Origin of the sequence: Humibacter sp. (assembly GCF_051954055.1) — a bacterium.
Taxonomy (GTDB): Bacteria; Actinomycetota; Actinomycetes; order Actinomycetales; family Microbacteriaceae; genus Humibacter.
On the sequence record NZ_JBQCIE010000084.1, the window covers coordinates 1 to 52,670 of the forward strand.

The window sequence follows — 52,670 nt, forward strand, 5'->3', positions numbered from 1 at the left end:
GATTCCGACGCCCAGGCGCCCCGATCGTGCCGGCATCAGGACTCCCCTCGCTCGTCGGGATGATCGGGCGTCTCCGCGTCGGCCCAGGCGATCGCCCCTGCACTGACCAGCGCGAAGAGCTCCTCGGCCGCACGGGTGTCCATCACCGGAACCTTCGCGTGCACCGGCCCGTCGATCAGGTGAACGTCGGCGGAGGAGAGATCGAGGATGCGCCGCGCCGGTCCCTGCTCCACCTCCACGCTCTGCATGCGCGCCAGCGGCACGAACACGATGCGCCGCCACACGGCTCCGTGCCGCACCACGATGACGCCGTCCGCGATCGTGTATCCGGTCTTGCGCCACGAGAACGGGCGCAGCCAGGCGCCCCTGCGCGGCGCGGACGAGAACACGGACTGATCGGCGTGCGCATCCATGCCGGCGCGCGCGACGGCATCCCGCAGCGTGTCGTTCATGCCGGGCAGCAGCAGCGGAAGCACACTCTGCACGTCGCGGATGCTTCCCACCGGCAACGTCGTGGTGCGCGCCTCCCCCGCCGAGTTCTTGCCACGGGTGTGGCCCGCCGTGTTCATGCGCACCTGCCACCAGCCGAACGGGCGCCAGGCCAGAGGCTGCACCAACTCGACCGCGTGGATGCGCCGCGGCGGAATGGTCTCGCTGCTCGTGGTGAGCAGACCGAAGCCGATGCGCACGCCCTGGTCGCTTCCGGTGATGTTGTAGCGCAGCGCCTTGGTGAACCGGCGCACGAACAGCCCGCCGAGGCTCAGCACCATGGGGAAGATGATGATGATCAGCCACAGTCGTCCCGTCGAGGCGCCGGCGATCATCGCGATCAGCACGGCGAACATGACGAGCGTCGGAGCGCTCAGCAGCAGCGAACCGGCGAGCCTCCCCGGATGCATGCGTACGAGGGATGCCGGTGGCGCGGCATCCGGATCGAGATCCGCCGGCGAGATGAACTCGTCCACGCGATCGGCGAGGATGCCCCGCATCGACGCCGGCTGCCCGGCGGGCGCACCGGTCGGGTCGGCGCCCACGGCTTGCTCGGATGCCCGCAGCCCTGACGCCAGCCGCAGGATCTCGCGCCGAAGTGTCTCCGTCACCTTCGACGGCAGATAGCTCAGGTAGAGGTTCGCGTCGTGGCCGGCGACCACGATCTCGAGTTTCGCCGCACCGAAGATGCGCGCGAACACCGGCCGTTGCACGTTGATGCCCTGGATGCGGTCCAGCCGTGCCTTGCGCTCCTGCCGGCGAAGGATGCCGCTGCGCAGCTCGACCGCCTGGTGCGTCACCCGGAACGTCTGCACCCGCCACGACAGCGCGAAGACGCCGACGCACGCCGCGATGACGACGACCGCGATGCCGATCGCCGGCCACACGAAATTGTGCCGCACGATCGCGTCGATGGGGTCGCCTGACGGGTAATCCGGAGCGCCGATGAAGAGGTTGATGATGCGCTCGCGCAGGTTGGCGATGATGATGCCCGCCACGAAGACGATCGCGATCCCGCCGCGCAGGAGTGGCGTCGCCTTGTGCATCCGGTGCCATTCGCCGTCGGCGAGCCCGGTCGCCTCGGGGTAGATCTGGCTCACGGCCCGAGTCACAGACCCGACCTGCGCGACTCGGCGAGCTCGACGAGCCGATCGCGCAGCCAGGCGGCATCCGAGTCGACGAGACCGGGGATCGACACCCGACTGGATGCCGCGGCCGTCACGAACCTGAGCTCGGCGAGCCCCAGCGCGCGGTCGACGGGTCCGCGCTCGATGTCGAGCAACTGCATGCGCCCGTAGGGCACGGCGACGAACCGCTGGAACATGATGCCGCGCCTGATCAGCAGGTCGTCGTCGCGCAGCACGTAGCCGATCGCGCGTGCCCGACGCGGGGCGATGATGAGCTGCACGATGGTGATGACGGCGATGATCACGAGTGCGATCCACGCCCACCACCAGTGCAGCACGAGCCACGCGAACACGGCGATGGCCGCGGCGATGACGCCGCCGATCAGCGATCCGACGATCACTACGACGACGTACTTCGGCGACACCCGCCGCCACTGCGCCGAATCGAGCGCAGCGGCGTCCAGTCGTTGCGACACTGTGGCTCCTCGTTCCGGCGGTGGGGTTGTCGACCCTACGCGGCTCCGATCGCCATGACGGCGTTCGTGCAGTCCATCGTAGTGGCGACCGAGGTGAGAGCCGTGGGAGCTTGCTCGCACGGCCGAGCCGACCGAGCCACTGAGCGGCGTGAGCCGCGATATCGACGCCACCCGCGAGTAGTGCGCTTGTGAACATTCCCCAAAGAAACGCCAGAACGGATGTTCAAACCCGCGCCTCGTGAGACGGGCGCGGCCCGCATATGGTGGGGAGCGTTCCCCCCTGATCGTCGGCGGGGAGCATCCCCGCTCGCTCGATGCAAGGAGACCCACGTGTCCTCAGCAACTTCGGCCCCGCGCCTCGTCCCCACGCTCGCCGATCGCGTGGTGCCGCGCAGCGCCATCGCGAACGCACTTCTGATCGTCGCCGGCACCGCAGTCGTGGCGATCTCGGCGCAGATCTCGGTGCCGCTGTGGCCGGTCCCGGTCACCGGACAGACTCTGGCCGTTCTGCTCGTGGGCGCGAGCCTCGGCGCGTGGCGGGGTGCGGCATCCCTCGCGCTGTACATGCTGCTCGGCCTCGCCGGACTGCCGATCTTCGCCGAGTTCAGTGGCGGACCGGCGTCCGTTCTCTCGCCGAGCTTCGGCTTCATCATCGGGTTCATCCCCGCGGCCGCGCTGATCGGATGGCTGTCCGAACGCGCATGGGACCGCCGCCCGGTGCTCGCCGCGGCCGGGTTCTTCGCCGCAAGCCTCGTGCCGTTCCTCTTCGGCCTGCCCTACCTCGCCGTGGTGCTTGCGAACCTCGGGCTCCCGCACTCCTTCGCCGCGGTCATGGCCGCCGGGTTCACGCCGTTCATCATCGGCGGAATCGTGAAGTGGGCGATCGCCGCCGCGCTGCTGCCGCTCGCCTGGATGATCGTGCGCCGCGTCGACCGCCGCAACCGCGACTGACGCAGCCGAGCCAGCGCATCCGCCTCCCCGCCACCAAGACAACCGCAGCCACTTCTCGCAATCGCGGCCACTACTCGTGGCTGCAGTTGTGAGAAGTGGCTGCGGTCGTGTGGTGAAGGCCGGCCGAGGATTCAGGCCTGGGCGATACGGATCAGGTTGCCGCTGGGGTCGCGCACCGCGGCATCCCGAACGCCCCAGAACTGGTCCGTCGGCTCCTGCAGAACCTCGACACCCGGCGACGAAGCCAGCTTGTCGAAGGTGGTGGCGAGGTCGTCGGTGCGAAGCTGCAGCATCTGCAGCTCGCCCTTGGCCAGGAGTGCGGCAACCGCGTCGCCGTTCTCCTGCGAGCGGCCGGCGTGCGGCTGCTCGAGCACGATCTCGATCTCGGGCTGGCTTTGCGTGGCCAGGGTGATCCACGTGAAGCCGCCGTTCTCGACGGTGTTCTTCACGGTCAGTCCGAGGGTGTCACGGTAGAAGGGAAGGGCTGCCTGCGGGTCATCGACCAGCACGTGCACGCCGCTGATGGCTACTGTCATGGCCTCAACGCTAAGCGGATGCCTGCACCGAGGCTTCTCCGAAACTGCTCTCCTCGAGGTGCGCGCGTCCTTCGGCCCTCCGTGGCCGGGTCAGCACCATGGTCTGGCACGACGCGAAGGCATCCAGCTCCTCATGGCTGCGCGCACGGTACGCGGACGGCGTCTCCCCGACCAGCTCGGTGAACCGCGACGAGAACGAGCCGAGGCTGGTACATCCGACAGCGAAGCAGACATCCGTCACGCTCAGGTCACCGCGCCGCAGCAGCGCCTTCGCACGCTCGATGCGGCGCGTCATGAGGTACGAGTAGGGCGTCTCCGAGTACTCATCGCGGAACCGCCGGCTGAAGTGCGCGGGCGACATCAGGGCCGTCGCGGCGAGCGCCGGCACGTCGAGCGGCTGCGCGAACTCGCGGTCCATGCGGTCCCGCGCCTTACGCAGCCGTCGCAACTCGTCCAGATCCACGCCTCCAGTGTGCCGCACAGCCCACCTCTTGTGCCGATCCGCCATGGTCTCGCCGAACCACCATGAACTGTGCGTCGATTCGATGCTGGCTCGGCGGCACGCCGGTGTGTCGACGCATGGGCACTAGTGCACAGGCGCGTGCTCGGCGTGCTCCGTCTTCTCGTCCTTCGGCGGCGGCAGTGTACAGAAGTACTCGGCGATGAGCCCGCCGATCAGCAGGATGACGGCGCTCACTGCCGCGACGATGCTGAGCCAGAGCGATTCCGACGTGGCGGGGACGGGGCGGGTCAGTACGTAGACGACGACGCCGATGCCGGTGCCGGTGAGCAGGCCGCCGACGAGGCTGCACGCCTTGGCCAGCACGGCGATGCGCATCGCCCTGAACGGATCGACATGCACCTTCACCTTGCTGCGCACCGCACGACGGATCGGGATCGCCAGCAGCACCACGATCACACCGATCGCCACGAGCGTGATGGACAGCGAGATCGGCGGGATGAGCATGGCCGCGCCCGCCGCGACCAGCCCGACCTCGAGCAGGTAGCCGATACCGACGCCGATCAGGCCGAGTGCGATCAGCGCGGCAGGTCCTGTGCGCCTCACGATGCGCCTCCGTTCGCCGCGACGTCCTCGGAACCGGCGGATGCCCGCAGCTGCGCGAGCAGAGCATCCACCCGTCCCAGCCCCGGCAGCTCGGCGTCCGGGTCGACGTCGAGCCAGGGGGCGAGCACGAACTCCCGCTCGGATGCCCGCGGGTGCGGCAGCGTCAGCCGCTCGTCGTGCACCTGCCTGCCTCCCATCGCGACGATGTCCAGGTCAAGCGTGCGGTCGCCCCAGCGCTCCACGCGTACCCGGCCGTGGGCGTCCTCGATGCGGTGCAGCTCGTCGAGCAGCGCGTGCGGGTCGAGTGCCGTCGAGACGAGCGCGACGCCGTTGAGGTAGCGCGGCGCGTCCTCGTCGACGCCGTCCAGCCGCACGGCGACGGACTCGAGGAAGGGCGAGACGGCATCCAGGCGCACGCCGGGCGTCTGGGCGAGGTCGTCGAGCGCGGCCTTGACGGTCGCCTCCCGGTCGCCGAGATTGCTGCCGAACGCGATCACCGCGGGCTCCAGCGGGCGCATCCGCTGCGGCTTCGCGATCACGGCTGCACCTCCTCGACAGTGTTGGCCGAGCCGACGCCGCCTGCTGAGCCGGCTGCCCCGACCGCGTCGGCCGAGCACGCCGCGCCGGTAGCACCGGCCTCCGCCCACGCGCGGTCGCGCAGGACGGTGACGGCGACATCCGTGAACGGCACCGCGATCGGCGCGTTCGGCTTGTGCACGGTCACCTCGGTGCGCTGCACAGGGAACGAAAGCACCACGCGGGCGATGCGCTCCGCGACCGTCTCGATGAGATCGACCGGATCGGACGCCACCGCCGCCGCCACTGCCTCGGCGAGCTCGCCGTAGTGCACCGTCGCCGCCAGCTCGTCGCCGCGCGCCGCCGGCCCGAGATCGAGCCAGGCCGTCACGTCGATCACGAAGTCCTGACCCTCGGCGCGCTCGAAGTCGAAGACGCCATGGTGGGCGCGCACCCGGATTCCGGTCAGGGTGATGCGGTCGCTCATCACACCATCCTCGTCTCGCCCACCCACGAGCGCACCACGTCGAGCGCGATGCGCGTGGAGACGACGTCGTGCACCCGAACGCCCCAGACGCCATCACGCGCCGCGAGCGCGGCGACGACCGCGCTGGGCAGGTCGCGGTCCTGCGGCGTCGCGCCCTCCCACATCAGGTCGGCCAGGAAGCGCTTGCGGGATGCCCCGAGCAGCACGGGCAGGCCGGCGGACTCGAACTCGCGCAGGTGCCGCAGCACGTCCCAGTTGTGCTCGGAGTTCTTGGCGAACCCGAGGCCCGGGTCGACGATGATCCGCTCCGCTGCGACGCCTTGCGCCTCCAGCGCGTCCACGCGGCGGAACAGCTCCTCGCGGATCTCGCGCGCGGCATCCGTGTAGCTGGCGAGGTCGTTCATGCTGCGGCTGTGTCCGCGCCAGTGCATCACCACGTAGTCGAGGCCGCGCTCGGCCACGAACGGCCCCATCGCGGGGTCCGCAAGTCCGCCGGAGACGTCGTTCACGATCTGCGCGCCGGCATCCACCGCCGCCATCGCGGTCTCACTGTTCATGGTGTCGATGCTGACCCGGATGCCCCGCGTGGCCAGCTCGCGCACCACCGGTAGCACTCGCCCCAGCTCGGCCGGGACGGGCACGCGTTCGGCCCCTGGACGCGTGGACTCGCCGCCCACATCGACGATGTCCGCACCCTGCTCCGCGAGCTCGACGCCATGCGCGATGGCGGCATCCGTCGACGCCCAGCGGCCGCCATCGCTGAAGGAATCCGGCGTGACATTGAGCACGCCCATGATGCGGGTCACGCGACTCCCCGGCCGATCAGGGCGATGAGCTCGGCCCGCACGACGGGGTCGCTGAGCTCGCCACGACTCGCGATGGTCACGGTGGAGGCGTCCACCTGCCTGGCGCCCCTCGTCGTGACGCACGCGTGCGACGCATCCAGCACGACGAGCACGCCGCGCGGATCGAGCCCCGCCACGAACGTGTCGGCGATCTCCTCGGTCAGGCGCTCCTGCAGCTGCGGGCGCGCCGCGAGGATCTCGACCACCTTCGGCAGCCGACCGAGGCCGACGACGCGGTCCCGGGGCAGGTAGGCGAGGTGCGCGACGCCCATGAACGGCAGCAAGTGGTGCTCGCACATGGAACGGAAGTGGATGTCCCGCAGCAGCACCGTCTCCGCGTCGCTGTCGCCGAGCGGCACGGTTTCGCGCAGCGGCTCGACCGGGTCGAGCGCGAGGCCGCCGAAGAACTCCTCGTAGGAGTCGGCGACGCGCGACGGCGTCTGCTTCAGACCGGAGCGCGTGACATCCTCACCGATGGCGGCGAGCAGTTCGGCGACGGCCGCTTCGATCCGTTCGCGGTCGATGCCCATCGCGCCTCTCTGAAGAACAGTTCGTGGTGCTGAGAACGTTTCGTGGTCGAGCGTACGCAGGCCCCCACTGAAGTGAGGGCCCTGCACGCCTTACGCCGTCGCCGGACGCGGCTTGATCTGGCGCGACCGCTTCGGCTTGCCCGGGGACGAGTCGACGTCGCCGTCCACCACGCCAGGGTCGATCGGCGCCGTCTCCGGCTCCGGGAACGCGATCGGCGGGATGCCCGGCGAGACGCGGTTGTCGGCCGACACCCACTCCGGACGCTCCGGCAGCTTCTTCACGTCCTTGAAGATCTCTGCGATCTGGTGGTGGTCGAGCGTCTCCTTCTCGAGGAGCTCACGCGCGAGGTGGTCGAGGATGTCGCGATTGTCGTTGATGACCTGCCACGCCTCGTCGTGCGCCTTCTCGATCAGCGCACGCACCTCGGCGTCCACCCGCTCGGCGATGCGCTCCGAGTAGTCGCGCTGGTGCCCCATGTCGCGGCCGAGGAACATCTCGCCGGAGGACTGACCCAGCTTGACGGAACCGATGTCGGAGCTCATGCCGTACTCGGTGACCATCTTGCGCGCGATCCCGGTCGCCTTCTCGATGTCGTTCGAGGCACCGGTCGTCGGGTCCTTGAAGACGGCCTCCTCGGCGACACGGCCGCCCATGGCGTAGGCGAGCTGATCGAGCAGCTCGTTGCGCGTCACGGAGTACTTGTCCTCGAGCGGCAGCACCATCGTGTAGCCGAGGGCGCGACCGCGGGGCAGGATCGTGATCTTCGTCACCGGGTCGGTGTGCCGCATGGCCGCCGCGGCGAGCGCGTGTCCGCCCTCGTGGTACGCGGTGATCAGCTTCTCCTGGTCCTTCATGACGCGCGTGCGGCGCTGCGGGCCGGCGATCACGCGGTCGATGGCCTCGTCGAGCGCGCGGTTGTCGATGAGCTGCGCGTTCGAGCGGGCGGTGAGCAGCGCGGCCTCGTTGAGCACGTTGGCCAGGTCGGCGCCGGTGAAGCCCGGCGTCTTGCGGGCGACGACCTCGAGGTCGACACCGGATGCCAGCGGCTTGCCCCGCCCGTGCACCTCGAGGATCTTCTTGCGGCCGGCGAGATCCGGCGCATCCACGCCGATCTGGCGGTCGAAGCGGCCGGGACGCAGCAGGGCCGGGTCGAGGATGTCGGGGCGGTTCGTCGCCGCGATCAGGATGACGTTGGTCTTGACGTCGAAGCCGTCCATCTCCACGAGCAGCTGGTTCAGCGTCTGCTCGCGCTCGTCGTGCCCGCCGCCGAGGCCGGCACCGCGGTGGCGGCCGACGGCGTCGATCTCGTCGACGAAGATGATGGCCGGCGCGTTCTGCTTGGCCTGGTCGAACAGGTCGCGGACGCGGCTGGCGCCGACGCCGACGAACATCTCGACGAAGTCGGAACCCGAGATGGAGTAGAACGGAACGCCCGCCTCGCCGGCGACGGCGCGAGCGAGCAGCGTCTTACCTGTGCCGGGAGGGCCGTACAGCAGCACGCCCTTCGGGATGCGCGCTCCAACCGCCTGGAACTTGGCCGGCTCCTTGAGGAAGTCCTTGATCTCCTGCAGCTCTTCGATGGCCTCGTCGCTGCCTGCGACGTCGTCGAACGTGACCTTCGGGCTCTCCTTCGAGACCAATTTCGCGCGCGACTTGCCGAACTGCATGACCTTGTTGCCGCCGCCCTGCATGCCGGAGAGCATGAGCCAGAAGAAGGCTCCGATCAGCACGACCGGCAGCAGGATGCTCAGAGCCGACAGCCACCAGCTGGGCTGCGGAACCTGGTCGTTGTAGCCCTTGGGCAGATCGGCGTTCGTGACGGCATCCACCACGGCCGCGCCGCGCGGGGCGACGTAGTAGAACTGCACCGCCGTGCCGTTGTTGCCGTCCGCCTTCTTCAACGTCATGTCCACCCGCTGATCGGTGTCCACGATCGTCGCCTCGCTGACCTTGCCGTCCTTGAGCAGCTCGAGGCCGTGCTCGGTGGTGACTGACTTGTAACCGTTCATCGTGATCAGGCTCGAGCCGATCCAGACGATGACGACCGCGAGCACGATCCACAGAATGGGGCCCCGGAAGATCTTCTTGAGGTTCATGGTGCTGTCAGGGTACCGCCACGCCGCTGAGGGCCGTCTGCGTGTTCGCCGACGGCGTGCTAGGCGTTTCCTCGTGCGCCGCCCTACTCGTACACGTGCGGGGCCAGGATGCCCACCGAGCGCAGGTTGCGGTAGCGCTCGGCGAAGTCGAGACCGTACCCCACGACGAAGTCGTTCGGGATCTCGAAACCGACGTACTTGACGTCGACCGCGACCTTGGCGGCATCCGGCTTGCGCAGCAGCGCGCAGATCTCGACGGATGCCGGCCCGCGCGACACGAGGTTCTCGCGCAGCCAGGAGAGGGTGACGCCGGAGTCGATGATGTCCTCGACGATGAGCACGTGCCGGTCGGCGAGCTCGGAGTCGAGGTCTTTCAGGATGCGCACGACACCGCTCGACTTCGTGCTCGCGCCGTACGAGCTCACGGCCATCCAGTCCATGTTGATGGGGATGCTGAGCGCGCGCGCCAGGTCTGCCATCACCATCACGGCACCCCTCAGCACGCCGACCAGCAGCACGTCTTTGCCTGCGTAGTCCACGTCGATCTCCGCCGCCAACTCGTCGAGACGCGCGTGGATCTGCTCCTCGGTGACGAGCACCTTCGTGAGGTCGCCTTCGATGTCTTCTGGCAGCATGCAGACCATCCTCGCATGCGGGCTGGAGCCGTCAGTGGTCGTGCGGAAGCACCTCGGTGGACCCGGTCGTGGAGAACACGATGTGGCCCCCCGCGCGAGCTGCGCGGATGCCGCCCGGCAGATCCAGAGGCTTCTGCCCGTGCCAATCGGTCACGAGTCGCGCGACGGCGAGCACGTGCACGCGCTCCAAGGCGACGCCGAACTCGCTGTGGACGACGAAGCGGATGATGCGGTTGCGCAGCGCCGTCGGGTTCGCCTCGAGTGCCCGGACCGAGACGGCGATACCGGCCTCGGCGGGCGCGCAGATGTCTTCGATGACCTCCTCGATCATCTCGTCGAACGCCTGGGCATCCTCGCGAAGCTGCTCGGCCGTGCGCGCCAAGGCCTCGGCGACGCCCGGGCCCAGTTCGCGCTCGAGCACCGGCAGAACGTCCTGCCTCACGCGCACGCGCGTATAAGAGTGGTCGAGATTGTGCGGGTCGTCCCACGGTGTGAGGCCGGCGTCGAGGCAGGCCTGCCTGGTCGTCTCGCGCCGGATGCCGAGCAACGGCCGCAGCACCCACCCGGATGCAGGCGCCATCCCCTGCAGGCTCGCCGCTCCCGAGCCCCTGGCCAGCCCGAGCAGCACGGTCTCCGCCTGGTCGTCGAGCGTGTGCGCGAGCAGCACGTGCGACGCGTTCGTCTCGCTCAGCGCCTCGGCGAATGCGGCGTGCCGCGCCTCGCGCGCTGCGGCCTCCGGTCCGCCGTCCGTTCCGACCTCGACGCGCTTGACGAGCACCGGGTCGAGTCCCAGCGCGACCGCTTGCTCGCGGGCCCGCTCCGCCGTCTCGGCCGAGGCATCCTGCAGCCCGTGATCCACGATGACGGCGCCCACCCGGATGCCCGCCCGCGGCCCCTCGAACGCCGCACCGGCCGCCAGGGCGAGCGAGTCGGCCCCACCGGAGAGGCCCACGAGCACGAGTCCGCCCGGCGGCACCGCCGATCCCAGCGCCTCTCGCACCGCGCGGCGAACGTCGGCGATGGGTGGGGTGAGACGCGGGCGGCGCTCCGTTTCGGTCACCCCTCAACGCTATGCGGGCACGGCGCCGTCCGTAACTCCTGCTCGCCGCACGCGACCGGCCGCCCGGCCCGCGACTCCTCGCGACGTTGCGCGGCGACCGGCTCTTTTCTGCAGGAGTTACGAACGGGGGACCGGGCTGCTCGTACGCCCCCGGTAGATTGGTACGCGCGTGTCCGCGGGCGTGATCGCTGGCGCGGGCATCCTGGCATCCCACGAATGGAGCACCATGGCCGACTACGACGCCGTCATCGAGATCCCGCGCGGCAGCCGCAACAAGTACGAGGTCGACCACGAGACCGGTCGCGTGTACCTGGACCGCGTTCTCTTCACGAACTTCAGCTACCCCACCGACTACGGGTTCTTCGAGAACACACTCGGTGAGGACGGCGACCCGCTCGACGTGCTCGTACTCCTGGACTACCCGCTGTTCCCGGGCGTCGGAGTCAAGGTGCGCCCGGTCGGCGTTCTGCACATGAGCGACGAGGCAGGCGGCGACGACAAGATCATCGCGGTGCAGTACAAGGACCCGCGCTGGACCCACATTCAGGACGTCGACGACATCCCCGAATACACGAAGAAGGAGATCCAGCACTTCTTCGAGCACTACAAGGACCTCGAGCCGGGCAAGTGGGTCAAGGTCGAGTCGTGGGGCTCGGCCTCCGACGCGGACTGGCTCGTGCAGGAGGCCATCACGCGGCTCGCCGAGCAGGGCCACTGACCCTGCGGCGTATCGCCCTCACAGGTGCTCGGCGCGCGAGCGTCGTCTCGGCGCTCGCAGTTGCCCTGCTGCTGACCGGATGCTCCGCGCAGCCCGTGCCGGCATCCACCACCGCCTCGCACTCGTCGAAGCCGACCCCCGCGCCGGCGAAGATCGACACCGGCGCCCTGAACAGCAGCCTTGCGGCACTCGAGCAGCAGTGCGGCGCGCGGGTCGGCATCCGGATGATCGACACCGGTACCCGCGCGACCTACGGCTATCGAGACTCCGAGCGCTTCGCTCTCGACTCGACGAGCAAGCTGTTCACCTCTACCGCGGTGCTGCAGCACGCTACGGATGCCCAGCTCGCCACCGTCATCCACTACGGCACATCAGATCTGCAGTCGTATTCGCCCATCACGTCGCAGCACGTGGATGACGGCATGTCGCTCTCGGATCTGATCACGGCCGCACTGCAGTACAGCGACAACACCGCCGCGAACCTGCTGTACGAGCAGCTGGGCGGGCCGGCATCCGTGCAGGAGCGCGTTCGCTCGTGGGGTGACGCCGTGACGAACCTCGACCGCACGGAGCCTGACCTGAACTCGGCGGTGCCCGGTGATCCGCTGGACACCTCGACGCCGGCGCAGGTCGCGACCGACCTGAAGAGCATCCTGCTCGGGAGCACGCTGCCGGCGAAGCGCCGCGACTTCCTGGTGCAGACGATGCTGGGCAACACGACGGGCGCCACGTACATCCGTGCCGGCGTTCCGGCGTCGTGGCGCGTCGCCGACAAGACCGGCAACGGTGGTTACGGGTCGCGCAACGACATCGCCGTGCTCTATCCGCCGCACGGCGCGCCGATCGTGCTCGCCGTCTACACCGCGCGCAGCACCGCGGATGCCACCTCGAACGACGACCTCATCGCGAAGGCGACGAAGGACGTCGTATCGACCCTGAGCTGAGGATGCCTACGCCGACGGGCGCGCGACATACCCCACGGGCGAGCCCCACAGGCCCTGGATGGCGAGCGGTTCGCCGTAGTCGCGTGCCGCGATGATCTGGTTGTTCCCCAGATAGATCGCGACATGGTACAGGTAGCCTCCGTCCGCCCAGAAGATGAGGTCGCCTCGCTGGCGCTGGCTGAACGGAACGAGCTGCCCGTGGTTCGCCGCGTAGCTGTATTGCAGTCCCACGCTGTGTCCGCCGATGTAGATGCCGGCGGCGTTGTACGCCATCATGGTCAGGCCGGAGCAGTCGTAGTAGACGGGGCCGGCACCGCCGAGATCGTACGGTGCACCCTGACGCGCGTACGCGTAGCCGATGGCGGTCTCGACCGCACTCGAGTTCGGAGCGCCGACTCCGCCGCCACCGCCTCCGGAAGGCGCCGAGGATCCCCCGCCACCGGATGGCGCACTGCCCCCGCCGCCGGACGGCGCTGTGTTCCCACCGCCGGAAGGTGCGCTCCCGCCGCCTCCGCCGGACGGCGCGCCGCCACCAGGAGTGGCTCCCCCACCGCCTCCTCCTGCGGACGCGCCCGTGCTTGGCGAAGGTGTCGGTGTGATCGTCCGGGCGATCCCCTGCGCGTACTGCTGCGCGACCTCGAGCGACGTGTTCTGCAACGTCGCGAGCTGCGACACCAGCTCCGTTTGCTTCGTCTGCTGCTCTCTTACCGCGGCCTGCGCTGCCGACGCGGCATCCTTCGCCTTCTGCAGATCGGATGCCGCGGCATCCGCCAGGTCTTTCCGCGTCTTCTCGGCCGCGGCGGCCTGGTCGGACAGCGAGGCTGCGGTGTTCTTGTCGGTCACCGCTTGCTGGTAGATCGCGCTGGACTGCTCGGTGAGCTGACTCATGGTGCCGAGCTGGTAGAGCAGCTTGTCGGAGGCATCCGTGTCGCCGCCCGAGAGCAGCAGGTTCACGGAGGAGTCGCCGCCGGTCTTGGCCAGATGGGATGCCAGCAGCCCCGCCCGCATCGCTGAGGTCTTGGCCGTCTTGGCCGCAGCCTTCGCCTTGTTCTGCAGATCGGATGCCTTCGACGTCGCGTCGTCGAGCTTGGCCTTCGTGAGGAGGTAGGCCTCTGCGGCCTTGTCCGCGGCGACGCTCGCGGCATCCGCCTGCTTCTGCAGGTCGCCGATGAGGCCAGTGATCTTGTCGACGAGCGACTGCTGGTCGGCCACGTTCTGCTTGGCCTGCTGCACGTCGTTCCAGCTCGGGTAGTCGTCGGCGTGCGCCGGGGGCACCGCGATCCCGATGGCGCCGGTCATGACGCCGACGACCGCTGCGCTCATCGAGAGCGGAACCAGCGACGACGTGCGGTTCGGGGCGCGCCTGCGCTTGGTGCCGTGGTCGGCATCCGTCACCGGGTGCCCGGCCGGGCCCCACGCCGACGCCCGCTCCCGTTGCCGGCGCTCGGCCTGAAGGATCTCGTTCTCACGACGGAGCCGATCGGCGCGCGCGGTCTGGTTCGGCGATTCGGTTGCCATATCGCCCCCCGCGATACTCAGGTGAGGGGTGCGCCGTGGCTTGCCATGAACGGGATCGGGTTGATCGCGCTTCCGCCTTGCCGCACCTCGAAGTGCAAGTGGCAGCCGGTCGAATGTCCGGTCGAGCCGACCCGGGCGATCGGTTCACCGGCGCCGACCCTCTCGCCATAGCTGACGAGAATGCCTCCGCTCACGATATGTCCATACCCCGTGGAAATGCCACCCCCGTTATCGAGGAGCACGAAGTTGCCGTAGCCACCGTTCCAGCCGGCGTACGTCACGACGCCGTCGTGAGCGGCGTGGATGGTGGCACCGCAGCCGCCGCCGATGTCCACTCCCTCGTGGAAGCTCGTGCAGCCTGCGCAGGGCGAGACGCGCCATCCGAAGTAGTCGGTGATGGGTCCTCCGACGGGCACCGCCCAGCCCTGGGGGCCGACGTTCCCGCCGGCTAGCGCCGCCGCCGCCGCCTCCGCGGCCTTGCGTCGCGCCTCGACGCCCGCCTCGTAGCCGGCCACGGTCTTCGCCGTCGTGTCCTGCAGCGCGGCCAGCTGCGCCTGCAGCACCACGGACTGCGCCTGCTGCGTGGCGAGGGCTTCCTGAGCGGCCTGAGCCGCGGCGACCGCTTTCTTGTAGGCGGCATCCGCTTCGGTGCGCAGCTGTTCGCGCTCCGTGCGCGCCGCATTGGCCTGGTCGCTCATCGACTTCGCCGTGTTGCGCGCCTGCTCGGCCTGCTGGTAGATGCCGCTCGTGTTCTCCACGAGCTTCGAGGCGGATCCGAGGTGGTCGAGCAGCTTGTCGGCATCCTTCGCGCTCTTCGACCCGCTGAGGAAGAGGTTGGCCGTGAGGTTGCCGCCGCCTGAGCGGTAGAGCTCGGCGGCGAGTCGTCCGGCCTGGGTGGTGGCGTCGTCCGCCTTCTTTTGCAGTCCGGATGCCTGCGACTGCAACGCCTGCGCCCGCTGGTCGGAGACGTCGAACTTCTGTTGCGCCTCCGCGAACTCGTTGCCTGCTTTGACCGATTCCGCCTGTGTCTGCGACACCTGGGTCTCGAGGTTGGCGATAAGTCCCTGGATCTTGGTCACCTCGGCCTGAGCGGCAGCCTGATTCGCCTTCGCGTTCTGCACGTCTTGCCAGCTCGGATAGTCGTCGGCGTGCGCGGGACCCGCGACGCCTCCGACGAGCACGAGGCCCGCAATCGCGATCAGCGCGCGGGTAGCGAGGCGGGCATCCAGCAGCCTCGACGCTCGCCGGATGCGCACGCGTCGTCGCGTACGTTCGTCTCGCGTCATGGCTCTTCCTCGTATGCGGTCGCGGGGCTGCCGCCGGCGGGGTACTCGTGCGAGGCTAACCCGGGTGAGGCGCGTGTCGTGGGTCATTCGGCGAGGGTTGCCGGATTCGATGAAGTGCCGTCGAAACGGGGATGCCGTCGGTTTGGCGATCGGACTGGGCTCATCTATGCTTGACCCTCGGTAGTCACACGCCGTGAGCGCAGACGGCCCCATCGTTTAGCGGCCTAGGACGCCGCCCTTTCACGGCGGTAGCACGGGTTCGAATCCCGTTGGGGTCACGACTACACTGAATAACTGAAAACACACAAGGCCCTGTGGCGCAGTTGGTTAGCGTGCCGCCCTGTCACGGCGGAGGTCGCGGGTTCAAGTCCCGTCAGGGTCGCGCTGGAGAAGCCCTTCTTTATGAAGGGCTTCTTTCCCAGTGGGCATCCTTCCTTGTGCCGGATGCCTCGGCTCTGTAGCTCAGTTGGTAGAGCGTTCGACTGAAAATCGAAAGGTCACCGGATCGATGCCGGTCGGAGCCACCATAAACGCGTTACGCGGGCAATTTCCCGGGCTAGTGCACCCATAATGCACCCAGCGATTCGATCGGTACTCGACGCCGCGGTTGTGGATCAGCGCATGAGCGAAGAGAAGAAGCTCGCACTTCGATCCTCGTCTGAGACGGTCACGTACGAGCTAGTCATCAATTGAACGCCCGTTGCGAGGTCGCCTTCACGGGCTCCACGCGAATAGGCCCGCATCGGCTACTGCGGGAGCGGAGCGTCTCGGTTGGTCATGGCATCCTGAGCTTCCGGATACCGGGCACCGATGATCTGGATCCGGTCGGCCGCAGCGCGCAACTCGTTCAGCTGGGCTTCGGTCAATTCGACGGCGGATGCGCCGCTGTTCTCTTCCAGCCGGGCGAGGCGCTTCGTGCCGGGAATGGGCACGATCCAGGGCTGCTGATGCAGCAGCCACTGCAGAGCCAGCTGCGCCGGCGTCGCACCGGTTTCGGCCGCGATCCTGTTCAGCACGTCGACCAGTGCCAGGTTCGCCTGCAGCGCCTCCCCCTGGAAGCGTGGCGTCTGTCCACGGAAGTCGGTGTCGGCGAACGTCGTGGATGCGTCGATCGTGCCAGTGAGGAACCCCTTGCCGAGCGGGCTGTACGGCACGAGACCGATGCCGAGCTCGGCGAGCACGGGGATCGTGTCCTGCTCGCGGTCGCGCCACCACATCGAGTACTCGCTCTGCACCGCTGTCACCGGCTGCACCGCGTGGGCACGCCGGATGGTCCCTGCTGCCGCCTCGGACAACCCGAAGTGCGCGACCTTACCCGCTTCGATGAGTTCCTTCACCGTTCCCGCGACATCCTCGATCGGGATGTTCGGATCGACTCGGTGCTGGTAATACAGATCGATCCGATCGGTGCGCAGGCGTCGCAGCGAGCCGTCCACCGCCCGTCGGATGCTGTCGGGCGTGCTGTTGAGACCGCCATCCTCGACTCCGTTCTCCCGGAACGCGAAGCCGAACTTCGTCGCAATCTTCACCTGCTCACGGAACGGCTCGAGCGCTTCCCCGACGATGTCCTCGTTGTCGAACCGGCCGTACACCTCCGCGGTGTCGAAGAACGTGACACCCAACTCCACGGCGCGACGGATGAGCGCGATCGAATCCGACCGTGACGGACCGCCCACGTTGCCGTACGCGCCGGTCAAGCTCATACAGCCCAGCCCGATCTCCGAAACCGTCAGACCTGTACCAAGAGTGCGCTGTTTCATGAGAGTCCGTTCCTTTCACTCGCCGACCACGTACCTCGACGCGATTCGATGCCACCTCGATTCAAACTGCCAATGGCGGGGAATGGGAGTCATCGGTCATCCAGGTACTGGCAGGACCTCCCAACTGGTCCAGGGCGCGGCTGCAGCGACTGGCATCATGCAGATGTGATCAACCGGAGCGGGATTGATATTTGCCGAGCGTTCTTCCATGAGTTGGTTCGCCCCATCGTCGCCTCGCGCGTGCCCGAGAACTCGTTCGCCGCTGGACGCGTTGGGGGAGGATCGGACGCTCTGGGCTTGGACGACGAGACATCACGAGACCACGACTGGGGACTTCGTCTCAGCCTGTTCGTCGCGGCAGACGAACAGATAGAGGATGTCGTTGCCGCCCTCGACGACGAATTGCCGCAAGCATTCCGCGGTCTTCCGACCCGGTTCGCGTTCACGGGCGAGACGGCCGCTCGCCACCACGTCGACGTTGCCACGGTTGCGGGCTTCACCGTGTCAACGCTGGGATTCGATCCACGCGGCGAGATCACCCCCGCTGATTGGCTCTCGATCACCGGGCAGGCAGTCCTGGAAGTCACCGCCGGCCCGGTCTTCTTCGACGGCAACGGGGAACTACTTCGCGCTCGAGATGCGTTGTCGTGGTACCCCGACGACATCTGGCGGTACGTCCTTGCATGCGACTGGGCACGGCTCTCCCAGGAGATGCCGCTGATGGGGCGAGCGGCCGATGTCGGTGATGAACTCGGTTCCAGGGTCATCAGCGCCAGAGTGGCGCAGATCATCATGCATCTGACGTTCCTGCTCGAGCGGCGCTGGCCTCCATATTCGAAGTGGTTCGGGACCCTCTGGGCACGGTTACCGAGCGCCCACGGGCTTCAGCCATCACTGAAGGCGATCGTCGCCGAGTTCGATCATGCAACGAGACAAGAAGGCGCGGCCGACGCCCTCGAATTGCTCCTCGAACGACAGAACCAGCTCGGGCTCAGTCAAGCTTCGGTTGCGACAGTTCCGTTCTGGGACCGGCCCTACCTGCACCCAGCGCCGGAGATCTCGGATCAGCTCATGGCCGGCATCGAAGACCAGGCCATTCGCTCGCTGCCGGTTGGCCTTGGCTCGATCGAGCAACGCACCGACAACGTCGACGTATTGGTCAACCCTGCTGCTCGGCACCGATTCACGATCGGGTGAAAGTGGCGCACGCGATGCGGGACACGGCCGTCATCTCAGATACGCATCCACGAACAGGTCCCCTCGGATCTCGCGCAGCCGCTCGAGTGTTCGCTCCCGCATGCTGCGGCCCAACGTGGATGCCTGCACGTCGTACGGCCCGAGTGGTGCGAGCTTGCCGGTGCGCACGCGGATGACCTCCCACCCGGTCGCGCGGATCAGCCGGTCCTTCCGCTGGTCGGCAGCCTCACGCCGGCCGACGTGCTCGAGGCCATGCCTTCCTGTGCTGTCGTACTCGATCGCGACCTGCAACTCCGGAAGAAGGATGTCCGGCCACGCCTCCAGATGATCGAAGAACGGCTGCCGCAGCCGGATCGCGTTCATGCCCTGCGTCACCGCCAGCTGCTCGTACAGCCACGCACGCAGCTCCGCCTCCACGGCTGAAGCCGGCTTCGGAGCGCACTCGCTGACGAAGGCCGTTCCGGCACGCACATCCGGCGTCTTCTCGCACAGCCGCCGCGGAGGCCGGGACGGCCGCGATGGTCGGCCCGCCACAGGCCGCACCGGGCGCTGCACCGCCAGCCGGCGACACTCAGGGCACCACGACGACCGACGTCGCTCCCCCGCCGGCCGGTTGCGCTGCTCCGTCGGCGTCGCCACGAAGATGTGGCCCGCGTCGCACTGCCACTGCAGAAGCACCTCCGCAGCCGGCGGAACCTGCGTCAGAGTGATCCCCGCGTTCAAGACGGGGTGGTACTGCCGCACCAGCACGGGATACGCGGCCCAAGCATCCCGATACGTTCCCACCGGGTACGGCACCTCGACACCGTGCGTGAACTGCCGACGTGCCCACCACTGCTGCACCGGCTCCGCCATGCACGGAAGCGTACGTCGCACCGGCGACAACTCGTCAGGTGGTAAGCCAAAGGACTCCGGTGACGGCGGCTACAGCTGCCGAGAGACCGTGCATGCCGAGCGCGACGCGGGTTCTACCGCCGTAGCGCAGCACGACGAGCATGTCACCGATCGGAACGAGAGCTCCGACGAGCATGTACACACCGAGCACGATCGGAGCCGCAATCGCAAACGTCACAAGCGTCAGCATCGCGAGCGCCAGCATGCCACTTACGACATCACGCACACCCTTGATGCGGAAGTACGGATTGTCGTAGGCGGGCAACTCGCGAAAGCCGAAACCGGCTGCGATACGAGTTGGGCGAACGATGTAGCTGACACCGATCCACATGATGAGGGCCGAACCGAGCAGGGTCAGCGTTGCAGCGGCGATGTACATGAGCATCCTCCTCCGGCGTCGTCATTCGAGAGCTCCGAACACCGGATGCCCGTGACGCACCAGCAGATTTTGCTAGCGATGCTAGGAGTCTCGACCTCTGATGCTAGCCGGTCTCGATCACGAAGCGCTAGCGCTGCTAGCGTTTGGCTCATGACGCGGTCACTTGAACAGCGACGGGAGCGAGAGCAGGCGATCGTGGCCAAGGCGCGAGAGATCGCCGAGGCCGAGGGCTGGGAAGCCGTCACGACAAGGCGGCTCTCGAGCGAGCTGGGCTACAGCCAGCCCGTGCTCTACTCGCACTTCGCCTCGATGGAGGCGATCACGACAGCCGTCGCATTGCAGGGTGCGGCGGATGCGGCGAGGTCGCTGAAACGGGCGGCCGCGAGCCCCGACCCGGTCACGCGCCTGTCGCGCGCGTATCTGCGTTTCGCTCGCGAGCATCCGGCCGTCTACGAGGCCATGTCCAGCAGGGCGGTCGGTCTGGCCTTCGGCACCACGAATGCCCCTGCCGAGCTGCAAGCGGCATTCGACGCCCTGCTCGGCACCACAGGCGGAGACGAGGTTCGGGCGGAGCTGCTGTGGGCAGCGCTGCACGGTCTGGCGATGCTCGAGCGCGGAGGACGTCTACGTCGATCGGCGGCATCGGCTCGCCTGCGCGAGTTGGCGACCATGTTCCATCAAGCGTGACGAGTCACGTTCCTCTGAGCGGAACGGGCTGTCGTCCGGTCATCGGACCGGGACATGGCGGCGCGCTCGCGGCGTAGCTTGTCGGATGTGAGTGCATCCGTCGACGTCAAGCGACAGGGCGGTTGGCTGCCGTCCAAGCAGGTCGATCTCGAAGAATGGCTGAACGGGCACCGCGACAAGGTGCGCGAGCAGGACGACGCGCCGTTGCATCCGGTGATCCTCGAGTTCCGCGAACTGATCGACACCGACCCGGTGGTGCGGATGTACCTGACCGAGATGATCGAGCAGGTTCCGCGGTCGAAGCCGTACCAGCGACGGTACGTGCACGACGTCGACGAGCTTCTCCGGCTCATCAACCAGCTGCTGACCATGGCTCCGGAGTTCCGCGACGACGATCGCATGGTGATGACCCCGTTGACGGCGATCCTCGACTGGACGATGGGCACCCCGGCGGGCCTGGTCGCCTACCGCGATCCACGGATCAACACGATGATCAAGAAGATCCTCGACGCGTGGTGCGAGTTCCTCAGCGGCCCGGACTCGCGGTATGTGCTCAACGAGTCGGCGACCGGATGGATGTCACCGAAGGCGCGGCAGGTTCTGGGCATCGACCAGTACCAGTACGAACCGGATCAGCCGCACTGGGGATTCCGCTCGTGGAACGACTTCTTCACCCGCCGGTTCACCCCAGAGGCACGTCCGGTCGACGCCCCCGACGACGACAACGTCATCGTCAACGCGTGCGAGTCGACGCCCTTCACCATCGCGACGGATGTTCAGCGGCAGAGCCGGTTCTGGATCAAGGACCAGCCGTATTCGCTGCAGGACACGTTCGCGGGCGACGACTCCGTCGACCAGTTCGTGGGCGGGACCGTGCACCAGGCCTTCCTCAGCGCCACCTTCTACCACCGATGGCACAGCCCGGTCTCCGGAACCATCGTGCGCGCCTACCTCCAGCAGGGGACCTATTTCGCGGAGGCGGCATCCGAGGACGGAACCGAGCCGACTCTGTCCCAGGGCTTCCTCGCGCACGTGGCGACGCGGGCGATCATCCTCATTCGCGCCGACAACCCCGTCATCGGGCTGATGGCGGTCGTTCCGATCGGGATGGTCGAGGTGTCGTCCTGCGTCATCAATCCCGACGTCATCCCCGGGCACCACCTGGACAAGGGCGACGAGCTCGGATACTTCCAGTTCGGCGGATCGACGGTCTGTCTCGTCTTCCGGCCGTGCGTGATCCAGGACTTCGCCCTCCAAGCGCTGCCGCAGACCAGCGAGAGGATGACCCGCCCCGTCAAAGTGCGGTCGCGTCTCGCCACCGCCCGGCTGCGCACTGAACTGGATGGTGAGGACCCTCTTAGAAGACCGACGGCATCCTGATCCGGACATCCGACCCGCCGGCAAGGCGGGCATCCAAGTGGCGTAAGGAACAACCCATGTCCGTAGGAGAGACGTCCGGCCTGCCCCGAGCCGTGATGCGGTACTTCGTCATCGACTGGCCGCTCGGAAGGCGCCAGCCGTCGTGGTGGCGATTCCTGATCGCACTCGTCGTGGCCGTCGTCGGCTCCGTGGCGGCGTGCGCCATCCTCGCCGGACTCGGCCCGATCATCTTCCCTTCGACGGCCGGGTACCCGCACTTCCAGTTCGCGGACTACACGAAGCTCACCGTGGTCGGCGTCGTCATCGCGTGCATCGCGTGGCCCATCCTCACCCTGGTCAGCTCCCGCGCCGCGCGCCCCCTGTTCCTGACGGCGACGATCATCGTGACGATCGTCTCGTTCGCTCCGGATGCCTGGATCATGCTGAAAGGACAGAGCGCGCCGGCCGTGCTCGTGCTCGCGTTGATGCACATCGCGGTTGCGCTCGTGACCTACCCGGCGCTCGTCACGATCGCTCGGCAGCGATCCCGGACTCCGTGAAAGAGAGACGCTGCTCTACGACTCGGCCGACGTTCCTCCAGGATTGACGGCCGTATAGTCCTCGCCACCCGAGATTCCGTGGCCGAGCGTATGCGCTTCGCCCGATTCCGCCGCGACCTGCTCGGCGGGCTCATTCCCGGGCTCATCGCCGGTTGCTGTCCCGCGAATGTCGCCGCGAGCCGCGATGCGGTCTCCGCTTCTCTTGCCCGCCTCGTCGTTCGTGTCGTTCATCGCCCGACCTTAGGCATCCCTACTGAAGGACGCGAAGGGGTTGCGTCACTGAATATTCAGCGCGAGCGGAGCTGCCGCCGGGTCGCGCACCGGCTGACGTCGACCTCCGAGGAGGGAGACGACCGCCGCGGCCGCCGCGAATGCTGCAGCCATCCAGATCGACGAAACGAACCCCGCGGTGAACGACGCCCGCGTAGTGTAGCTGCCACCACTCGTGAACACCGTTGCGCTGATCGCGACGCCGAGCACGACGCCGATCTGGCTCAGGCTGCTGTTCACCCCTGCCGCGATGCTCATCCTGCTTCGTGGAACCACGCCCACGATCTCCGTCGAGAGGGCCGGCAGGAAACACGCCAGCCCGAGGCCGGCGACGAGGAGAGGGCCGAACATCGCCCAGTACGCTGTCGTGGGCGCGGCGACGAGCGCGAGCCAGGCCATGCCAAGCGCCTGCATTGCCATTCCTCCCGTGAGGAAGGGTCGAGTGCCGATGCGGCTCGTGAGGGCACCGACCAGCGGGGAGAGGATCAGCACCGGGAGCGGCCATGCCATGAACTCGATGGACGCGGTGACAGGGTCGGCTCCCTGGGCGAGTTGGAAGAACTGCGAGAGGAAGAAGACAGCGCCGGCCACACCTGCGTAGTGCAGGAGCGTCGCCGCGTTCGCGGAGCTGAACCGTCGGATCGCGAACAGCGAGATGGGCATCATCGGATATGGAGCGCGGTGCTCTGCAAGCAGAAACACGCCAAGCCCGACGAGGCCGAGTGCGATCGGGAGCCAGACCACGACGTCGCCCCAACTGTGCGAGGAAGCTCGGACGAGACCCCATGCGATCCCGAAGGAGCCCGCCGAGGCGAGAAGCACACCACGGATGTCGAGGCGATGTTGAGACCCATGGGACTCGGTCACGACCAGCCGGGCGAGGACCGCGGCGGCGAGACCGATCGGGACGTTGATCCAGAAGATGCCCCGCCATCCCACGACTTCCAGGAGGCCGCCACCAATGACGGGGCCGAGAGTTCCTCCGACGCCCAGGACTGCACCCCAGATCCCGATCGCGCGCCCGCGCCGCTCCGGTGTGTACGCCTCGCCGATCACGGCGAGCGACGTGGGCATGATCGCCGCGGCGCCCGCTCCCTGCACGGCGCGCGCGACGATCAGGGAGCCTGGGTCTGGACTGAGGGCCGCCGCGGCCGAGGCGACCGCAAACGCGACCAGCCCGATGATGAGAATGCGTCGCCGTCCGAATCGGTCGCCGAGTCCCGCGGCAGTAAGGAGGAGGCATGCGATCGCAAGACTGTAGGCGTTCATCGTCCACTCAAGCTGTTCAACCGATCCGCCGAGTTCCCGGCGGAGGGTCGGCAGCGCAGTCGCCATCACCTGCGTGTCGAGGCTGTTCATGAAACCGGCGGCCGAGGCCACGACGAGAGTCCACGTCGGACGGTGAGTTTGAGTCACGGCAATCCCCTTTATGCAACTACTGGTTGCAGAATGCAGCACGGTCGCGTAAATTGCAACTATCGGTTGCATACATCAGGGAGGATGCCGTGGAGTACGGGAACATCGAGCGAGAGATCCGGATCGATGCCTCACCGGAGGTGGTCTACGACGTGATCAGCACGCCCGAGCACATCAAGGTGTGGTTCGACGCCGACGCGGAGATCGAGCCGGTCGTCGGCAGTGTCGGCAGGCTCCAGTGGGGCACGAGCGGTAGATCTGCACGCATGGTGGTCGTGGAAGCGACTCCCGGTCAGGTCTTCGCCTTCCGCTGGATCGCACCGCCTGGCATCCCTGTCGACGACGACACGGAGCTGACAGCCGAGAACTCGGTGCTCGTCACCTTCGAGCTGACTGCGCACGAAGACGGCACACTGCTCAAGGTGACCGAGGGTGCCATGCGTGAGCTGGGCTGGGAAGCGGCCCTGCTCGAGGAGTACTTCCTCGGTCACAGCGACGGTTGGTCAGACCTGCTGCCTGCGATCGCGGCTCGTGCAACACAACTGGCCGCGGCATGAGCGCGCTGGTTCCGGTGGATGACCGACTCTGGTCCGCGGTCGGCGACCCGACCCGACGACAAGTGCTCGACCTGCTGTTGGTCGGCGGCCCGTGCAGCGCCAGCGGTCTGGGACGACAGCTGCCCGTGAGCCGTCAGGCAGTCGCCAAGCATCTGACAGTCCTCGAGGCCGCGGGCCTGGTCTCCGCGCAGAACGTCGGGCGAGAGGTGAGGTATGGCGTGGATGAGGAACAGCTTGCCAAGGCAATCGCTCAGCTGACGGCCGTCGGCCGCGCCTGGGACCAGCGGCTGGACAAGATCCGTGCAATCGCCGAACGCATCGAGAGAGCCCGCAGGTCTTGAGGGGAACCGCACATCCGAGTCGAGCGCCGGGCCCGGGGTCAGTTCGCATGTACTGGATGAACCCGGCGAAACTCGGCTAGTCCTCTATACCTTTCGGAATGGCAGACGGGGCGGAGCCAGCGAACCGAACCCTGACCGATCACGCTCGCTGCATCAACGAATTGCCGCGATTCCTGCGGCGGCGTCGTCGAGGATGCCGCCTGCCGCATCCCCTACGACACCCGGCAGCACCACTCGCCACATGTCGAGCACCCAGTCGATCAGCTCGGCGCGGTGTCCCAGAGCGGTCGCAACCTGCTGCGTGCCGAAGAACCCGGCGACGAGCACTCGGGCAGTGGCGGCGACATCCAGCCCCGCCACGAGTTGCCCATTGCTCTCTGCGTCGCGAAGGGCTCCTTCGGTGAGCGCCGTCCAGTTCACGTACGGAGTTGGGAGGTCGGCATCCACGACGTCGGCATCGCGCTGAAGGCGCACGGCGGCTCGGACCATGACGTCGTCTCGGAACTGCCCTGCGACCTCGAGCGACATCGCGACGAGGGAACGCACATCCATGCTCCCGCCCGCCCGATAGGTCTCGACCAGGCCGGGGAGCGCCGAGTAGAAGCGCTCGACGATCGACAGGGCCATCGACCCCTTGCTCGGGAAGTGGTACCCGAGGGCGCCCTTCGTCTTGCCGAGGCGGTCGGCGATGCCCTGGAGAGTGGCTGCCGCGTAGCCGTGCTCGTCGAATTCCTGAGCTGCAGCAAGCAGCAACGTCTCTCTGGTCTCCACCGACCTGCCTTGCACCCTGACACTTCCCCTCTGCAGGCGGCCGCCCTGGCACCCGCGGCACGATCATCTCAGGTTTCGAGCGCGTGTACGAGGACGTCGACCGCTTGGTCAGAGCGAACCGGTCAGAGTCCGCAAGACCGGGCTCGTTCGAATCGGCGGGTCAGGTGCCTTCCTAGTGCTCGCCGGTCTCACGGAGGTAGTGCTTGACCGCCTGGAAGCCGTGCGCTATCGCACCTCCCGCCCGCAGCGCTGCCGCGATGAACACCGTCTCGGAGATCTCGGTCTCCGTCGCGCCCTCCGCGGCGGCGGCCTTCGTGTGCGCCTCGATGCAGTAGACGCACTGCGTGGTCAGCGCGACGGCCAGCGCCATCAGCTCGGTGTACTTGCGCGGGATGGCCATCCCGTCACGGCGGAGCGCCGCGTCATCGAACGCCGTCAGCGCGGTGAACGCATCCGGCGCTCCCCTGCGGAGCTGTCGGGCGAATTGCTTGTCGCGCGGGTCGTGGTAGTGCTCGGCGTACGCCTCACTCATCGGATGCCCCTCTCTTCTTGTCGCCCGTGTCGGGCCGCTGCTGTCTGCAGAGTCCGCCATGACGTGCGCGTCATTCGACATCCCTGGTCAGGGTCGGGATCTCGCCCTCTTCGCCGAAGCCGACCTTGGGGAGAGCCATCGCATCCATGCTGATCGCCTCGCGTTCCGCCCCGACCACGCCGTCGATCGTTCGGGTGCTGCCGGTGAGCGTCTCGCCACGAGCGAGCCGGTCCAGTTGCACCGCCTTCGCGTGGCGGTAGCGCAGCGCGAACACGACGATGCCGAGCGCCACCCAGACCCCGAGCGCGGCCCACACCATGACGGTCACACCCTCGGTGAGCAGGTAGAACTGGTAGCAGCACACCGCGATGCCGACGATGGTGAACGCCCAGTGCAGCCAGAGCGGAAGCTTGAACGGCGACTTCGCGTAGCGCTCCGGGAACAGGTAGCGCATCCGGATCGACGCGAGGATGACGATCACGAACGTGACCTGCCCGATCAGGCTGCCGACGCTGCCGATCACGCTGATGTCGATGTGCGCAACGGCCGGCACGATGCCGATCACGAACATGGTGCACAGCAGCCAGTGCGGGGTGCCGAAGCGCTTGTTCACTGCGCCGATCCGCTTCGGGAACCAGCCGTCATCCACCGCCGCGAGCGCGCTCTTCGAGCCCCACAACAGCTGCGCGTTCATGGTGCCGATGACGGCGACGACCGCGCCGCCGAGGATGAAGAAGTACCAGAGCCACGGCGGCATGAACGTCTTGGCGACCACTGAGAGGGGCTCGCCTGCGACCTTCGCGATCGGCAGGATGCCCGCGGCGGGCAGGGCGATCAGCACGTACATGATCGCGGCGAAGACGGTGCCGCCGATCACGGCGACCGGAATGGTGCGGCCCGGCTTCTTCATCTCACGGCCGAGCTCGGCGACGACAGTGCCACCACCGGTGGCGAAGGTGAGCAGTGCTGCGGCCTGCAGGAGCTTGAGCGTGCCGTTCGGAATCGCCGGCGGGTAGGTGCCCCAATGCACGTGCAGCAGCCCGAGCACGATGAAGCATCCGAACGCGACGAGCATGATGCCGGCGAGCACGATGCCGATGCGCGCTGAGAAGGATGCGCCCATCAGGTTCGCGACGAAGAAGATCGAGATCAGCGTCACGCACACGACGGTCGGATCGAACCAGCGGTTGAGGCTGTTCAGGTAGCTTCCGGCCGCGAGTCCGTAGAGGCTGAGGCTCGCCATCTGGATGATGAAGAACCAGAGGTTGACGAAGCCCATGATCGGATGCACGAGCTTCGTCGCGTAGGTGTAGGTGCCGCCGACGACGGGCATCGAGGCACCGAGCGTCGCGATCGGCACCGAGACGATGAGGATCGCGATCGCGGCCACGATGAACGCGATCGGAACTCCACCGCCGGTCATAGCGATCGCCACGCCGGTCAGCGAGACGACGCCGCCACCGACGATCTGATGGAACGAGATCCCGAGCGCCTGTGGCGTGGTGATGGTTCTCTTCAGGTTCTCCTGGTTCAGCGTGGCGGCTGAGTTCGCGGTGGCAGCTGAGTTCGCCGTGCCGGCTGATGGGGCATCCATGTCACTCTCCATTCGAATCGGGCCCGCGACTCTGCGGGCTTCGGATATTGACCGGGAGTCAACATCCGATCGAGTCCTTCAACATCTTGTGCAATCTCCACACATGGTGAGCGGTTTGTCAATAGTTTGTTGATGCGATCCACGGTTCGTTGACTTCCTCGTGGTTTTGACCCATGCTCGTGATGGCACCACTCGCCGCGGCTCGACGCCCGGCGATCACTGGACAGAAAGAGATCGACTATGGCGCAGATGCGTTCACGGCCGGCCACCGCCGGCGGCATCCCCGATGAGGGGATTCGTCCGACGGTCGACGGTGAACGGCTCATCGCCGTGTTCTCGGCGCTGGTCGAACCGCTCGGTCGATCTCTGCCGCCGTCGACGGAGGTGGTGCTGCACGACCTCAGCAAGCTGCCGAACTCGATCGTCGCCATCCACGGCGACGTGACGGGCAGGCGGGTCGGAGACCCGGCGACCGACCTGCTGCTGAAGAAGCTCCACGAGCTCTCCGAAGACCACATCGTCGGCTACGAGACCCACCTGGCCGACGGGCGCCGCATCCGGTCCTCGACCATGATCATCCGGGATGTCACCGGCCAGCCGGTCGCCGCGCTCTGCCTCAACTCCGACCTGTCGGTGTGGGAATCGGTGCAAGACATCGCGACCTCGATGCTCGACCTCACCGGCATGCGCAAGCCGACCCAGCAGGCGGGCGAGCCGCGCATCGTGCCGGCTCAGGCATCCGACGAGGCGGAGCCGGAGGTGTTCGTCACGGATGTCGACCAGCTCGCGTCGCACCTCATCAGGCAGGCCGTGTCGAACGTGGATGTGCCGGTCGAGCTCATGCAGAAGCGGCACAAGGTGGCCGTGGTGCGCGACCTCAAGGACCGCGGCATGTTCCATCTGCGCGACGCCATCGACATGATCGCGACGACGCTCGGGGTCACCCGGTTCACCATCTACAACTACCTGAACGAGATCGCCGACGAGGATGCCGCCGACTCGGATGACGAGCCACTTCAGATCGGAAAGGAAGGCTGATGACCAGCGCACACGAATTCGACTCCATCGGAATGGACAGGCTGCGCGAGATCGGCAGCCTGAAGTGGACGATGTTCCCCGGCAAGATCGGTGCGTTCGTCGCCGAGATGGACTTCGGATGCGCACCCGCGATCGCGAAGGCACTGCACGAGAGCGTGGACGACGGCCTCTTCGGTTACCTTCCGCCCGCGGTGTCCGAAGCGATGTCGGAGGCCTGCGCGGCGTGGCAGAAGTCGCGATACGGGTGGGGCGTGCCTGCTGCACGCGTGCATCCGCTCCCCGATGTCATCAAGGGCCTCGAGGTCGCCATCGAGCAGTTCTCCGCTCCCGGCTCGAAGATCGTGCTGCCGACACCGGCGTACATGCCGTTCCTGTCGGTGCCGCCGACGCTCGGGCGCGAGATCATCCAGGTGCCGATGCTCGTGCGCGACGGACGGTACGAGTTCGACCTCGATGGTCTCGACCTGGCGTTCCACGACGGCGGAGGGCTGCTCATCCTCTGCAACCCATACAACCCGCTCGGCCGCGTCTTCAGCCGCGAGGAACTGCTCGCCGTGAGCGAGGTCGTCGAGCGCAACGGCGCGCGCGTCTTCTCCGACGAGATCCACGCGCCGCTGGTGTACCCGGGCGGACAGCACGTGCCGTACGCGAGCGTGTCGGAGGTCGCGGCATCCCATACCATCACCTCGACCAGCGCCTCCAAGGCGTGGAACCTGCCCGGGCTGAAGTGCGCGCAGATCATCATCAGCAACGACGCCGACGCCGAGGTGTGGGAGCGCATCGGATTCATGGCGAGCCACGGCGCGAGCAATCCCGGCGTGATCGCCAACACCGCTGCCTACAGCGCCGGCGCCGACTGGCTCGCGGGCACGGTCGACTACCTCGACGGCAACCGCCGGCTGCTCGGCGACCTGCTGGCCGAGCACCTGCCGGAGATCGGCTACACGGCTCCCGAGGGCACGTACATCGCGTGGCTGGATGCCCGCGCTCTCGAACTCGAGGTGCCTCCCGCGGACTTCTTCCGCGAGCGCGCCGGCGTGGCCATGACCGACGGATCGTCGTGCGGTGAGGCCGGGGTCGGGTTCATGCGGTTCATCTTCGCCACTCCACGACCGATCATCGAGCAGGCCGTCAGGCAGATGGCCGACGCCGTGAAGCGCCGGTGACCGCCCCGGATGCCGGACTCGGCTCGGTGACGACCGCGCCGGCCGGCCCGCGCGACCGCACCGTCGCGAACCGAGTGCGCCTCGTCGTCGCCCAGCTGCTCTGCGGCGTGGGCATCGCGTCGGGGGTCGCGGTCGGCGGCGTGCTCGCCGAGAAGCTCTCCGGCGTGATGGGCGTCGCCGGCTTCGCGCAGACGGCGAGCATCATCGGTGCCGGACTGATGGCGATCCCGTTGGCTCGGCTCGCCGTGCGGCACGGGCGTCGCTGGTCGCTCACGCTCGGGTTCACGACCGCCGCGATCGGTGCCGTGTTCATCCTGGTCGCGGCCACGAGCGGACAGTTCTGGCTCTACCTGATCGCGATGGTGCTGTTCGGTTCGGGCACCGCGACGAACCTGCAGTCGCGGTACGCCGCGATGGAGTTCTCCCGACCGGGCGCCGAGGCACGTTCGATGTCGATCGTGCTCTGGGCCACGACCGTCGGCTCGATCGCCGGTCCGAATCTCTCCGCGCCGGGCGCGAATCTGGGCAAGGCGCTGGGGCTCGTGCCGCTGAGCGGTCCGTACCTCTTCTCGCTGGTGGGCTTCGTACTGGCCGCGATCGTGACGGTCGGCATCCGTCCCGTCGCGGGGCACGCGCCGGGCAACGACCCGACTCCCGCCGGAGAGGCTCCGGTCGGGGCGCTCGCCGCGCTCCGGACAGCCCTGCGAACACCTCGCGCGGTGTTCGCGATCGCGTGCATCGTCACCGGTCAGATGATGATGGCCGCGGTCATGGTGATGACCCCGGTGAGCATGAACAACGACGGGATGTCGCTCGAGTTCGTCGGCATCGTGATCAGCGTGCACATCGTCGGCATGTATGCAGCGAGCCCGGTCTTCGGCTGGCTGACCGACAAGACGAGCGCTCAGACCGTCGCCTGGATTGGCGCGGCCCTGTTCGTCGCATCGTTCGCCCTCGGCGCGTGGGACGGCGCCGCGCACTCAGCGATGCCGCGGCTGATGGCGGCTCTCTTCCTGCTCGGCCTCGGCTGGTCGGCGTGTTTGATCGGCGGGTCCGCGATGCTCGTCGAGTCGGTGCCCGCGCACATCCGTGTTCCGCTGCAGGGCGGAGTGGATGCCTCGATGAACTTCGGTGCCGCGGCTCTCGGCGCCCTGGCCGGACCGGTGCTCGCGCTCGGCGGGTTCTTCGCGGTCAACGTGATGGCTGCCGCGGTGCTCGCGGTGCTCGTGTGGGCCGGGGTGCGGGCGCGGGTGCGCCGGTCCTCCATTCAGTCGACATGACATCCGCCTGGATGCATGCCAAATCGGCATGTTCTCGGCAGGAGAGCGCGATCTGTCATGTTGACGGGTTTGGTATGACGCGGCGAGGCCGCGCGCAGCACCGAGCGTCAGAACAAGGGCCAGGGGGTGGCGGGCATCCAGCCGCTGGGGGCCGGGAACCGGCCGGTGCCGAGCATCCGCGTGCAGCGATCGGCGAAAGCCTCGAGCTCGGCCGCGGAGAGCAGGGTGGCCAGCTCGCGCCCGAGTTCGTGGCGGAGGGATGCCAGCACTCGCGCGACTCCGTCGGCCTCCTCTGCGGTGAACGGCTCCCGCACCCACCCCCACAGCACGGTGCGCAGCTTGGGCTCGGTGTGGAACGTGAGGCCGTGGTCGACGCCGAAGCGGTGGCCGTCCGGCATGGCGAGCACATGGCCGCCCTTGCGGTCCGCGTTGTTGACGATCGCGTCGAAGACGGCCATGCGTCGCAGGGCCGGCGAGTCCTCGTGCACGAGCGCGATGGAGCCGCCGTCCTCATCGGCACCATCGAAGACGCGGCACCATCCGCGTGGAACGCCGGCGGACGGCACCACGTCCACCGCTGACTGCGCCGTGTCGACATGCTGCCAGAGCTGCAGCATGCCTTCGCCGAGCGGTCCGTCGCCGATCCAGGTGGGCGGGACGAGGTTCCAGTCCAGGCGTTCCGACACCAGATAGGCGGCGAACTCGCGGTCGGCGAGATCGCCGTCGGGAAAGTCCCACAGCGGCTTCTCGCCCTCGCGCGGCTTGTAGACGACGGGCACGTCGCCGATCGAGGCGAGGAACGTCTCGTTCGACGCGGCGGGGATGCGCGCGACCAGCTCGACCTCTCCGCTCAGCACCGGCGTCCGATTCTCGTCGACCTCGCGGTTCGCCTGTTCGCCGTTCACGACGCGCCGGCTCCGCCGCCCACGGCATCCATCTCGGCGACGCCGTCGCGGAGCCAAGCGAGGTCGCCGGCATCCGTATTCGTGCCGATCACGCGGGGGTTGCCTGCGCCATAGTGCACGATCGAGACGGATGCCGGCCCGACGCTGATGCGCTGGAAGTGGTCGAGGTGCATGCCGAAGGCATCCGCCAGCACCGACTTGATGACATCACCGTGGCTCACCGCCACCCACACCGCCTTGGGGCCGTGCTCGGCCGTGACCCCGGCATCCTGCCGGCGAACCGCCGCGACCGCCCTCGCCTGCATGGCCGCCATGGATTCGCCGCCCGGGAAGACGACGGATGCCGGCTTCGTCTGCACCTGTCCCCACAGCTTCTCGCGCGCCAGCTCGCTCAGCCGCCGACCCTGCCATTCGCCGTAGTCGCACTCGGTGAGACCGGGCTCGATCGACAGCGGCGGCGAGCCCGGCTGCTCGGCCAGCACGATGCTGGCGGTCTCGCGGCATCTCTCCAGCGGACTGGACACGATGGCCGCGAGCCGGACGGCGCCTAGTCGCTGGGCGGTGCGTTCAGCTTGCGCGCGGCCCACGTCGTCGAGAGGTACACCCGTCGCGCGACCTACGAGGACGCCCGCGGCATTGGCCGCGGTGCGTCCATGCCGGACGAGCATCACCGTGGCCATGCTTCGAGAGTAGGACGCATGCCTGGACTCGGTTGCTGTCGCGTCAACGCACGATCAGCACGGGGCAGTTCGCGTGCGAGGCGCACTCCGAGCTCACCGAACCCAGCAGCAGACCCGCGAATCCGCCGCGTCCGCGGGAGCCCAGCACGAGCATCTCGGCACCCTTGCTGCGCTCGATGAGCACCTGCGCAGGATGCCCGTGCTGCACCACCGTGGTCAGGAGAGCCGGTCGGTCGGTTCCGTAGGCATCCTTCAGCGCTTCGTCGAGGATGTCGCGGGCGATGTCTTCGAAGGATGGATCGGCCGACATCGCGTAGGGCGACACGGCGACCGGATAGCTCCACGTCGTCACCGCCTCGATCCGTGCTCCGAGGAGTCGCGACAGGCGGTCCGCCTGCCGGAGTGCGGCGATCGACTGCTCGGAGCCGTCGACGCCGACGACGATCTTGGGTTGTTCGGACTGCGGCTGCGATGTGTTCTCGCTTGTCTCGCTCATTTCTTCAGCATGTGTCGGAGAACGGATTCGCGCCACCACCAGGACGGGTGAGATGAGCGCACCCGGGCGGCGCCAACCATTCAGCTGACTCGAATTGCGGGTGTCCGGCATCCACACCCGCAATTCGCGTCCGCGGAGGCGTCGGTCGTGCCCGGCGGCCTCGTCGACCAGCGTGACAGGATGACGGTATGACCGGCACCCTGCACATCACCGGCGATGCTGCCGCCGATGAACTGCTCTCCACCTCCCCGCTCGCGCTGCTTCTGGGCATGCTGCTCGACCAGCAGGTCGCCATGGAGACCGCGTTCAGCGGCCCGGCGAAGATCCGCGACCGCATGGGCGGGCTCGACGCCGCCGCGATCGCGGACGACGATCCTTCAGGCTTCGCCAAGCTCTGCGCGACGCCGCCCGCCGTCCACCGCTTCCCCGGTTCGATGGCGGCGCGCATCCAGGCGGTGTGCCGGGCCATCGTCGCCGACTGGGGCGGCGACGCGGCCGCGATCTGGACAGAGGGAGACCCCGACGGCGCCGAGGTGCTGAAGCGACTGCGCACGCTTCCCGGCTTCGGCGACCAGAAGGCGCGCATCTTCCTCGCCCTGCTCGGCAAGCAGTACGGATACGACGGCGCCGGCTGGCGAGAGACCGCCGGTGACTACGGCGACGAGGGTTCGTACCGGTCCGTCGCGGACATCGTGGACGAGGCATCCCTCACCCGAGTACGAGAGAACAAGCGGGCGGCGAAGGCCGCCGCGAAGGGAGCCCGATGACGTACGTCGCCCGCGACGACCGCTACGACAGGATGCTGTACCGCCGCACCGGACGCAGCGGCCTCGACCTGCCTGCGCTGTCGCTCGGGCTGTGGCACAACTTCGGCGACGACCGTCCGATGCAGACGCAGCGCGCGATCGTGCGGCGTGCGTTCGACCTGGGCATCACGCACTTCGACCTCGCGAACAACTACGGCCCGCCGTACGGCTCGGCGGAGACGAACTTCGGCCGCATCCTGCGCGAGGATCTCCTGCCCTACCGTGACGAGCTCATCCTCTCGACGAAGGCGGGCTGGGACATGTGGCCAGGGCCCTACGGCCAGGGCGGCGGCAGCAGAAAGTACGTGCTGGCCAGCCTCGATCAGTCGCTGAAGCGCATGGGCGTGGACTACGTCGACATCTTCTACTCGCACCGCCCCGACCCCTCGACGCCGCTCGAGGAGACCATGGGCGCACTCGACACCGCCGTGCGCAGCGGCAAGGCGCTCTACGTCGGAATCTCGTCGTACAACGCGGAGGACACACGCAAGGCGGCCGCGATCCTCACCGACCTCGGTACCCCGCTGCTGATCCACCAGCCGTCGTACTCGATGCTCAATCGCTGGATCGAGACGGAGGGGCTGCTGGATGCCGCGGGCGAGCTCGGCATCGGAGTCATCGGCTTCACCGCGCTCGCGCAGGGCATGCTCACCGGGAAGTACCTGAACGGCATCCCTGCCGGGTCGCGTGCGTCACGAGCGTCGTCGCTCCCCGACGAGCTGCTGTCGGATGCCGCCCTCGCGCGCATCCGCTCGCTTGCCGACATCGCGGAGGAACGCAATCAGACCCTGGCGCAGCTCGCCCTCGCCTGGGCGCTTCGGGACTCGCGGGTGACCTCGCTCGTGATCGGTGCGAGCAGCGTCGAGCAGCTCGAGCAGAACGTGGCTGCGCTCGACCATCTCGACTTCACCGATGACGAGCTGACGGCGATCGACGAGCACGCGGTGGACTCCGGCGTCGATCTCTGGGCGACCGCACGACGGGGCGAACTGGGCTGACGGCGGCGGGCAGGACGCTCGCTTAACGCCCAGGCTGAGCATAGGGTTCGTACAGAGCCCGTTCGAGAAGTTTCCATACTCTCGAGAAGCAGTCGGGGTATCCCCCCAAAACTCCCGGCCGCAGGAAGGCGATCCGCCCGAGATCGTCTCCAGATCCCCGGATGAGCCGTTGAGGACATCCGGGGATCGCTCTACGCCCGCATCCCGCGGCCATAGTCTGTGGTCATGGCCCCCACGACACAGCCCGTCACCGTGACCGTCACCGGAGCGGGAGGGCAGATCGGCTACGCGCTGCTGTTCCGCATCGCATCGGGGCAGTTGCTGGGCCCGGACACGCCTGTGCGGCTGAACCTGCTCGAGATCCCGCTGGGACTCCGGGCAGCAGAGGGAACCGCCCTCGAGCTCATCGACGGCGCGTTCCCGCTGCTGGCATCCGTCGACGTGACGGATGACGACGCCGCCGCCTTCGACGGAACGAACGTCGCGCTGCTGGTCGGCGCGCGGCCACGATCGGCCGGCATGGAGCGGGCCGACCTCCTCGAGGCGAACGCGGCCATCTTCGGACCGCAGGGGCGCGCGATCAACGAGCATGCGGCATCCGACGTGCGCGTGCTCGTCGTGGGCAACCCGGCCAACACGAACGCGCTGATCGCGTCGGCGCACGCACCGGACGTGCCGCCCGAGCGGTTCACCGCGATGACCCGGCTCGACCACAACCGGGCCGTCGCGCAGCTCGCGCTAAAGGCCGAGGCGCCCGTGACGGATGTCGACGGCGTGATCGTGTGGGGCAACCACTCGGCGACGCAGTATCCGGATGTCTCGCACGCGACGGTCGACGGCCGCCCGGCTCTCGAGGTGGTCGACGAGGCCTGGTGCGAGGAGGTGTTCGTGCCGAAGGTCGCTAGACGCGGGGCGGAGATCATCGAGGTGCGCGGTGCGTCGAGCGCGGCATCCGCGGCGAACGCCGCCATCGACCACGTGTACGACTGGGTGAACGGGACCGGCGATCGCTGGACGTCGGCGGGCGTCACGACGAGCGGGCCGAACGCGGAGGCGGCAGCGTCGTACGGCATACCCGAAGGCCTGGTCTGCTCGCTGCCGGTGCGGTCACAGGGCGGCGAGTGGCAGGTGGTGACCGGACTCGAGAACTCGGCGGTGGCGCGGGCGCACATCGAGGCATCCGTCGCCGAACTCATCGACGAGCGCGAGGCCGTGCGCGCGCTGAGCCTGCTGCCCGGCTGAGTCTCCGCGGTTCGTGCGCCTGCGAGCCCGTCGACCGCGGACTCGCGCCCCGTCGACCGCGGACTCGCGCCCCCGAATCCGGGGCGTCCTCTCGGCTGGGTGCAGGATCGTGACCATGCAGCTGTCCAGCACGTCCACGCAGCGCACGTACCGGCACCTGCGGTTGGCCGTCATCGGCGCGGCCGTGATGACACTGGTGACGCTCGTCGTCGTCACGATCGCCGTCGGCCCGGTCTCCAGCCTCAGCGCGCTCTACTACACGCCGGGCGGAACGGCCTTCACCGGGGCACTGTTCGGAATCACGCTCGGCCTGGTCGCGCTATCCGGCCACAGCGTCGAGCAGGTACTGCTCGACATCGCCGCGTGGTTCGCCGCCTTGATCGCGGTGCTGCCGACGCCGATCGCGGCCCGGGATGCGCCAGGAGTCGCCGGGCTGTGCCCTGACGGGACGGTATGCGTTCCGGCGACGGCGACGGCCGCGGCAACCGTGGGGATCATCGTGGTGGCCGCGATGGGCATCCTCACCTCGATCGTCGCGGTCTGGCTCGCCGCGGCACGCCACCGCCTCAACGCCGGAGTCGTGGTTCCCGCGGCGGTCGTGGTCGCTGTGTCGATCGGCTTCGTGGTCTGGCTCGACGTCGGGCAGCATGCCCTGCTCGCGATCGGCCACCTGGTCGTCACGGGAGTCTTCTTCTGCATCATGATCGCCGTGTCGGTGGTCTCGGCGATCACGGCACGCGCTCCGTGGCGCGGGCTCTACATCGTCGTGACGGTGGGGATGTGCGTCAGCCTCGTCTACCTCGCCGTGGTGTTCTTCACCCACCTCTCCGGCGCGGGAGCCGGCCAGCCGTGGATCCTCTTCGGCGAGGTCGCCCTCATCGTCTTCTTCGCGGTCTTCTGGATCGGGCAGACGGCGCAGAAGTGGAACGAGCTCGACCCGGCGCTCAGCGCCGTGCGTTGACCTACGCGTCCTTCCGCAGCTGCATCAGCAGCTGCGGGGCGCGACGGTCGAGGATGCCGCCACCGATCCGCACGCCGATCGCGAGGCTGATCGGGCCGAGCGCGGCGCCGACCACGAGGGCGATCCATCCCCACAGCAACTGCCCGGTCACCACGTTCACGATCAGCAGCACGATCTCCGGCGCGGTGAGCAGGGCGAGCACGCCCCAGGTGAGGAACGTGGATCCGAGCAGCGCGGTGTTCGCGCCTGGACGCGTCTTGAACGGGTTGTCCCCCGGTGCGGGAGCCGGATAGACCAGCACCGCCGAGGTCACCGAGCACACGGCCAAGCCGCCGAGCAGCAGACCGAAGGCGAGTCCGAGCAGGCCGGGCACGAGCATCCACTGCTGGCTGGCGCCTGCGGTGATCAGCGTGACGGCCACCGCTGCCGGCAGGCCGAAGGTGAGCACGGCGGATGCCCGCCCCCAGCGGTCGGCGCGCCCCGGCACGCCCTTGCTGACGTGCAGTACGAACGCGGTGGAGTCGTACGACACGTCGGCGATCAGGGTGACTCCGAGGAGGAACGCGACCATCGGTCCCGACCACAGAAGCAGCGCGTGGAAGTGGGTCAGCGACGAGTAGAACCAGAACAGGATCGGCATCACCGGAATGATCACGAGCTGCCGAACGTAGCGCGGATCACGGAACCAGTAGAGCAGGCAGCGCGCCGCGATCGCTCCGGCCGGGGTGGCGGGCAGCCGGCCGAAGAGGCCTAGCTTGCCCTGCGCGCGCACTCTGGATGCCGCGTGCACCGGCGTGACGAGCGCCCGGGAGAGCCCCCACCGCCACACCAGGAACACCACGGCGATCGTGGCCGCGCCGATCAGGGCTCGCAGCACGGCGCCGAGCGGGTCGCCGAGCGCGGCCTGCGACGGGATGGCCCAGATCGCCCCGAGCGGGGTCCACGACATGGCGTCGCCGAGGCTGGGCAGCGCGTCGGCCGAGTGCCGCAGCGACGACGTCACACCGACGATGATCGGCCCCAGCAGCACGAGCGGGATGAAGATGAGGATGCCCGCCGCCTCACGGAACCTGCGCCCCGACGCCAGCCCGGCCGCAGCGGACGTGACGGCGCGGGACAGCATGATGCAGAGCAGCGCGCCGGCGATTCCGCACAGCAGTGCGAGCACGGCGATTCCGGGCATCCGGAGCCACGATCCGAACGTGAAGACCGAAGCGACCATCGTGATCGCGCCGGGAATCGCGACCACGCCCGAGATGAGCAGACCGGTCAGCAGCTTGTTCAGCGGGATCGGGTACACGGCCAGGTGCGGGGCATCCAGAGTCTGTTCGACGGAGAAGAACAGGGGAAGGATCGCCCAGCCGAGCGTGAGGGTGGAGCCGGCGAGCACGACGACCGCGCGCACGATCTCCACCGGCGCAAGGTTCAGCGCGAACAGGCCGACGATGACCATGCCGAGCACGAACAGCCCGTACAGGCCCCCGATGATGACGGCGATGAGCTGACCGATGCTGCGCTTGAGGCTGCCCAGCAGAACCAGTAGCCGGAGCCTTACGAGTGCTGCAACCACTCCGGCCCCTCCTGCACACGGCGGCCGCCGACGAGCTGCACGAAGCGGTCCTCGAGATCGGCGCCGGCACGCACCTCGTCGACCGTTCCGGATGCCACGACGTGCCCGTTCGTGATCACGGCGACGTGGTCGCACATGCGCTGCACGAGGTCCATGACGTGCGAGGAGACGATCACGGTGCCGCCGCCGCGCACGAATCCGCCGAGGATGTCGCGGATGTTCGCGGCAGACACCGGGTCGACGGACTCGAACGGCTCGTCGAGCACGAGCAGCCTCGGGGCGTGCACCATGGCGCAGGCCAGCGCGATCTTCTTCGTCATGCCGGCGGAGTAGTCGACGACGAGAGTGCCGGCCGCCTCTTGAAGGTCGAGGAGCTGCAGCAGGTCCTTCGTGCGCGAGACCGCGGTCGGACGATCCATGCCGCTGAGCAGTCCTGCGTACACGACGAGCTGCTCGCCGGTGAGCCGGTCGAAGAGCCGGGCGCCGTCGGAGAGCACCCCGATCTGGGCCTTCGCCTCCAGCGGCCGCGCCCACACGTCGATGCCGTGCACCGCCACGGCGCCGGCATCCGGCTTGAGCAGCCCGGTCGCCATGCTCAGCGTGGTCGTCTTGCCCGCACCGTTCGGTCCGACCAGCCCGTAGAAGCTGCCGATCGGTACGTCGAGGCTGATCCCGTCGACGGCGTGTTTCTGGCCGAATGACTTATAGAGGCCGCGGATCGACAGGGCAGCGCCCGGGTCGGGAGCGGGCGGTGCGTACTGTGTCGGCGGGTTGACGGCGTCGGTCATGGCATCCTTCCGAAGCCGCTTACGCTACCAGCCGATGGCGCGCCATGCCGAGACGAAGCCGACCATCCAGCACGCCACGCACAGCACGAACGCGCCGAGCGTGATCCACCAGCTCGACGCGCGGCGCAGCATGCGCACCAGACCCCCGACGAACCCGGCGAGGGCGACGACGACGGATGCCGCACCCGCGGCGAACAGGCACGCGACAGCCGCCTCCGAGCTGCACGACTGCGGAGGGCAATAGTCGAGGAAGGCGAGCCCGAAGATGGCAGCGAACGACGCGATGCTGATGAAAGCCCCGGTGACGAGCCACACGACGATCGAGACGATGATGTCCCAGACGATGTAGGGCGGCTTCACCTCCTGGACGGTCATGGAGGGAGTCTACGAACCGTGTATGAGCATCCGCCCGACGAGCTATGGCCACGCGATGTGAGCCGGGACGGCGCAGCACGGTCGCATGCCGAACCGGTGCAGTCAAGTCCTCGACGCGGCCGGGAAGAGCGGTGAGCCTTGCAGATTCCAAGGAAAGAGGAATCGCATGCGCAAGTTCTTCACCGTGCTCACGATCGGCATCGTCGCGCTGATCGCGTACACCTACGGTGCGAAGGCCGGTCGCGGCAGGTATCGCGAGATCAAGGCGGGCATCGATGCGATGTGGAACGACCCGCGCGTGAAGAAGGCCCGCAAGAAGGCCATGAAGCGCGCGGAGAAGGCCGCGAAGTCGATGTAGCCGGCACCGCCGGAATGACGAACGAACCGGAAGATCAGGAGAAGAGACATGGCCGAGATGAACGAGAAGTCCCTCAAGGACGGCGTGGATGACGCCGCGGACAAGGCGCATGGCGCCGTTGACGAGGCTGCGGGCACCGTTTCGGAACGGATGAGCGACGCATCCCGATCCGCATCGCGAGGCGTCGGCGAGGCAAGCGGCGCCGCGCACGACATGGTCGACGACGCGCAGCGGAAGGTCTCGCGGGGACTCGACCAGGCCGACGCGTCGCTCGACGATATGCGCGACACCGCGATCGAGACGACCAGGGAGAACCCACTCAGGGTCATCCTCATGGTCGCCGCTATCGCGGCCGCGGTGGGCTTCGTCGTGGGGATGGCGTCCTCCCGACGGTCCTGACCGCGCGGCGGGACTCACCCGTCGAATGTGAAGTCCGCACCGTATCGCGGCGATCTCTACACGTCTGCATAGCGTGAGTTCGTGGCGGATACGAGCGCGCGACCGGCCACGGCGGACGAGGGCGCCGGGCCGAGCATCCGCACGCTGCTGATCCTGTCGCTTCCGGCGCTCGCGATCGGCATCGTCTCTGCGGTGGTGCTGTGGCTGCTCGATCTGGTCTCGGAGTGGCTGCAGGACGGCCTGTGGGATGCCCTGCCGCACGCGTTCGGGATCGGCACCGACAACCCGTGGTGGATCCTCACCGTTCTCACCGTGACGGGCTTCGCCGTCGGGCTGGTCGTCTGGCTCATGCCGGGACACGGCGGACCGGATTCCGCCACGACCGGCCTCGATTCGCCGCCGCCTCCGGCGCGCACGCTTCCGAGCATCGCCGTGGTGGTCATCCTCGGGCTGGCCGGTGGGGTGAGCCTCGGACCGGAGAACCCGATCATCGCGATCAACTCGGCGCTCGCCGTGGTCGCGATGGCGCGGTTCGCCTCGAAGGTTCCGCCGAGGCTCGTGATGCTCCTGGCGTCGTCGGGCACGATCGGTGCACTGTTCGGCACGCCGGTCGCCGCCGCGCTGGTGCTCACGGGTACGGTCGCCGCCGTCAAGGGCGGCGGCTCGCTGTGGGACAAGCTCTTCCTCCCGGTCGCCGCGGCGGCGGCCGGCTCGGTGACGATGCACCTGCTCGGCGGGCAGAGCATCGCGTTCCACCTGCCGCCGCTCGGCGCGCCGCAGCCGCTCGACTTTCTCACCGGGACCGCCGTCGCCATGTTCTCCGCCGGAGTCGGGATCGCGGCCGCGTTCGTGTTCCCGTACCTGCACTCCAGGTTTCACGCGCTGCGGCATCCGTTGATCTTCACCACGTTCGGCGGCCTGGTCCTCGGGTTGCTCGGCATCGTCGGCGGACCGCTCACGCTCTTCAAGGGACTCGAGCAGACCGGCGAGCTGCTCGCGCATCCGGAGCGCTACTCGGCTGGCGCTCTTGCGCTCTTCGCCGGGGTGAAGATCGTGGCGCTGCTCGTCGCGGCGAGCGCCGGTTTCCGCGGCGGCCGAGTCTTTCCCGCGGTCTTCATCGGGGTTGCGATCGGCCTGTTCGCGCACGCCGTCATTCCCGGCATGCCGCTCGGCCTCGCCGTCGCGTGCGGCGGCCTCGGCATCGTGATGGTCGAGACGCGGGACGGCTGGATCGCCCTGTTCCTCGGCGTCGCCCTCACCGGAGACCTCACCGTGCTGCCGATCCTCTGCGTCATCACGCTCCCGACCTGGCTGCTCATCACGAAGGCGCCGCCGTTCGAGATCGCGGCGAAGCGTCCGCTTCTGGCGAGGGCCTAACGCCACTTTTGGACAGGTCTGTCTGATAGGATGCGCGCATGGCAGCACGCGACAAGGGCCCGTCGCCACGGGAGCGTCTGCTCGCCGCCGCCGACGAGCTGTTCTACGACGAGGGCATCCACACCGTCGGCATCGATCGCATCATCGAGAAGGCCGGCGTGGCCAAGGGCTCGCTCTACTACAACTTCGACGGCAAGGACGACCTGGTGCGCGAGTACCTGCTCGGCCGTCACGCCCGCATGGCCGCGCGCCTCGAGGGGGCGATCGCGACCGTCGACGACCCCCGAGCGAAGGTGCTCGCCGTGTTCGACGAGCTCGGTGATGTGCTCCGCGATCCCGGCTATCGCGGATGCGCGTTCTCCCGCGCGCTCGCCGAGGCCCAGCCGGGCAGCGCCGAGGTCGAGGAGTCCGCGAGCTACCGCGGCTGGCTGCACGGCCTGTTCGGCCGGCTCGCCAACGCACTCGACGTGACGGATGCCCCGACCCTCGCCGAGCGGCTGCTCGTGGTCTACGACGGGGCTCGCATGGGATTCCAGATGGACGGCGATCCGCGGGTGGCGCAAACGGCGCGCGCCCTGGCCGAGCAGCTCATCGACGCCGACGTGCGCGCATCCGCGAACCGCTGATCGCTGACCCGACCTGCCGGCCGGGTCAGCGCAGTCGATGCTGCCTGGGCGCTGGGATGCCTCAGACGGTTGCGGTGCAGCCGGTGGTCGTCGCCACGGTCGCCGTGCGGGCGACGCGCTCGGCCGCTGCCCTGCGCTGCTGGGCGACGAGCCGCTGCTGCGCGAGCAGGCCGACGACCGCGGCGAGCGCGATGACGACGCCGTAGAGCACGACGGTCGACATGAGCCCGAGCGGGGCGATGAGGAGTCCGCCGAGGATGGCCGGCAGACCGAAGGACAGATAGGCAACCGTGTAGACGGCGGCGAAGAGTCCGGCCCGCTCGTGCGGAAGCGCGATGCCGGTGAGCACGCGGAGCGCTCCGGACAGCGACGCACCGAAGCCGGATCCGCCGATCACGCCGCCGATGATGAAGAGTGCGAGCGAGCCGCCGTAGACGGACGCCACGATGATCGCGCCGCCGATGAACACCGCCACGACCGCGTACAGCAGCACCCGGCGCACCGCGATACGGCCGAGCACGAATCCGGCGACGGCGGCGGCTGCCGGTGCGGCGAATGCCGTGACGCCGTCGACCGCGCCGCTGTCGATGTGGAACACGCGAAGCACGATCATCGGGCCCAGGCCGAGGAACAGCGCGCCGAGGGTCCAGGTGGCGACGATGCCGGGGACGGCGGCACCGAACTCGGCCCGTGCCGCACGCGGCACGGCGACGCGCGGAACCAGACTGGGCACCGCACCGCTCTGGCGGGTCGATGTCTCGGGCGCGAGCACGGCCACCACGAGGCCGAGAACCGCGACCGCGGCGAGCACCGCGAACACGACGGCATCCGCTGCGACGGTGAACTGCATCGCGAGTCCGGCGAACAGCGCACCCAGCGCGAGCCCGGCCGGCGGCACAGCGCCGCCCATGATGGAGCCGAGTCGCTTGAACCGCTCCGGTGCGAGCTCGACCATGGATGCCGTGAACGCACTGGTCGCTGCGCCGGTCGCGATGCCCTGCAGTGTGCGCGCCGCCGTCACCCACCAGATGTCGGATGCCACGACGAAGCCGAGCATCGCCACGGCCTGCACGGCGAGCGCCGCGATGAGCACCGGGCGCCGTCCTACGTGATCCGACAGCTTGCCGGTGACCAGCAGGGCCGCAATCAGGCCGAACGCGTAGGCCGCGAACGCGATCGTGAGCGTCCACGCCGGAAAGCCCCACTCCTGCTGCAGCAGCAGAAGGATCGGTGTCGGCGCACCGGACGCCAGGTACAGACCGACGGCGGCGAGCGACGTTCCGACGAACGCTGCTCCTCTCGGAAGAGCGAAGCGCCGTTTCACGGTCGCCACAGGCGCGGTGGGGTCCTCGACACGGGGCGAGACCTGTGAAGTCATGCTGGCCTTCTCTCTTTGAACCGATCTGTTCAAGAGATTAGACCGATCTGTTCAAGAAGGCAACAGCGGCCGGCCGTGCGCGCGGCGCTCAGACGCTGTTCGGATCCAGGTTCAGCGTCGTCCCCTCGTAGAGGTACTGCTGGTCGCCGAAAACCTGAAGGTTCGCGTTGAGCCAGATCAGGTCTTCGACCGTGATACCGAATCGCTTCGCCACGACAGACGTGATGTCCCCGGGCGCGATGAGGTAGCTCTTCGGCGCACCGCCGGAGGTCGTCGCCGTCACGCTGCCCGCAGCATACGTGCGGGCACCGCCGTCGACCGGATGCACGTTGGACTGGCGCACGGGGACGTTCCAGCTCACCGTGTCGACGGCCAGAACCTTGTTCGGTCCGAGCTCCACAGGGACGCCGTCGCCCGAAGCGACCGAGGAGTACGTGACCAGCGCGACGAGGTACGACGGCTGATCCTCCGAACCGAGCGACACGGACGAGCTCTGCGGCGAGGTTGTCGGCCCGCCAAGCAGATGGTCGCCGACTCCGTGCCAGGTGAGACCGTCACCGACCTTGGGCGGGATGTCGAGCAGCGTGACCGACACCGGGATCGGCACGGTCGAGGTGAACCCGGAGTACTGCGCGGTGAACGTGTTGTCACCGTTCGCGACCACTTTGTACTGGTAGTGGATGCTTCCCTTCGGCGACGCGACATCGCCCTGCGCCACGACGGTCCCCGCCGGCACCGGGATCAGCGTGGGAGCCGGCTCGGACGTCTCACCCGGCTCCGGAGTGGCCGGATGCGAGATGGCCGGGTCGGCTGCCGCGGCCGGAGTCGTCGTGCGCGCCGTGGGCGTGGGAGACGACGAGTGGCTGTGCGTGGGACGAGCTTTGGTGGTGGCGGCAGCGAGGCTGCATCCGCTCAGCGCGGTCACGACCGCGATCGACACCCCGATGGCGACGAACCAGCGCGCCTTCGATCGGTTCCCCACCTCGAGCTTGTCGCCGGCCGCACCGCCCGCACCTAATCTCCGCACAGCGGAATACTAGCCACCCGTCTAGACGTTAGGGGCCAGGCGGAAAACGCGGGGGCCCTACCGCTTGCTCTTGTGGTGCAGCGTCCGTTCGTCGATCGGGGCTTCTCCGGATGTCCGCAACGCGCGGTAGTACTCCCTCGCCTCGTTCTGTCGCTCGGCCTCCGCGCCGCTGGCGATCTTCGCCCGCAGGTGCTCCTGTTCGAAGCCGAAGGCATCCACCAGGGACTGCGCGTGCGGACGCAGTCGAGCGACCAGCCGATCGATGTACGCGGTGACGGCCTGAGCACGCTGAGGGGAGAGCCGCCCGTGAATGATGTGCCAGGCGACGTGCTTCTCGATGAGCCCGAGGCCGAACAGGTCGCGCAGCCAGGTGAGCACCTGCCTGGTGCCGGCATCCTGCACCGTGTCGAGTGCCTCGGTGAACGCCTCCCACTGCAGCAGCTCGCCGTGTGCGCGAGCGGCCTCGATGAGCTCGTTCTGCTGCGAGTTGAACAGGGCGGCGGCCTTGTCCTTGGGCAGCTTGTTCGCATTGCGCAGCCGCGTGGCGACCTCGGCGATCATGGTCTCGACGCGGTCGGTGAGCAGTTCGCGCTGGGTCTCGGGGTCGCGCAGCTGACCGACCGAACGCGCCGTCGAGCCCAAGTCGGCGACCGTCTGCGCGAGGCGACGAAGGCCGGAGCCGTGGTACGCCCGGTCGGCGGCCTGGGCGACGACGTAGCGCGCGAGAGCACCCGCATCCGCCTTGGCGAACTTCTTCGAGTAGTCCGTCAGCAGGCGCTTGGCCACCAGCTGCAGCAGCACATTGTTGTCGCCCTCGAACGTGACGTAGACGTCGAGGTCGGCGCGCAGGCTGACCAGCCGGTTCTCGGTGAGGAAGCCGGCGCCGCCGCACGCCTCGCGTGCCTCCTGGAGTGTGTCGAGCGCGTGCCAGGTGGAGAGCGGCTTGAGCGCTGCCGCGAGGGTCTCGAGGTCTTGACGGTCGTCATCCGTGTCGGCCTTGCCGCTGAACACCTCGTCGAACTTCAGCAGGAGCTTGTCGTGCGCGAAGTACTGCGCATACGTCGTGGCGAGCCGCGGGATGAGACGCCGCTGGTGCCGCTGGTAGTCGAGCAGCACCTCCTCGTCGGTGTCGCTGCCCGCCGTGAACTGGCGGCGCTGGTTGCCGTAGGTGACGGCGATGGTCAGCCCCATGGCGGCGCCGATGGTGGATGCTCCGTCGAGCGACACCCTGCCCTGCACGAGCGTGCCGAGCATGGTGAAGAAGCGGCGACCGGGGCTCGCGATCGGGCTCGTGTAGGTGCCGTCCTCCGCGACGTCGCCGTAGCGGTTCAGCAGGTTGTCGCGCGGGATGCGCACGTCGGTGAAGTGCAGGCGTCCGTTGTCGATGCCGTTGAGGCCGCCCTTGAGTCCGTCGTCCTCTCCGCCGATGCCGGGCAGGAACTCGCCCGTCGCGGCGTCGCGGATCGGCACGTAGAAGCAGTGCACTCCGTGGTTCACGCCGTTCGTGATCAGCTGCGCGAAGAGCGTGCAGGCCAGGCCGTCCTTCGCCGCGTTGCCGAGGTAGTCCTTCCATGCGCCGCGGAACGGCGTGTTGACGACGAACTCCTGTGTTTCGGGATCGTAGGTGGCGGTCGTGGCGATGGAGGCGACATCCGATCCGTGCCCGGTCTCGGTCATGGCGAACGCGCCGGGGACCTCGAGGCTCATGATGCCCGGCAGGTACTTGTCGTGGTGCTTCTGCGTGCCGAGGTGCATGACGGCCGCACCGAAGAGGCCCCACTGCACGCCGCCCTTGATCTGCAGCGACGGGTCGGCCGTGACGAGCTCCTCGAACGCGGCGATGTTGCCACCGTGGTCGTTTCCGCCGCCGACGGATGTCGGGAACGCGCGATGCACCTGCCCGTTCTCGACCAGCAGCTTCAGCTGCTCGAACACGCGCGCGCGGTGCTCGTCGAGGCTCAGGCCCTCCACCCGCTGCAGGGCCGGGTTCTTCGCGAACTCCAGGGAGGCGAGACGCACGTCGGCCCACGAGCCCAGCAGCTTGCGGCCCAGCTCGGCCACGTTCACCTCGGCGGGCGGGGCGTCAACGTCGACGGGGCCGGTCTGCAGGGTGTACGAGGACCGGTCCGGCCGTGTGATGTGCTCGGTGATGGGCTTCGAAGCGGTGTCGACCATCGCAAGACCTTTCTGGGCGGGAGTGACGCCTTTCACGGTAGGCAGGCATCCTTGAAGCAGCCAGTTCGCGGTGCGGATGCCACAAACGGCCTTCGGACGTCGGCGCGGATGCCTGTGGCTTTGTGCAACCTTGGGGCTCAGCGGTCCGGATGCCCCCACCGTGCCCAGGCGGCGACGTAGATCGCGAGGCCCACGATGAGCCCGACGACGACCCACAGCACGACGGTGAAGTCGATCCACGAGCCGATCGGAGGTGAGCCGGGCAGGAACGTGCGCAACGGGATGGTCGCGAACAGCATGGCTCCCATCCACCCCATGAAGGAGGGTTCGAGCTTGCGTTTGCCACGGAACGCGGTGATCGCGACGAACAGCACGAGGCACGGCATCACGATGAGCAGGGCCAGCAGCACGAACGCGAACGCCACAGTGCTGCTCGACCGGGTGGCTCGGAAGTCGATGTACTGCGGACTCGAGAGGGCTTCGGCCAGCGTGGCGGGTGTCTCCTTGGGCGCCTTGCCCTTGAGCGCGACGTCCACACGCCATCCGGGAACGTCGCCGGTGAACCAGACGTCCGTCGGTATCGGGCGGCTGACGCCTCCGTTCGTCACGTAGGCGAGCACGATGAGCTCATCGGCGCGGTAGCCGTCGAACGGCCAGTTGCCGATCTCACCGTCGGACAGTACGCGCACGGGTTTCGTCGCTATCGCGGAATCGGCGGGGAACACGATCGACTGTGTTCCCTCGATGGGCGACACGATCACGTGGATGTCCTCGGCGAGCGCGAGCCCGTTACCGGTGAAGAAGGTTTCCGACGGCTTGATGTACACGCTCAGGTCGGCACGCTGGTGCGCAGCATCCACTCCCTCGACGTTCAGTACGACGGTGACCCCGCCCTTCTTCGGCTCAGGCTCGGAAGGCCCTAGGCCCGTCACATGGCCGCTGATCGCGTACAGGGTCACGACGAGCGCGTAGACCACAGCCAGCACGACGACGATGGACACCACTCGCACGAAGGTGCGTCGTCTCGGCGCGCGGCGTTCATCCCCCACGCGCAGAGCCTATGGCGGTGAAGGATGCTCGCCGCCGCGCCCCGCGGAAACCGCGGCGAACCGCCATGCGTCGCGCGCGGCCGCACCTGTCACCGGCTCCTGGCATGCTGTTCGGCATGACGCGGTACATCGCGCTGCTGCGCGACATCAACGTGGGCGGACGCACGATCAAGTCGGCCGAACTGTCCGAGGTGTTCCGTTCGCTCGGATACGACGCAGTGAAGACGGTGCTCGCCAGCGGCAACGTGGTGTTCGAGGCGGACGGCAAGGCATCCGCTCTGCGCACCGAGATCGAAAGGGCGCTCAGCGACACCTTCGGCTATGACGCGAAGGTGCACGTGCTCGACACGGATGCTCTCGCCCAGATCGCCGACGCCTACCCGTTCCCGGCGCGCGAGGGCTGGCACCGCTACGTCGTGTTCCTCATCGGCGCATCCGGAGCACCCGGCTCGACGGATCGGCCGGCCGAGCTGGATGCCGTCGCCCGGCACGCTTTGGGCCTCGAGATCGACCCCGAGCGCGAGCAGCTGGCCGACGGCGGTCCGGTTCTCTACTGGACTGTCGAGCGCGGCCACACTTTGGACAGCGTCGTCGGCAAGGGCATCGGGAGCGGCAAAGGGAAGGCCATGACCACCAACCGCAACCTGAACACGCTGGAGAAGCTGCTGCGATGAGCGTCGAGAGACCCGTGCTGCGACTGCCCGACCCGGATGCCTGGCGCGAGTGGCTCGAGCAGAACCACGACTCGGATCAGGGCGTGCAACTCGCGCTCGCCAAAGGCGGCGCATCGGGCATCACATACGCGCAGGCCCTCGACGAGGCGCTCTGCTTCGGCTGGATCGACGGGCGCAAGCAGGGGCTCAGCGACACCGAGTGGTTGCAGACCTTCACGCCGCGTCGGCCGCGGAGCATCTGGTCGAAGCGGAATCGCGAGCATGTCGAACGGCTCGAGCGCGAGGGCCGCATGACGGACGCCGGGCGCGCGGAGATCGAGCGCGCGAAGGCGGACGGGCGATGGGATGCGGCGTACGCCGGTTCACGAGACATCGGGGTGCCCTCGGACCTCGCGGAGGCGCTGGCGGCGAGCCCGCGGGCATCCGCCATGTTCGCGACGCTCACGAGCCAGAACCGGTTCGCGATCCTGTTCCGCATCGGGAACGTGAAACGAGCGGAGACCCGTGCCCGCAAGATCGCGGAGTACGTCGCCATGCTCGAACGCGGCGAGACCATTTATGCGCAGAAGAACAACTCAAAAGAGGAGACCGGAATATGACCCTTTGGATCTGTGCGACGTGCGGCGTCGAGCACGCCGACTCCCCCGAGCCGCCCGCCGCGGACTGCGCGATCTGCAGTGACGAGCGGCAGTGGGTGCCGCGCACCGGGCAGAAGTGGACCACAGCGGAGGAGCTGCGCGCGGCAGGCATCCGGGTGGGGCTGCGCGAGATCGAGCCGGGGCTGATCGCGGTCACGAGCGATCCCGAGGTGGGAATCGGACAGCAGTCCATGCTGGTGAAGACCGACGCCGGCAACCTGCTCTTCGACCCGCTCGGGTACGTCGACGATGACGCCGCGGTGCGCGTGCTCGAGCACGGACCCGTTCTGGCGATCGTCGCGAGTCATCCGCACATGTACGGCGCGCAGGTGTCGTGGTCGCGCGCACTCGGCGATGCGCCGGTATACGTCAACGGCGCCGATGAGGAGTGGGTGCGGCGGCCGGACGATGTCATCAGGATCTTCCGCGGCACGCTGGAACTGGCGCCGGGGCTGGAGCTGCACACGCTGGGCGGCCACTTCCCCGGAAGCACCGCGGCCCTATGGGACGCCGGCGCGGAGGGCAAGGGTGTGCTGCTGGCGGGCGATGCGATCTTCCCGAACCCGAACGGGACCTCGGTCTCCTTCATGCGCAGCTACCCGAATCTGCTGCCGCTGTCGGCCGCGGTCGTCGCGCGTCTCGCCAGGCAGGCGCTAGGGCTTCGGTTCGACCGGCTGTTCAACAACTTCGGCAGAAGTGTGCCGCAGGATGCTCACGCGGTGATCCGGGCATCCGCCGACCGTTACATCGCGTGGGTGCGGGGCGACCACGACGATCTGACGTGACGGCTCAGGCGGGCGAGGCGGCGACGACCGCGAGCACGTCCTCTCCGTAGGTCTCCAGCTTCTTCGCACCGACGCCGGAGATCTGCGCCAGCTCCTCCAGCGTGCTCGGCCTGCTGGAGGCGACGCCGCGCAGCGTCGCGTCGCCGAACACGATGTAGGCGGGCACGCCCTGTTCCCTCGCCTGCTCCGTGCGCCAAGCGCGAAGCGCCTCGAAGAGCGGATGCGCCGTCGCCGGCAGCGCCTCGACGCTCGCCTTGACGGCGCGCGAACGCGGCGCCCGCTCCGCCTGATGACGCAGCAGCACCTTGCGAGACCCGTTCAGCACATCCGCGCTCGCTGGTGTGATCGCGAGCGTTCCGTAGCCGTCGTCGTTCACCGCGAGCAGTCCGAGCGCGAGGAGCTGTCGCACGACGCCCCTCCATTGCTGCTCACCGAGGTCGTCGCCGATCCCCCAGGTGCTGAGCCCGTCGTGCCTGTACTGGTCGACGCGCGGCGTGCGCTTGCCGCGCAGGATGTCGATGAGGTGCCCCGCACCGAATCGCTGATTGCGCTCGCGCTTCAGGCGCACGACCGTGGATAAGAGCTTCTGCGCGGGGACCGTGCCGTCCCACGTCTCGGGCGGGTTGAGACAGGTGTCGCAGTTGCCGCACTCGCCGGATGCCTGCCCGAAGTACTGCAGGAGGTTCTGCCGCCTGCAGTGCACCGTCTCGCAGAGCGCGAGCATCGCGTCGAGATGGGCGGACATCCGTCGCCGATGGGCGAGGTCGCCTGGCGACTCCTCGATCATCCGTCGCTGCTGCACCACGTCTTGCAGCCCGTAGGCGAGCCAGGCCACAGCCGGCTCGCCGTCGCGGCCGGCGCGGCCGGTCTCCTGGTAGTAGCCTTCGACGGACTTCGGCAGGTCGATGTGCGCGACGAAGCGCACGTCGGGCTTGTCGATGCCCATGCCGAACGCGATGGTCGCCACGATCACGACGCCGTCGTCGCGCAGGAACCGGGACTGCGTGCGCGCGCGAGTGCCGGCGTCGAGCCCTGCGTGATAGGGCATGGCGTCGATGCCGTTCTGGCGCAGGTGCTCCGCGGTCTGCTCGACGGTCTTGCGGCTGAGCGCGTACACGATGCCGGACGCCGGACCCTCGCCGGACCCCGGGTCGCCGGCGAACTCGTTCTTGATGAACGAGACCAGCTGCCGCCGCACCTCGTTCTTCTCCACGATGCGGTACTGGATGTTCGGCCGGTCGAAGCTGGCGACGAAGTGCTCGGCGTTCTGCAGCGCGAGTCGTTCGGTGATCTCGCGGTGCGTGGCCTCGGTCGCCGTCGCGGTGAGCGCGATGCGGGGAACGTCCGGCCAGCGCTGCGCCAGTTCGGAGAGCCCGAGGTAGTCCGGCCGGAAGTCGTGCCCCCACTGCGAGACGCAGTGCGCCTCGTCGATGGCGAACAGCGCGATCTTTCCGCGCGACAGCAACTGCTTCGTCTGCTCGTTGGCCAGCCGCTCAGGAGCGACATAGAGGAGGTCGAGCTCGCCGCGCAGGTACGCGCGCTCCACGGATGCCCGCTGGCGGGCATCCTGCGTCGAGTTCAGGTAGGCGGCGCGCACGCCGACGGCGCTGAGCGCGTCCACCTGGTCGTGCATGAGCGCGATGAGCGGCGAGACCACGACGCCCGTGCCCTCGCGCACGATGGACGGCACCTGGTAGCAGAGGCTCTTTCCACCGCCCGTCGGCATGAGCACCACGGCGTCGCCGCCGTCGACGAGACGATCGATGATCCGCGCCTGGTCGCCCCGGAACCCGTCGTAGCCCCAGACCGTCTGCAGCACGTCGAGCGGGTCGGCGCCGACCATGCGCCGAACGGATGCTCGCTCCAGCTCCTCCTCGAACCGATCGGCGTCTCCGTTGCGGCGTGCCCCACCGTTCGAGGACAGCAGCTCCGGCCCGTAGTCGTCGTCCGGCGGCACGAGCTCGTCTGGGTCCCAATCGGCCGGATTCCAATCCGCCGAGATCGCTTCGGCGAGGTCGGCCGCGGCAGGGTCCGGCGACGGTTCGAACGGTTCGGGCAAGCTCACCGATCCAGGTTAACCGCGGCTTCCGACGGCCGCGTCGGGTCCACGGGCTCCTGTGCGGAACCCGTTCTCCACAGGGCGCCGCTTCGCGGGCATGGGCAGGAAACTCTATCGCGGCTTCGCCGCTCAAAGACTCAATCGGGTTGGGCGGGGGCGGGCGGGGGCCCCGCCCAACCCCACAAACCGCCAAGGGGGCGGGAGCCACACACCGCCGGGAAC

The 52,670-nt window shown here is 68.2% G+C and carries 56 protein-coding genes and 3 tRNA genes; 26 read left to right on the top strand and 33 right to left on the bottom strand.

Annotated elements, in window-relative coordinates; translation table 11 throughout:
• Positions 1-35: 35 nt before the first annotated feature.
• Both ACTHNC_RS08870 and ACTHNC_RS08875 read right to left on the bottom strand, forming a co-directional pair.
• Positions 36-1,589, bottom strand: a complete 1,554-nt coding sequence (locus tag ACTHNC_RS08870; protein ID WP_440294238.1) for a PH domain-containing protein — start codon at positions 1,587-1,589, stop codon at positions 36-38.
• An 8-nt stretch (positions 1,590-1,597) separates the two neighbouring features.
• On the bottom strand, positions 1,598-2,092 hold the full coding sequence (locus ACTHNC_RS08875; protein WP_440294239.1) for a PH domain-containing protein: 495 nt from the start codon (positions 2,090-2,092) through the stop codon (positions 1,598-1,600).
• 330 nt (positions 2,093-2,422) lie between these two features.
• Here ACTHNC_RS08875 and ACTHNC_RS08880 point away from each other — a divergent pair, with 330 nt between their 5' ends.
• Positions 2,423-3,043, top strand: coding sequence for a biotin transporter BioY (locus tag ACTHNC_RS08880; RefSeq protein WP_440294240.1), 621 nt, complete (start codon positions 2,423-2,425; stop codon positions 3,041-3,043).
• 131 nt (positions 3,044-3,174) lie between these two features.
• On the opposite strand, the gene ACTHNC_RS08885 is transcribed toward ACTHNC_RS08880, so the two are convergent.
• The 10 genes from ACTHNC_RS08885 to tilS form a co-directional block, all read right to left on the bottom strand.
• The gene (locus ACTHNC_RS08885) at positions 3,175-3,579 is read right to left on the bottom strand and encodes a VOC family protein (RefSeq protein ID WP_440294241.1); all 405 of its coding nucleotides are present in this window, start codon (positions 3,577-3,579) and stop codon (positions 3,175-3,177) included.
• Positions 3,580-3,589: 10 nt separating this feature from the next.
• A complete protein-coding gene (locus tag ACTHNC_RS08890) occupies positions 3,590-4,087 on the bottom strand; it encodes a helix-turn-helix transcriptional regulator (RefSeq protein ID WP_440294242.1) in 498 nt (165 codons plus the stop codon).
• Positions 4,088-4,165: 78 nt separating this feature from the next.
• Entirely contained in the window at positions 4,166-4,645 is a 480-nt protein-coding gene (locus ACTHNC_RS08895; RefSeq protein WP_440294243.1) for a DUF3180 domain-containing protein, read from the bottom strand.
• Positions 4,642-5,184, bottom strand: coding sequence for a 2-amino-4-hydroxy-6-hydroxymethyldihydropteridine diphosphokinase (folK, locus tag ACTHNC_RS08900; RefSeq protein WP_440294244.1), 543 nt, complete (start codon positions 5,182-5,184; stop codon positions 4,642-4,644). The genes ACTHNC_RS08895 and folK overlap by 4 nt, the downstream gene beginning before the upstream one ends.
• Positions 5,181-5,648, bottom strand: a complete 468-nt coding sequence (gene folB, locus ACTHNC_RS08905; protein WP_440294245.1) for a dihydroneopterin aldolase — start codon at positions 5,646-5,648, stop codon at positions 5,181-5,183. Before folB ends, folK begins: the two co-directional genes overlap by 4 nt.
• On the bottom strand, positions 5,648-6,454 hold the full coding sequence (gene folP / locus ACTHNC_RS08910) for a dihydropteroate synthase (RefSeq protein ID WP_440294246.1): 807 nt from the start codon (positions 6,452-6,454) through the stop codon (positions 5,648-5,650). Before folP ends, folB begins: the two co-directional genes overlap by 1 nt.
• Positions 6,451-7,023 carry a GTP cyclohydrolase I FolE gene (gene folE / locus ACTHNC_RS08915; RefSeq protein ID WP_440294247.1) on the bottom strand — a complete coding sequence of 191 codons (573 nt, stop codon included), beginning with the start codon at positions 7,021-7,023 and terminating at the stop codon, positions 6,451-6,453. The genes folP and folE overlap by 4 nt, the downstream gene beginning before the upstream one ends.
• 90 nt (positions 7,024-7,113) lie before the next feature.
• A complete protein-coding gene (gene ftsH, locus ACTHNC_RS08920; RefSeq protein WP_440294248.1) occupies positions 7,114-9,120 on the bottom strand; it encodes an ATP-dependent zinc metalloprotease FtsH in 2,007 nt (668 codons plus the stop codon).
• 83 nt (positions 9,121-9,203) lie between these two features.
• Positions 9,204-9,755, bottom strand: coding sequence for a hypoxanthine phosphoribosyltransferase (gene hpt / locus ACTHNC_RS08925; RefSeq protein ID WP_440294249.1), 552 nt, complete (start codon positions 9,753-9,755; stop codon positions 9,204-9,206).
• Between the two features lie 31 nt (positions 9,756-9,786).
• Positions 9,787-10,815 (bottom strand): tRNA lysidine(34) synthetase TilS, encoded by a 1,029-nt coding sequence (gene tilS / locus ACTHNC_RS08930; protein ID WP_440294250.1) that lies wholly within the window; start codon positions 10,813-10,815, stop codon positions 9,787-9,789.
• Positions 10,816-11,041: 226 nt separating this feature from the next.
• Between tilS and ACTHNC_RS08935 the strand changes: the two genes are divergently transcribed.
• Both ACTHNC_RS08935 and bla read left to right on the top strand, forming a co-directional pair.
• Positions 11,042-11,533, top strand: a complete 492-nt coding sequence (locus tag ACTHNC_RS08935; protein ID WP_440294291.1) for an inorganic diphosphatase — start codon at positions 11,042-11,044, stop codon at positions 11,531-11,533.
• Complete coding sequence (gene bla / locus ACTHNC_RS08940) at positions 11,461-12,477, top strand: class A beta-lactamase (protein WP_440294251.1); 1,017 nt, start codon at positions 11,461-11,463, stop codon at positions 12,475-12,477. The genes ACTHNC_RS08935 and bla overlap by 73 nt, the downstream gene beginning before the upstream one ends.
• Before the next feature lie 6 nt (positions 12,478-12,483).
• Here bla and ACTHNC_RS08945 read toward each other — a convergent pair whose 3' ends face one another.
• Positions 12,484-13,995, bottom strand: a complete 1,512-nt coding sequence (locus ACTHNC_RS08945; RefSeq protein WP_440294252.1) for a C40 family peptidase — start codon at positions 13,993-13,995, stop codon at positions 12,484-12,486.
• A 17-nt stretch (positions 13,996-14,012) separates the two neighbouring features.
• Complete coding sequence (locus ACTHNC_RS08950) at positions 14,013-15,281, bottom strand: peptidoglycan DD-metalloendopeptidase family protein (RefSeq protein WP_440294253.1); 1,269 nt, start codon at positions 15,279-15,281, stop codon at positions 14,013-14,015.
• Positions 15,282-15,486: 205 nt separating this feature from the next.
• Between ACTHNC_RS08950 and ACTHNC_RS08955 the strand changes: the two genes are divergently transcribed.
• The 3 genes from ACTHNC_RS08955 (at position 15,487) to ACTHNC_RS08965 (ending at position 15,808) form a co-directional block, all read left to right on the top strand.
• Positions 15,487-15,559 (top strand) — tRNA-Glu (locus ACTHNC_RS08955).
• 30 nt (positions 15,560-15,589) lie between these two features.
• Positions 15,590-15,663 (top strand) — tRNA-Asp (locus tag ACTHNC_RS08960).
• 69 nt (positions 15,664-15,732) lie between these two features.
• Positions 15,733-15,808, top strand: a tRNA-Phe gene (locus ACTHNC_RS08965).
• Between the two features lie 219 nt (positions 15,809-16,027).
• On the opposite strand, the gene ACTHNC_RS08970 is transcribed toward ACTHNC_RS08965, so the two are convergent.
• Positions 16,028-17,041, bottom strand: coding sequence for an aldo/keto reductase (locus tag ACTHNC_RS08970; protein ID WP_440294254.1), 1,014 nt, complete (start codon positions 17,039-17,041; stop codon positions 16,028-16,030).
• Between the two features lie 165 nt (positions 17,042-17,206).
• Between ACTHNC_RS08970 and ACTHNC_RS08975 the strand changes: the two genes are divergently transcribed.
• Positions 17,207-18,238, top strand: coding sequence for a DUF4037 domain-containing protein (locus ACTHNC_RS08975; protein ID WP_440294255.1), 1,032 nt, complete (start codon positions 17,207-17,209; stop codon positions 18,236-18,238).
• A 30-nt stretch (positions 18,239-18,268) separates the two neighbouring features.
• Here the strand turns inward: ACTHNC_RS08975 and ACTHNC_RS08980 are convergent, their stop codons facing one another.
• Both ACTHNC_RS08980 and ACTHNC_RS08985 read right to left on the bottom strand, forming a co-directional pair.
• On the bottom strand, positions 18,269-19,093 hold the full coding sequence (locus tag ACTHNC_RS08980) for a zinc-ribbon domain-containing protein (RefSeq protein ID WP_440294256.1): 825 nt from the start codon (positions 19,091-19,093) through the stop codon (positions 18,269-18,271).
• A gap of 34 nt (positions 19,094-19,127) precedes the next feature.
• Positions 19,128-19,511 carry a DUF4267 domain-containing protein gene (locus tag ACTHNC_RS08985; protein ID WP_440294257.1) on the bottom strand — a complete coding sequence of 128 codons (384 nt, stop codon included), beginning with the start codon at positions 19,509-19,511 and terminating at the stop codon, positions 19,128-19,130.
• A gap of 150 nt (positions 19,512-19,661) precedes the next feature.
• On the opposite strand from ACTHNC_RS08985, the gene ACTHNC_RS08990 reads away from it, so the two are divergent.
• The 3 genes from ACTHNC_RS08990 (at position 19,662) to ACTHNC_RS09000 (ending at position 22,117) form a co-directional block, all read left to right on the top strand.
• A complete protein-coding gene (locus ACTHNC_RS08990; RefSeq protein WP_440294258.1) occupies positions 19,662-20,198 on the top strand; it encodes a TetR/AcrR family transcriptional regulator in 537 nt (178 codons plus the stop codon).
• 87 nt (positions 20,199-20,285) lie between these two features.
• On the top strand, positions 20,286-21,578 hold the full coding sequence (locus tag ACTHNC_RS08995) for a phosphatidylserine decarboxylase family protein (RefSeq protein ID WP_440294259.1): 1,293 nt from the start codon (positions 20,286-20,288) through the stop codon (positions 21,576-21,578).
• A gap of 56 nt (positions 21,579-21,634) precedes the next feature.
• Positions 21,635-22,117 carry a DUF6069 family protein gene (locus ACTHNC_RS09000; protein ID WP_440294260.1) on the top strand — a complete coding sequence of 161 codons (483 nt, stop codon included), beginning with the start codon at positions 21,635-21,637 and terminating at the stop codon, positions 22,115-22,117.
• 15 nt (positions 22,118-22,132) lie between these two features.
• On the opposite strand, the gene ACTHNC_RS09005 is transcribed toward ACTHNC_RS09000, so the two are convergent.
• Both ACTHNC_RS09005 and ACTHNC_RS09010 read right to left on the bottom strand, forming a co-directional pair.
• Entirely contained in the window at positions 22,133-22,348 is a 216-nt protein-coding gene (locus tag ACTHNC_RS09005) for a hypothetical protein (RefSeq protein ID WP_440294261.1), read from the bottom strand.
• A 45-nt stretch (positions 22,349-22,393) separates the two neighbouring features.
• Positions 22,394-23,803, bottom strand: coding sequence for an MFS transporter (locus ACTHNC_RS09010; protein ID WP_440294262.1), 1,410 nt, complete (start codon positions 23,801-23,803; stop codon positions 22,394-22,396).
• 89 nt (positions 23,804-23,892) lie between these two features.
• Between ACTHNC_RS09010 and ACTHNC_RS09015 the strand changes: the two genes are divergently transcribed.
• Both ACTHNC_RS09015 and ACTHNC_RS09020 read left to right on the top strand, forming a co-directional pair.
• The gene (locus ACTHNC_RS09015) at positions 23,893-24,360 is read left to right on the top strand and encodes an SRPBCC domain-containing protein (RefSeq protein ID WP_440294263.1); all 468 of its coding nucleotides are present in this window, start codon (positions 23,893-23,895) and stop codon (positions 24,358-24,360) included.
• Positions 24,357-24,701: an ArsR/SmtB family transcription factor gene (locus tag ACTHNC_RS09020; RefSeq protein WP_440294264.1), complete on the top strand. Its 345-nt coding sequence runs from the start codon at positions 24,357-24,359 to the stop codon at positions 24,699-24,701. The genes ACTHNC_RS09015 and ACTHNC_RS09020 overlap by 4 nt, the downstream gene beginning before the upstream one ends.
• Before the next feature lie 153 nt (positions 24,702-24,854).
• Here the strand turns inward: ACTHNC_RS09020 and ACTHNC_RS09025 are convergent, their stop codons facing one another.
• The 3 genes from ACTHNC_RS09025 to ACTHNC_RS09035 all read right to left on the bottom strand — a co-directional run bounded on the left by ACTHNC_RS09025 (position 24,855) and on the right by ACTHNC_RS09035 (position 27,598).
• On the bottom strand, positions 24,855-25,472 hold the full coding sequence (locus ACTHNC_RS09025; RefSeq protein WP_440294265.1) for a ScbR family autoregulator-binding transcription factor: 618 nt from the start codon (positions 25,470-25,472) through the stop codon (positions 24,855-24,857).
• A gap of 172 nt (positions 25,473-25,644) precedes the next feature.
• Complete coding sequence (locus ACTHNC_RS09030) at positions 25,645-26,004, bottom strand: carboxymuconolactone decarboxylase family protein (RefSeq protein WP_440294266.1); 360 nt, start codon at positions 26,002-26,004, stop codon at positions 25,645-25,647.
• 70 nt (positions 26,005-26,074) lie between these two features.
• Complete coding sequence (locus ACTHNC_RS09035) at positions 26,075-27,598, bottom strand: APC family permease (RefSeq protein WP_440294267.1); 1,524 nt, start codon at positions 27,596-27,598, stop codon at positions 26,075-26,077.
• Positions 27,599-27,838: 240 nt separating this feature from the next.
• Here ACTHNC_RS09035 and ACTHNC_RS09040 point away from each other — a divergent pair, with 240 nt between their 5' ends.
• The 3 genes from ACTHNC_RS09040 to ACTHNC_RS09050 are packed head-to-tail and all read left to right on the top strand — an operon-like array spanning position 27,839 to position 31,082.
• Positions 27,839-28,636 carry a helix-turn-helix transcriptional regulator gene (locus ACTHNC_RS09040; RefSeq protein WP_440294268.1) on the top strand — a complete coding sequence of 266 codons (798 nt, stop codon included), beginning with the start codon at positions 27,839-27,841 and terminating at the stop codon, positions 28,634-28,636.
• Positions 28,636-29,802: a MalY/PatB family protein gene (locus ACTHNC_RS09045; protein ID WP_440294269.1), complete on the top strand. Its 1,167-nt coding sequence runs from the start codon at positions 28,636-28,638 to the stop codon at positions 29,800-29,802. The genes ACTHNC_RS09040 and ACTHNC_RS09045 overlap by 1 nt, the downstream gene beginning before the upstream one ends.
• Positions 29,799-31,082: an MFS transporter gene (locus ACTHNC_RS09050; RefSeq protein WP_440294270.1), complete on the top strand. Its 1,284-nt coding sequence runs from the start codon at positions 29,799-29,801 to the stop codon at positions 31,080-31,082. The genes ACTHNC_RS09045 and ACTHNC_RS09050 overlap by 4 nt, the downstream gene beginning before the upstream one ends.
• A gap of 107 nt (positions 31,083-31,189) precedes the next feature.
• Here ACTHNC_RS09050 and ACTHNC_RS09055 read toward each other — a convergent pair whose 3' ends face one another.
• From ACTHNC_RS09055 to ACTHNC_RS09065, 3 genes are read right to left on the bottom strand one after another with little or no spacing between them, the layout of a single operon-like run.
• On the bottom strand, positions 31,190-31,987 hold the full coding sequence (locus ACTHNC_RS09055) for an SCO1664 family protein (RefSeq protein WP_440294271.1): 798 nt from the start codon (positions 31,985-31,987) through the stop codon (positions 31,190-31,192).
• On the bottom strand, positions 31,984-32,667 hold the full coding sequence (locus ACTHNC_RS09060) for an MSMEG_4193 family putative phosphomutase (protein ID WP_440294272.1): 684 nt from the start codon (positions 32,665-32,667) through the stop codon (positions 31,984-31,986). The genes ACTHNC_RS09055 and ACTHNC_RS09060 overlap by 4 nt, the downstream gene beginning before the upstream one ends.
• Positions 32,668-32,710: 43 nt before the next feature.
• Positions 32,711-33,163 carry a universal stress protein gene (locus ACTHNC_RS09065; RefSeq protein ID WP_440294273.1) on the bottom strand — a complete coding sequence of 151 codons (453 nt, stop codon included), beginning with the start codon at positions 33,161-33,163 and terminating at the stop codon, positions 32,711-32,713.
• A 188-nt stretch (positions 33,164-33,351) separates the two neighbouring features.
• Here ACTHNC_RS09065 and ACTHNC_RS09070 point away from each other — a divergent pair, with 188 nt between their 5' ends.
• The 4 genes from ACTHNC_RS09070 (at position 33,352) to ACTHNC_RS09085 (ending at position 37,170) form a co-directional block, all read left to right on the top strand.
• Positions 33,352-33,930, top strand: coding sequence for an HhH-GPD-type base excision DNA repair protein (locus ACTHNC_RS09070; protein ID WP_440294274.1), 579 nt, complete (start codon positions 33,352-33,354; stop codon positions 33,928-33,930).
• Positions 33,927-34,967 carry an L-glyceraldehyde 3-phosphate reductase gene (gene mgrA, locus ACTHNC_RS09075; protein WP_440294275.1) on the top strand — a complete coding sequence of 347 codons (1,041 nt, stop codon included), beginning with the start codon at positions 33,927-33,929 and terminating at the stop codon, positions 34,965-34,967. Before ACTHNC_RS09070 ends, mgrA begins: the two co-directional genes overlap by 4 nt.
• Positions 34,968-35,192: 225 nt before the next feature.
• Positions 35,193-36,209, top strand: a complete 1,017-nt coding sequence (locus ACTHNC_RS09080) for a malate dehydrogenase (protein ID WP_440294276.1) — start codon at positions 35,193-35,195, stop codon at positions 36,207-36,209.
• 115 nt (positions 36,210-36,324) lie between these two features.
• Positions 36,325-37,170 carry a hypothetical protein gene (locus tag ACTHNC_RS09085; RefSeq protein ID WP_440294277.1) on the top strand — a complete coding sequence of 282 codons (846 nt, stop codon included), beginning with the start codon at positions 36,325-36,327 and terminating at the stop codon, positions 37,168-37,170.
• Between the two features lies 1 nt (position 37,171).
• Here ACTHNC_RS09085 and ACTHNC_RS09090 read toward each other — a convergent pair whose 3' ends face one another.
• From ACTHNC_RS09090 to ACTHNC_RS09100, 3 genes are read right to left on the bottom strand one after another with little or no spacing between them, the layout of a single operon-like run.
• Entirely contained in the window at positions 37,172-38,740 is a 1,569-nt protein-coding gene (locus ACTHNC_RS09090) for a transporter (protein WP_440294278.1), read from the bottom strand.
• Entirely contained in the window at positions 38,722-39,528 is an 807-nt protein-coding gene (locus ACTHNC_RS09095) for an ABC transporter ATP-binding protein (RefSeq protein WP_440294279.1), read from the bottom strand. The genes ACTHNC_RS09090 and ACTHNC_RS09095 overlap by 19 nt, the downstream gene beginning before the upstream one ends.
• A gap of 24 nt (positions 39,529-39,552) precedes the next feature.
• The gene (locus ACTHNC_RS09100; RefSeq protein WP_440294280.1) at positions 39,553-39,903 is read right to left on the bottom strand and encodes a hypothetical protein; all 351 of its coding nucleotides are present in this window, start codon (positions 39,901-39,903) and stop codon (positions 39,553-39,555) included.
• 166 nt (positions 39,904-40,069) lie between these two features.
• On the opposite strand from ACTHNC_RS09100, the gene ACTHNC_RS09105 reads away from it, so the two are divergent.
• The 4 genes from ACTHNC_RS09105 to ACTHNC_RS09120 all read left to right on the top strand — a co-directional run bounded on the left by ACTHNC_RS09105 (position 40,070) and on the right by ACTHNC_RS09120 (position 42,663).
• On the top strand, positions 40,070-40,261 hold the full coding sequence (locus ACTHNC_RS09105) for a hypothetical protein (protein WP_440294281.1): 192 nt from the start codon (positions 40,070-40,072) through the stop codon (positions 40,259-40,261).
• Between the two features lie 48 nt (positions 40,262-40,309).
• Positions 40,310-40,660 (top strand): hypothetical protein, encoded by a 351-nt coding sequence (locus ACTHNC_RS09110; RefSeq protein ID WP_440294282.1) that lies wholly within the window; start codon positions 40,310-40,312, stop codon positions 40,658-40,660.
• Between the two features lie 81 nt (positions 40,661-40,741).
• Positions 40,742-42,037 carry an ion channel protein gene (locus tag ACTHNC_RS09115; protein WP_440294283.1) on the top strand — a complete coding sequence of 432 codons (1,296 nt, stop codon included), beginning with the start codon at positions 40,742-40,744 and terminating at the stop codon, positions 42,035-42,037.
• Between the two features lie 38 nt (positions 42,038-42,075).
• Positions 42,076-42,663 carry a TetR/AcrR family transcriptional regulator gene (locus tag ACTHNC_RS09120; RefSeq protein WP_440294284.1) on the top strand — a complete coding sequence of 196 codons (588 nt, stop codon included), beginning with the start codon at positions 42,076-42,078 and terminating at the stop codon, positions 42,661-42,663.
• A 61-nt stretch (positions 42,664-42,724) separates the two neighbouring features.
• Here the strand turns inward: ACTHNC_RS09120 and ACTHNC_RS09125 are convergent, their stop codons facing one another.
• From ACTHNC_RS09125 to ACTHNC_RS09140, 4 genes are all read right to left on the bottom strand, one after another.
• Positions 42,725-44,041, bottom strand: a complete 1,317-nt coding sequence (locus ACTHNC_RS09125) for an MFS transporter (protein ID WP_440294285.1) — start codon at positions 44,039-44,041, stop codon at positions 42,725-42,727.
• Between the two features lie 88 nt (positions 44,042-44,129).
• On the bottom strand, positions 44,130-45,068 hold the full coding sequence (locus tag ACTHNC_RS09130; protein ID WP_440294286.1) for a LysM domain-containing protein: 939 nt from the start codon (positions 45,066-45,068) through the stop codon (positions 44,130-44,132).
• 57 nt (positions 45,069-45,125) lie between these two features.
• Positions 45,126-47,243, bottom strand: coding sequence for an acyl-CoA dehydrogenase family protein (locus ACTHNC_RS09135; RefSeq protein WP_440294292.1), 2,118 nt, complete (start codon positions 47,241-47,243; stop codon positions 45,126-45,128).
• 137 nt (positions 47,244-47,380) lie between these two features.
• Entirely contained in the window at positions 47,381-48,292 is a 912-nt protein-coding gene (locus ACTHNC_RS09140) for a DUF4436 family protein (RefSeq protein WP_440294287.1), read from the bottom strand.
• A gap of 116 nt (positions 48,293-48,408) precedes the next feature.
• Here ACTHNC_RS09140 and ACTHNC_RS09145 point away from each other — a divergent pair, with 116 nt between their 5' ends.
• From ACTHNC_RS09145 to ACTHNC_RS09155, 3 genes are read left to right on the top strand one after another with little or no spacing between them, the layout of a single operon-like run.
• Positions 48,409-48,966, top strand: coding sequence for a DUF1697 domain-containing protein (locus tag ACTHNC_RS09145; protein WP_440294288.1), 558 nt, complete (start codon positions 48,409-48,411; stop codon positions 48,964-48,966).
• The gene (locus ACTHNC_RS09150; RefSeq protein ID WP_440294289.1) at positions 48,963-49,565 is read left to right on the top strand and encodes a YdeI/OmpD-associated family protein; all 603 of its coding nucleotides are present in this window, start codon (positions 48,963-48,965) and stop codon (positions 49,563-49,565) included. The genes ACTHNC_RS09145 and ACTHNC_RS09150 overlap by 4 nt, the downstream gene beginning before the upstream one ends.
• Positions 49,562-50,389 (top strand): MBL fold metallo-hydrolase, encoded by an 828-nt coding sequence (locus ACTHNC_RS09155; protein ID WP_440294290.1) that lies wholly within the window; start codon positions 49,562-49,564, stop codon positions 50,387-50,389. The genes ACTHNC_RS09150 and ACTHNC_RS09155 overlap by 4 nt, the downstream gene beginning before the upstream one ends.
• A 4-nt stretch (positions 50,390-50,393) precedes the next feature.
• Here ACTHNC_RS09155 and recQ read toward each other — a convergent pair whose 3' ends face one another.
• On the bottom strand, positions 50,394-52,232 hold the full coding sequence (gene recQ / locus ACTHNC_RS09160) for a DNA helicase RecQ (protein WP_440294293.1): 1,839 nt from the start codon (positions 52,230-52,232) through the stop codon (positions 50,394-50,396).
• Positions 52,233-52,670 lie beyond the last annotated feature (438 nt).

Bases quoted from the DNA above. Each gene is read 5' to 3' on its own strand.
- ACTHNC_RS08885 (WP_440294241.1), bottom strand. From the start codon at position 3,579: ATGACAGTAGCCATCAGCGGCGTGCACGTGCTGGTCGATGACCCGCAG.
- ACTHNC_RS08890 (WP_440294242.1), bottom strand. From the start codon at position 4,087: ATGGCGGATCGGCACAAGAGGTGGGCTGTGCGGCACACTGGAGGCGTG.
- folB (WP_440294245.1), bottom strand. From the start codon at position 5,648: ATGAGCGACCGCATCACCCTGACCGGAATCCGGGTGCGCGCCCACCAT.
- folE (WP_440294247.1), bottom strand. From the start codon at position 7,023: ATGGGCATCGACCGCGAACGGATCGAAGCGGCCGTCGCCGAACTGCTC.
- ftsH (WP_440294248.1), bottom strand. From the start codon at position 9,120: ATGAACCTCAAGAAGATCTTCCGGGGCCCCATTCTGTGGATCGTGCTC.
- hpt (WP_440294249.1), bottom strand. From the start codon at position 9,755: ATGCTGCCAGAAGACATCGAAGGCGACCTCACGAAGGTGCTCGTCACC.
- ACTHNC_RS08935 (WP_440294291.1), top strand. From the start codon at position 11,042: ATGGCCGACTACGACGCCGTCATCGAGATCCCGCGCGGCAGCCGCAAC.
- ACTHNC_RS08945 (WP_440294252.1), bottom strand. From the start codon at position 13,995: ATGGCAACCGAATCGCCGAACCAGACCGCGCGCGCCGATCGGCTCCGT.
- ACTHNC_RS08950 (WP_440294253.1), bottom strand. From the start codon at position 15,281: ATGACGCGAGACGAACGTACGCGACGACGCGTGCGCATCCGGCGAGCG.
- ACTHNC_RS08970 (WP_440294254.1), bottom strand. From the start codon at position 17,041: ATGAAACAGCGCACTCTTGGTACAGGTCTGACGGTTTCGGAGATCGGG.
- ACTHNC_RS08980 (WP_440294256.1), bottom strand. From the start codon at position 19,093: ATGGCGGAGCCGGTGCAGCAGTGGTGGGCACGTCGGCAGTTCACGCAC.
- ACTHNC_RS08985 (WP_440294257.1), bottom strand. From the start codon at position 19,511: ATGTACATCGCCGCTGCAACGCTGACCCTGCTCGGTTCGGCCCTCATC.
- ACTHNC_RS08990 (WP_440294258.1), top strand. From the start codon at position 19,662: ATGACGCGGTCACTTGAACAGCGACGGGAGCGAGAGCAGGCGATCGTG.
- ACTHNC_RS09000 (WP_440294260.1), top strand. From the start codon at position 21,635: ATGTCCGTAGGAGAGACGTCCGGCCTGCCCCGAGCCGTGATGCGGTAC.
- ACTHNC_RS09005 (WP_440294261.1), bottom strand. From the start codon at position 22,348: ATGAACGACACGAACGACGAGGCGGGCAAGAGAAGCGGAGACCGCATC.
- ACTHNC_RS09020 (WP_440294264.1), top strand. From the start codon at position 24,357: ATGAGCGCGCTGGTTCCGGTGGATGACCGACTCTGGTCCGCGGTCGGC.
- ACTHNC_RS09030 (WP_440294266.1), bottom strand. From the start codon at position 26,004: ATGAGTGAGGCGTACGCCGAGCACTACCACGACCCGCGCGACAAGCAA.
- ACTHNC_RS09035 (WP_440294267.1), bottom strand. From the start codon at position 27,598: ATGGATGCCCCATCAGCCGGCACGGCGAACTCAGCTGCCACCGCGAAC.
- ACTHNC_RS09040 (WP_440294268.1), top strand. From the start codon at position 27,839: ATGGCGCAGATGCGTTCACGGCCGGCCACCGCCGGCGGCATCCCCGAT.
- ACTHNC_RS09045 (WP_440294269.1), top strand. From the start codon at position 28,636: ATGACCAGCGCACACGAATTCGACTCCATCGGAATGGACAGGCTGCGC.
- ACTHNC_RS09060 (WP_440294272.1), bottom strand. From the start codon at position 32,667: ATGGCCACGGTGATGCTCGTCCGGCATGGACGCACCGCGGCCAATGCC.
- ACTHNC_RS09065 (WP_440294273.1), bottom strand. From the start codon at position 33,163: ATGAGCGAGACAAGCGAGAACACATCGCAGCCGCAGTCCGAACAACCC.
- ACTHNC_RS09070 (WP_440294274.1), top strand. From the start codon at position 33,352: ATGACCGGCACCCTGCACATCACCGGCGATGCTGCCGCCGATGAACTG.
- mgrA (WP_440294275.1), top strand. From the start codon at position 33,927: ATGACGTACGTCGCCCGCGACGACCGCTACGACAGGATGCTGTACCGC.
- ACTHNC_RS09080 (WP_440294276.1), top strand. From the start codon at position 35,193: ATGGCCCCCACGACACAGCCCGTCACCGTGACCGTCACCGGAGCGGGA.
- ACTHNC_RS09085 (WP_440294277.1), top strand. From the start codon at position 36,325: ATGCAGCTGTCCAGCACGTCCACGCAGCGCACGTACCGGCACCTGCGG.
- ACTHNC_RS09095 (WP_440294279.1), bottom strand. From the start codon at position 39,528: ATGACCGACGCCGTCAACCCGCCGACACAGTACGCACCGCCCGCTCCC.
- ACTHNC_RS09100 (WP_440294280.1), bottom strand. From the start codon at position 39,903: ATGACCGTCCAGGAGGTGAAGCCGCCCTACATCGTCTGGGACATCATC.
- ACTHNC_RS09105 (WP_440294281.1), top strand. From the start codon at position 40,070: ATGCGCAAGTTCTTCACCGTGCTCACGATCGGCATCGTCGCGCTGATC.
- ACTHNC_RS09110 (WP_440294282.1), top strand. From the start codon at position 40,310: ATGGCCGAGATGAACGAGAAGTCCCTCAAGGACGGCGTGGATGACGCC.
- ACTHNC_RS09120 (WP_440294284.1), top strand. From the start codon at position 42,076: ATGGCAGCACGCGACAAGGGCCCGTCGCCACGGGAGCGTCTGCTCGCC.
- ACTHNC_RS09125 (WP_440294285.1), bottom strand. From the start codon at position 44,041: ATGACTTCACAGGTCTCGCCCCGTGTCGAGGACCCCACCGCGCCTGTG.
- ACTHNC_RS09135 (WP_440294292.1), bottom strand. From the start codon at position 47,243: ATGGTCGACACCGCTTCGAAGCCCATCACCGAGCACATCACACGGCCG.
- ACTHNC_RS09145 (WP_440294288.1), top strand. From the start codon at position 48,409: ATGACGCGGTACATCGCGCTGCTGCGCGACATCAACGTGGGCGGACGC.
- ACTHNC_RS09150 (WP_440294289.1), top strand. From the start codon at position 48,963: ATGAGCGTCGAGAGACCCGTGCTGCGACTGCCCGACCCGGATGCCTGG.
- ACTHNC_RS09155 (WP_440294290.1), top strand. From the start codon at position 49,562: ATGACCCTTTGGATCTGTGCGACGTGCGGCGTCGAGCACGCCGACTCC.
- recQ (WP_440294293.1), bottom strand. From the start codon at position 52,232: ATGGTCGGCGCCGACCCGCTCGACGTGCTGCAGACGGTCTGGGGCTAC.